Source organism: Onishia niordana, assembly GCF_004798965.1.
Classification (GTDB): Bacteria; Pseudomonadota; Gammaproteobacteria; order Pseudomonadales; family Halomonadaceae; genus Onishia; species Onishia niordana.
Genome location: NZ_SDSD01000006.1, coordinates 54,576 through 112,246 on the forward strand (window position 1 = coordinate 54,576; position 57,671 = coordinate 112,246).

52 protein-coding genes and 1 tRNA gene (2 of these 53 cut by a window edge) are annotated in these 57,671 nt (G+C 58.4%); 32 read left to right on the top strand and 21 right to left on the bottom strand.

The window, feature by feature from the left end; genetic code table 11:
* Both flgK and flgL read left to right on the top strand, forming a co-directional pair.
* Positions 1 to 326, top strand: the 3' portion of a protein-coding gene (flgK, locus tag ETC27_RS12080; RefSeq protein WP_136255260.1) for a flagellar hook-associated protein FlgK. 1,570 nt of this gene lie to the left of the window's left edge; the window shows 326 of its 1,896 coding nt (coding positions 1,571–1,896); the start codon falls outside the window, past its left edge; its stop codon occupies positions 324 to 326.
* Between the two features lie 18 nt (positions 327 to 344).
* Positions 345 to 1,589 carry a flagellar hook-associated protein FlgL gene (gene flgL, locus ETC27_RS12085; RefSeq protein WP_136255261.1) on the top strand — a complete coding sequence of 415 codons (1,245 nt, stop codon included), beginning with the start codon at positions 345 to 347 and terminating at the stop codon, positions 1,587 to 1,589.
* A gap of 215 nt (positions 1,590 to 1,804) precedes the next feature.
* On the opposite strand, the gene fliR is transcribed toward flgL, so the two are convergent.
* The 13 genes from fliR to fliF all read right to left on the bottom strand — a co-directional run bounded on the left by fliR (position 1,805) and on the right by fliF (position 13,318).
* Positions 1,805 to 2,596, bottom strand: a complete 792-nt coding sequence (gene fliR / locus ETC27_RS12090; protein ID WP_136255262.1) for a flagellar biosynthetic protein FliR — start codon at positions 2,594 to 2,596, stop codon at positions 1,805 to 1,807.
* Positions 2,597 to 2,598: 2 nt separating this feature from the next.
* The gene (gene fliQ, locus ETC27_RS12095; RefSeq protein WP_136255263.1) at positions 2,599 to 2,868 is read right to left on the bottom strand and encodes a flagellar biosynthesis protein FliQ; all 270 of its coding nucleotides are present in this window, start codon (positions 2,866 to 2,868) and stop codon (positions 2,599 to 2,601) included.
* A gap of 64 nt (positions 2,869 to 2,932) precedes the next feature.
* Positions 2,933 to 3,643, bottom strand: a complete 711-nt coding sequence (gene fliP, locus ETC27_RS12100) for a flagellar type III secretion system pore protein FliP (protein ID WP_136255448.1) — start codon at positions 3,641 to 3,643, stop codon at positions 2,933 to 2,935.
* A gap of 89 nt (positions 3,644 to 3,732) precedes the next feature.
* Positions 3,733 to 4,245: a flagellar biosynthetic protein FliO gene (fliO, locus tag ETC27_RS12105; protein ID WP_240724901.1), complete on the bottom strand. Its 513-nt coding sequence runs from the start codon at positions 4,243 to 4,245 to the stop codon at positions 3,733 to 3,735.
* Positions 4,242 to 4,742 carry a flagellar motor switch protein FliN gene (fliN, locus tag ETC27_RS12110; RefSeq protein ID WP_136255264.1) on the bottom strand — a complete coding sequence of 167 codons (501 nt, stop codon included), beginning with the start codon at positions 4,740 to 4,742 and terminating at the stop codon, positions 4,242 to 4,244. Before fliN ends, fliO begins: the two co-directional genes overlap by 4 nt.
* Complete coding sequence (gene fliM / locus ETC27_RS12115; RefSeq protein WP_136255265.1) at positions 4,735 to 5,781, bottom strand: flagellar motor switch protein FliM; 1,047 nt, start codon at positions 5,779 to 5,781, stop codon at positions 4,735 to 4,737. The genes fliN and fliM overlap by 8 nt, the downstream gene beginning before the upstream one ends.
* Positions 5,782 to 5,800: 19 nt before the next feature.
* The gene (gene fliL, locus ETC27_RS12120; protein WP_136255266.1) at positions 5,801 to 6,280 is read right to left on the bottom strand and encodes a flagellar basal body-associated protein FliL; all 480 of its coding nucleotides are present in this window, start codon (positions 6,278 to 6,280) and stop codon (positions 5,801 to 5,803) included.
* Positions 6,281 to 6,587: 307 nt separating this feature from the next.
* The gene (locus ETC27_RS12125) at positions 6,588 to 7,949 is read right to left on the bottom strand and encodes a flagellar hook-length control protein FliK (RefSeq protein WP_136255267.1); all 1,362 of its coding nucleotides are present in this window, start codon (positions 7,947 to 7,949) and stop codon (positions 6,588 to 6,590) included.
* An 8-nt stretch (positions 7,950 to 7,957) separates the two neighbouring features.
* Positions 7,958 to 8,416 (bottom strand): flagellar export protein FliJ, encoded by a 459-nt coding sequence (fliJ, locus tag ETC27_RS12130; protein WP_136255268.1) that lies wholly within the window; start codon positions 8,414 to 8,416, stop codon positions 7,958 to 7,960.
* On the bottom strand, positions 8,413 to 9,807 hold the full coding sequence (gene fliI / locus ETC27_RS12135) for a flagellar protein export ATPase FliI (protein WP_136255269.1): 1,395 nt from the start codon (positions 9,805 to 9,807) through the stop codon (positions 8,413 to 8,415). Before fliI ends, fliJ begins: the two co-directional genes overlap by 4 nt.
* Positions 9,804 to 10,565, bottom strand: coding sequence for a flagellar assembly protein FliH (gene fliH, locus ETC27_RS12140; protein WP_136255270.1), 762 nt, complete (start codon positions 10,563 to 10,565; stop codon positions 9,804 to 9,806). The genes fliI and fliH overlap by 4 nt, the downstream gene beginning before the upstream one ends.
* Positions 10,558 to 11,568, bottom strand: coding sequence for a flagellar motor switch protein FliG (fliG, locus tag ETC27_RS12145; protein WP_136255271.1), 1,011 nt, complete (start codon positions 11,566 to 11,568; stop codon positions 10,558 to 10,560). Before fliG ends, fliH begins: the two co-directional genes overlap by 8 nt.
* Positions 11,561 to 13,318 (bottom strand): flagellar basal-body MS-ring/collar protein FliF, encoded by a 1,758-nt coding sequence (gene fliF / locus ETC27_RS12150; RefSeq protein ID WP_136255272.1) that lies wholly within the window; start codon positions 13,316 to 13,318, stop codon positions 11,561 to 11,563. Before fliF ends, fliG begins: the two co-directional genes overlap by 8 nt.
* A gap of 322 nt (positions 13,319 to 13,640) precedes the next feature.
* Here fliF and fliE point away from each other — a divergent pair, with 322 nt between their 5' ends.
* Complete coding sequence (gene fliE, locus ETC27_RS12155) at positions 13,641 to 13,970, top strand: flagellar hook-basal body complex protein FliE (protein WP_136255273.1); 330 nt, start codon at positions 13,641 to 13,643, stop codon at positions 13,968 to 13,970.
* Positions 13,971 to 14,088: 118 nt separating this feature from the next.
* Here the strand turns inward: fliE and ETC27_RS12160 are convergent, their stop codons facing one another.
* Positions 14,089 to 14,490 carry a flagellar protein FlaG gene (locus ETC27_RS12160; protein ID WP_136255274.1) on the bottom strand — a complete coding sequence of 134 codons (402 nt, stop codon included), beginning with the start codon at positions 14,488 to 14,490 and terminating at the stop codon, positions 14,089 to 14,091.
* A 239-nt stretch (positions 14,491 to 14,729) separates the two neighbouring features.
* Between ETC27_RS12160 and ETC27_RS12165 the strand changes: the two genes are divergently transcribed.
* Both ETC27_RS12165 and ETC27_RS12170 read left to right on the top strand, forming a co-directional pair.
* A complete protein-coding gene (locus tag ETC27_RS12165) occupies positions 14,730 to 15,602 on the top strand; it encodes a motility protein A (RefSeq protein ID WP_136255275.1) in 873 nt (290 codons plus the stop codon).
* Positions 15,595 to 16,644 (top strand): OmpA/MotB family protein, encoded by a 1,050-nt coding sequence (locus ETC27_RS12170; RefSeq protein WP_136255276.1) that lies wholly within the window; start codon positions 15,595 to 15,597, stop codon positions 16,642 to 16,644. Before ETC27_RS12165 ends, ETC27_RS12170 begins: the two co-directional genes overlap by 8 nt.
* A 143-nt stretch (positions 16,645 to 16,787) precedes the next feature.
* Here ETC27_RS12170 and cysC read toward each other — a convergent pair whose 3' ends face one another.
* The 3 genes from cysC to ETC27_RS12185 form a co-directional block, all read right to left on the bottom strand.
* Positions 16,788 to 17,411, bottom strand: a complete 624-nt coding sequence (cysC, locus tag ETC27_RS12175) for an adenylyl-sulfate kinase (protein ID WP_136255277.1) — start codon at positions 17,409 to 17,411, stop codon at positions 16,788 to 16,790.
* Between the two features lie 488 nt (positions 17,412 to 17,899).
* On the bottom strand, positions 17,900 to 21,478 hold the full coding sequence (locus ETC27_RS12180; protein ID WP_136255278.1) for an O-linked N-acetylglucosamine transferase family protein: 3,579 nt from the start codon (positions 21,476 to 21,478) through the stop codon (positions 17,900 to 17,902).
* 223 nt (positions 21,479 to 21,701) lie between these two features.
* Positions 21,702 to 22,889 (bottom strand): FliC/FljB family flagellin, encoded by a 1,188-nt coding sequence (locus tag ETC27_RS12185; RefSeq protein WP_136255279.1) that lies wholly within the window; start codon positions 22,887 to 22,889, stop codon positions 21,702 to 21,704.
* Positions 22,890 to 23,306: 417 nt separating this feature from the next.
* On the opposite strand from ETC27_RS12185, the gene ETC27_RS12190 reads away from it, so the two are divergent.
* The 26 genes from ETC27_RS12190 to ETC27_RS12315 all read left to right on the top strand — a co-directional run bounded on the left by ETC27_RS12190 (position 23,307) and on the right by ETC27_RS12315 (position 52,083).
* Positions 23,307 to 23,540, top strand: a complete 234-nt coding sequence (locus ETC27_RS12190) for a DUF2835 family protein (protein ID WP_136255280.1) — start codon at positions 23,307 to 23,309, stop codon at positions 23,538 to 23,540.
* A gap of 102 nt (positions 23,541 to 23,642) precedes the next feature.
* Entirely contained in the window at positions 23,643 to 25,355 is a 1,713-nt protein-coding gene (locus ETC27_RS12195; RefSeq protein ID WP_136255281.1) for an HD domain-containing phosphohydrolase, read from the top strand.
* 157 nt (positions 25,356 to 25,512) lie between these two features.
* Positions 25,513 to 26,892: a flagellar filament capping protein FliD gene (gene fliD, locus ETC27_RS12200; protein WP_136255282.1), complete on the top strand. Its 1,380-nt coding sequence runs from the start codon at positions 25,513 to 25,515 to the stop codon at positions 26,890 to 26,892.
* A gap of 59 nt (positions 26,893 to 26,951) precedes the next feature.
* Entirely contained in the window at positions 26,952 to 27,371 is a 420-nt protein-coding gene (fliS, locus tag ETC27_RS12205) for a flagellar export chaperone FliS (RefSeq protein WP_136255283.1), read from the top strand.
* Between the two features lies 1 nt (position 27,372).
* Complete coding sequence (locus ETC27_RS12210; RefSeq protein ID WP_168709062.1) at positions 27,373 to 27,777, top strand: flagellar protein FliT; 405 nt, start codon at positions 27,373 to 27,375, stop codon at positions 27,775 to 27,777.
* On the top strand, positions 27,774 to 29,087 hold the full coding sequence (gene fliK, locus ETC27_RS12215; protein WP_136255285.1) for a flagellar hook-length control protein FliK: 1,314 nt from the start codon (positions 27,774 to 27,776) through the stop codon (positions 29,085 to 29,087). Before ETC27_RS12210 ends, fliK begins: the two co-directional genes overlap by 4 nt.
* The gene (locus ETC27_RS12220; protein WP_136255286.1) at positions 29,084 to 29,368 is read left to right on the top strand and encodes an EscU/YscU/HrcU family type III secretion system export apparatus switch protein; all 285 of its coding nucleotides are present in this window, start codon (positions 29,084 to 29,086) and stop codon (positions 29,366 to 29,368) included. Before fliK ends, ETC27_RS12220 begins: the two co-directional genes overlap by 4 nt.
* Positions 29,369 to 29,760: 392 nt before the next feature.
* Positions 29,761 to 30,096 carry a flagellar transcriptional regulator FlhD gene (gene flhD, locus ETC27_RS12225; RefSeq protein ID WP_136255287.1) on the top strand — a complete coding sequence of 112 codons (336 nt, stop codon included), beginning with the start codon at positions 29,761 to 29,763 and terminating at the stop codon, positions 30,094 to 30,096.
* Positions 30,093 to 30,653 (top strand): flagellar transcriptional regulator FlhC, encoded by a 561-nt coding sequence (gene flhC / locus ETC27_RS12230; RefSeq protein ID WP_136255288.1) that lies wholly within the window; start codon positions 30,093 to 30,095, stop codon positions 30,651 to 30,653. The genes flhD and flhC overlap by 4 nt, the downstream gene beginning before the upstream one ends.
* Positions 30,654 to 30,871: 218 nt before the next feature.
* Positions 30,872 to 31,747 (top strand): flagellar motor stator protein MotA, encoded by an 876-nt coding sequence (gene motA, locus ETC27_RS12235; protein ID WP_136255289.1) that lies wholly within the window; start codon positions 30,872 to 30,874, stop codon positions 31,745 to 31,747.
* Positions 31,744 to 32,673, top strand: coding sequence for a flagellar motor protein MotB (gene motB / locus ETC27_RS12240; RefSeq protein ID WP_136255290.1), 930 nt, complete (start codon positions 31,744 to 31,746; stop codon positions 32,671 to 32,673). The genes motA and motB overlap by 4 nt, the downstream gene beginning before the upstream one ends.
* A 39-nt stretch (positions 32,674 to 32,712) precedes the next feature.
* Positions 32,713 to 34,851: a chemotaxis protein CheA gene (gene cheA / locus ETC27_RS12245; protein ID WP_136255291.1), complete on the top strand. Its 2,139-nt coding sequence runs from the start codon at positions 32,713 to 32,715 to the stop codon at positions 34,849 to 34,851.
* Positions 34,848 to 35,342 (top strand): chemotaxis protein CheW, encoded by a 495-nt coding sequence (gene cheW, locus ETC27_RS12250; protein WP_136255292.1) that lies wholly within the window; start codon positions 34,848 to 34,850, stop codon positions 35,340 to 35,342. The genes cheA and cheW overlap by 4 nt, the downstream gene beginning before the upstream one ends.
* A 358-nt stretch (positions 35,343 to 35,700) precedes the next feature.
* The gene (locus ETC27_RS12255) at positions 35,701 to 36,990 is read left to right on the top strand and encodes a methyl-accepting chemotaxis protein (protein ID WP_136255450.1); all 1,290 of its coding nucleotides are present in this window, start codon (positions 35,701 to 35,703) and stop codon (positions 36,988 to 36,990) included.
* A 95-nt stretch (positions 36,991 to 37,085) separates the two neighbouring features.
* The gene (locus ETC27_RS12260) at positions 37,086 to 39,272 is read left to right on the top strand and encodes a methyl-accepting chemotaxis protein (protein WP_136255293.1); all 2,187 of its coding nucleotides are present in this window, start codon (positions 37,086 to 37,088) and stop codon (positions 39,270 to 39,272) included.
* A gap of 20 nt (positions 39,273 to 39,292) precedes the next feature.
* Positions 39,293 to 40,144 (top strand): CheR family methyltransferase, encoded by an 852-nt coding sequence (locus ETC27_RS12265; RefSeq protein ID WP_136255451.1) that lies wholly within the window; start codon positions 39,293 to 39,295, stop codon positions 40,142 to 40,144.
* 149 nt (positions 40,145 to 40,293) lie between these two features.
* Positions 40,294 to 41,355: a protein-glutamate methylesterase/protein-glutamine glutaminase gene (locus tag ETC27_RS12270; protein ID WP_136255294.1), complete on the top strand. Its 1,062-nt coding sequence runs from the start codon at positions 40,294 to 40,296 to the stop codon at positions 41,353 to 41,355.
* 65 nt (positions 41,356 to 41,420) lie between these two features.
* Positions 41,421 to 43,124 carry a methyl-accepting chemotaxis protein gene (locus ETC27_RS17700; protein WP_136255295.1) on the top strand — a complete coding sequence of 568 codons (1,704 nt, stop codon included), beginning with the start codon at positions 41,421 to 41,423 and terminating at the stop codon, positions 43,122 to 43,124.
* A 54-nt stretch (positions 43,125 to 43,178) separates the two neighbouring features.
* Positions 43,179 to 43,568: a chemotaxis response regulator CheY gene (gene cheY, locus ETC27_RS12280; RefSeq protein WP_136255296.1), complete on the top strand. Its 390-nt coding sequence runs from the start codon at positions 43,179 to 43,181 to the stop codon at positions 43,566 to 43,568.
* Positions 43,569 to 43,604: 36 nt separating this feature from the next.
* Positions 43,605 to 44,291 (top strand): protein phosphatase CheZ, encoded by a 687-nt coding sequence (gene cheZ / locus ETC27_RS12285; RefSeq protein WP_136255297.1) that lies wholly within the window; start codon positions 43,605 to 43,607, stop codon positions 44,289 to 44,291.
* A gap of 223 nt (positions 44,292 to 44,514) precedes the next feature.
* A complete protein-coding gene (gene flhB / locus ETC27_RS12290) occupies positions 44,515 to 45,693 on the top strand; it encodes a flagellar biosynthesis protein FlhB (protein WP_136255298.1) in 1,179 nt (392 codons plus the stop codon).
* The gene (flhA, locus tag ETC27_RS12295; RefSeq protein ID WP_136255299.1) at positions 45,690 to 47,774 is read left to right on the top strand and encodes a flagellar biosynthesis protein FlhA; all 2,085 of its coding nucleotides are present in this window, start codon (positions 45,690 to 45,692) and stop codon (positions 47,772 to 47,774) included. Before flhB ends, flhA begins: the two co-directional genes overlap by 4 nt.
* A complete protein-coding gene (gene flhF, locus ETC27_RS12300) occupies positions 47,771 to 50,119 on the top strand; it encodes a flagellar biosynthesis GTPase FlhF (RefSeq protein WP_136255300.1) in 2,349 nt (782 codons plus the stop codon). Before flhA ends, flhF begins: the two co-directional genes overlap by 4 nt.
* Positions 50,116 to 50,817 (top strand): hypothetical protein, encoded by a 702-nt coding sequence (locus tag ETC27_RS12305; RefSeq protein WP_136255301.1) that lies wholly within the window; start codon positions 50,116 to 50,118, stop codon positions 50,815 to 50,817. Before flhF ends, ETC27_RS12305 begins: the two co-directional genes overlap by 4 nt.
* Positions 50,818 to 50,831: 14 nt before the next feature.
* Positions 50,832 to 51,242, top strand: coding sequence for a flagellar protein FlhE (locus ETC27_RS12310; protein WP_168709063.1), 411 nt, complete (start codon positions 50,832 to 50,834; stop codon positions 51,240 to 51,242).
* Between the two features lie 136 nt (positions 51,243 to 51,378).
* Complete coding sequence (locus ETC27_RS12315; protein WP_136255303.1) at positions 51,379 to 52,083, top strand: RNA polymerase sigma factor FliA; 705 nt, start codon at positions 51,379 to 51,381, stop codon at positions 52,081 to 52,083.
* Positions 52,084 to 52,624: 541 nt separating this feature from the next.
* On the opposite strand, the gene ETC27_RS12320 is transcribed toward ETC27_RS12315, so the two are convergent.
* Positions 52,625 to 54,721 carry a carboxy terminal-processing peptidase gene (locus ETC27_RS12320; protein WP_136255304.1) on the bottom strand — a complete coding sequence of 699 codons (2,097 nt, stop codon included), beginning with the start codon at positions 54,719 to 54,721 and terminating at the stop codon, positions 52,625 to 52,627.
* A gap of 131 nt (positions 54,722 to 54,852) precedes the next feature.
* Here ETC27_RS12320 and ETC27_RS12325 point away from each other — a divergent pair, with 131 nt between their 5' ends.
* Positions 54,853 to 56,151, top strand: coding sequence for a M18 family aminopeptidase (locus tag ETC27_RS12325; RefSeq protein WP_136255305.1), 1,299 nt, complete (start codon positions 54,853 to 54,855; stop codon positions 56,149 to 56,151).
* Between the two features lie 42 nt (positions 56,152 to 56,193).
* Here the strand turns inward: ETC27_RS12325 and ETC27_RS12330 are convergent, their stop codons facing one another.
* The 3 genes from ETC27_RS12330 to ychF form a co-directional block, all read right to left on the bottom strand.
* Complete coding sequence (locus ETC27_RS12330) at positions 56,194 to 57,090, bottom strand: DMT family transporter (RefSeq protein ID WP_136255306.1); 897 nt, start codon at positions 57,088 to 57,090, stop codon at positions 56,194 to 56,196.
* Between the two features lie 162 nt (positions 57,091 to 57,252).
* Positions 57,253 to 57,329, bottom strand: a tRNA-Met gene (locus ETC27_RS12335).
* Positions 57,330 to 57,430: 101 nt separating this feature from the next.
* A protein-coding gene (gene ychF, locus ETC27_RS12340) for a redox-regulated ATPase YchF (RefSeq protein ID WP_136255307.1) crosses the window boundary here: on the bottom strand, positions 57,431 to 57,671 show its final stretch. Its footprint extends 851 nt past the window's final position; 241 of the gene's 1,092 nt are visible here — the last part of the coding sequence; its start codon lies beyond the right edge, outside the window; its stop codon occupies positions 57,431 to 57,433.

Genomic DNA, 57,671 nt, shown 5'->3' on the forward strand with positions numbered 1-57,671 from the left:
GGGCTGGGTCGGGTGATAACCGCAATGCGCTTGCCCTGCAGGATCTGCAGCGCAGTGAACTGGTCGGGGGCTCAGCAAGCGTGAATGAGGCCTATGCGTCGATGGTCAGTGATGTGGGTAATCGCACCAACATCACACAGGTCAATCTCGAGGCGCAGAACGGCCTGACCGAGCAGTTGCGTGGCGTACAGCAGTCTGAATCCGGGGTGAACCTCGATGAAGAGGCCGCCAACCTGATTCGCTACCAGCAGTTCTATCAGGCTAATACCAAGGTCATTCAAACGGCGTCTACCGTGTTCGACACCATTCTAGGCTTGCGGACCTGATCATAGGAGTCCTGCATCATGCGTATCAGTACCGTGACAATGTTCGAGCAGAGCGTGACCAGCTTGAACCGCCAACAGGGCGACTTCACCAACGTCGGCCAGCAGATTGCCAGCGGTCGTCGGGTGGTCAATCCTTCGGATGACCCCCAGGCGGCCTCCCAGGCGGTAGGTGTCTCTCAGTCGCTTTCTATTACTGAGCAATATACCGATTCCCGCGTCAGCGCTCGTAATTCACTGTCCCAGGAAGAGAGTGTGCTCAACAGCGTCAGCCAGGCGATCAGCAGTGCCAAGACGCTTTTGGTGCAGGCCGCCAACGGCACCCTGAGTGATGCTGACAGACAGTCGGTCGCCAGTGAGCTTGAAGGCATCTATAGCACCATGCTCGGCCAGGCTAATGCCACGGATGGCAATGGGTCCTATCTGTTCGGGGGCTCTCGGGATGACGCGCCGCCCTTCGCGCAGAACGCGAGTGGCGACGTTAACTATATCGGTGACAGCAGTAACCGCGAACAGCGCATCGACTCCTCGCGTCAGATGCCTGTGTCAGATAGCGGTGATGCCATTTTCCAAAGCGTGCCCAGCGGGGCGGGCTATGTGGCCACTGCCGCTCGTGATGTGGCGGGTGATGGAAATGTCACCTTTTCAGGCCCTAGCCGGCTGGATTCTTCGGCCCCGGGCTATGGCGAAAATGCTTATCGCATTGAGTTTGTAAGCGACAGTGAGTATCAGGTCGTGACCACGGCCCCTGATGGAAGCACCAGCACGGGGTCGGTAGAAAGTTACACCAGCGGTGAAAGCATCGAGCTGGGGGGTGGTGCTTTGTCGATCACCCTGGAGGGCACGCCCGACGCGGCGGGGGGAGATAGCATCGAGATCAACCCCGCCGATGGGTCGGCCGGCAATCAGGATGTCTTTGCATCGCTCAAGTCGGCCATTGATGTGCTGAAGGCACCGGTCGATGGCGATCCTGGTCGTCAGGCGGATGTCGAGAACACCATCGCCACATCGATGCGCGAGCTCGATAACAGCCTGGACAACGTGCTTACCGTGCGAGCGTCAGTAGGCGCGCGTCTCAATGAGCTGGATGTGGTCGATCAGGTCAGCAGCAACCGCATGCTCAGCTACGAACAGACGCGCTCGGATCTGGTCGATCTGGATTACGTCGAAGCCATTTCTGAGTACAGCCTGCGTCAGGTCGGCCTGCAGGCGGCCCAGAAGTCCTTTGCCGATATTCAGGGCATGTCGTTGTTCGACCAGATCTAGTCAGGGACTCAGGCGACCCGAGAAAGCCATGGCGCTGTCATCGCTTCAGGTACCGCGACACTGATCAAGCCCTCTCTCGGAAGCGATGCCGGCAGGGGGCTTGATGGTTGATACGATCGTGATGGTGGTATGCCGATCCGCGCACCACCCAAGCGATGAAAGCCGGTGACCTTTCCCCAGTCCTTTCCCCACTATTCCGCGTTTCTTTTTGGTATCTAACTGAGGGGGACCATGGCCGTGACCAGGCTCTCCATGAAACCTAGCCCCATTTCGAACAGATGCTTGAGAAAGCGGCCCAGGTCGGTCATCAGCACCATCAGCAGGAAGACACCTGCCGTGAGTGACATCGGAAAGCCGATATTGAAGACGGTCAGCTGAGGCGCCGAGCGATTGAGGATGCCAAGCGATAGATTGATGATCAAAAGGGCCGCCACCACAGGCAGTGCCAGCAACAGACCGGCCTCGAAAATGGTACTTCCAAAGCGTGCCAGCATGTCGAATGCATCGAGATTGAGTCCCCCCATGCCGATCGGTAGCGTCACGAAACTGTCGGCGAGTATCTCGATGGCAATCAGGTGTCCGTCTACGGCGAGAAACATCAGCAGCGTGATCATGTAGAGAATGCGCGCCAGAATCATGGTGTTGGCCCCGGTGTCCGGGGAGAAGAAGGTCGCGAAACCAAGTCCCATCTGCAGGGCGATAAAGTCACCTGCCGCCTGAACGGTGGCAAGGATGATATGCATGACAACGCCGAGCGCGGCGCCGATCAATAGTTGCTCGATCATGATGCCAAGCCCCGCCCAAGACATGATGGGCACATCGGGCATGGGGGGCAGGGTTGGGGAAATCACCACACAGATGAGAACCACCAGGCCAAGTTTGGCCTGGCGGGGAACACTCGAGTGCCCCCAGAGCGGCGATGCCATGATAAAGGCGGAGAGGCGCATGAAGGGCCATAGAAAGGCGACCAGCCAGCCATGCAGTTGGGCGAAGGTAACCTCGACCATAGCTAGCTCACCATGAGCGGAATATTCTGGATCAGCTCACGGGTGAAATCGGTGATCAGCTTGAGCAGCCAGGGGCCGGCCAGCACCAATACGCTGAACACGCCGAGAATCTTGGGGATGAAGGACAGCGTCATCTCGTTGATCTGGGTAGCGGCCTGGAAGAGGCTGACCAACAGACCGATGAGCAGTGCCGTCAGCAGCAGCGGCGCCGCCATGAACAGTGTCACGCGCATGCCCTGGTAGGCCATGCTCATTACCATTTCGGGACTCATGGACGTTCCTCCTCAAGCTGAGCGGCCTTACCGGCACCGCTGGCCGGCATGGATGATGCCGGTGTCATAGATAAAAGCTTTGCGCCAATGAGCCCATCAGCAATTGCCATCCATCAACCAAAACAAACAGCATCAGCTTGAAGGGCAGTGAAATCGTTGCCGGGGGCACCATCATCATGCCGAGTGCCATCAGGACACTGGCAACCACCAGGTCAATGATCAGGAAAGGAATAAATAGCGTGAAGCCGATCTGAAAAGCGGTCTTCAGCTCGCTGGTGACGAAAGACGGCAGCAGCACCCGCATCGGCACATCTTCAGGGCCTTGCATGGGGCCGACCTCGGCAAGCCTTGCAAATAACGCCAGGTCAGGCTCACGGGTCTGGCCCATCATGAACTCGCGAAGCGGTTGGCTTGCCAGCTCGAAGAAGCGAGGGAAGGCGATGTCATCATTGGCCATCGGTAGCCAGGCGGTCTGGTAGATATCGTTGATCACCGGTGACATCACGAAGAAGGTAAGAAACAGGGCAAGGCCGAGCAGCACCTGGTTAGGGGGAGCTGATTGGGTGCCCATGGCGGTACGTAATAGCCCCAGCACGATGATGATGCGCGTGAAGCAGGTCATCATCAGCAGGGCAGCCGGCAGAAAGGCCATGCTGCTCAACAGCAGCAGCGTCTGCAGCTTGATGGACCACTGCTGGCCGCCATCCTGCGTTGGCCGCGACACGATGCCAGGAATGGATTGTGCCCAGGCTGTATCGGGCACCAGTATTGCCATCAGCGCTAACAGGCCCAAGGCCGCTGCGATGAGTGGGCGACTGCGTTGCGCTGATCTGCTCAATGGCGATCCATCGTGAAGAAGCGGTTTCATGAGTCGCCTCGCCCGCCACGGCCTTTCAGCATGGTGCCGGTATTGTGACGCAAGGCACTGGCAAAGCGCTCGGCAAATCCTTGATCGCCATCGCGTGATGACGCCACGTCTGACGAATCAGGTGTATCAGCGCTGGAAGAGGCCTTGTCCGCAGAGGAGGATGCCGCAGTAGACGGCGCCTTGAGGTCATGCAGCTTATTGACCTGGCCACCGCCGACCCCGAGCACGAGCCAGGTATCCTCGACCTCGACGATAACCACCCGCTCACGCTGCCCAACCGCTGCAGAGCTGATCACTTTAACTGCCCGCCCCGCACGGGTTCCGTTGGGTCCCAGGCGGCGTATCAGCCAGCTACCCAGCACGATGACCCCGAGGATCAGCGCAAGCGCCAGACCGACCTTGCCGACAGCAGCGAGACCGATGAGGCTATCGCTGCTGGTGGCCATCGTATCGAAGCCGGTCGTCGCCACATCGGCCGCCGAATTGCTGGTAGGGGCTTGTTGGCTCATCGGTTGAGTTTCTGCACCCGCTCCGACGGCGTGATGATCTCGGTGATACGGATACCATACTTGTCATCGACGACCACGACTTCGCCCTGAGCGATGAGATAGCCGTTGATCAAGATATCCATGGGTTCACCCGCCAACCCATCCAGCTCGATGACCGAACCCTGTGCGAGTTCCAGCAGCTGCTTGATAGTGATCTTGGTGCGGCCAAGCTCTACGCTCAGCTTGACCGGGATATCCATGATCATTTCGAGATCACGAGCTGCACCACTGTCTCCGCCGCCATCAAGCGGACGGAAGACTTTCTCGCTTGCCGATGGCGATTGCTTGGCTTCTGTTTCTACTTCCTCGCTATCCGCCTGCTCGGCGAGTGCAGCCGCCCACGGATCGTCATCGGCCGCGTTATCGCTACCCGAAGCGTCGGCATCGTCCTGCTCGGCCATGGCATCGGCCCAATCATCGGGAAGCGAGTTCTGATCGGGATTCTTCGGGTCACTCATCGTTACTTTCCTTGGATGTCTTGGATCCCTTGACGAAGGCACCCGTAGTGTTGCTGGACATTGAGGTGTGGTCGATCAGGCGCAGAATGCGTAGTGCTCGTTGTTCATGCTGGCTACCGTAATCGCACTCCATGACGGGAACGCCATCCACACTGGCGGTTACGGTTTGCGGCAGTTCCATGGGAAGCACATCGCCCACCTGGAGGCTCATGACGCGCGCAATGCGCGAAGGAATATCCACAAACTGGGCGACAAGCTCGACTTCAGACTGGCGTATCTCACCCGCCATGCGTTTGGTCCAGGTCTTGTCAGCGCTATCAAAGCTATCGTTGTGGGGGTTGGTGAGCGTATCCCGCAGCGGCTCGATCATCGAGTAGGGCATGCAGATCTGGAAATCGCTCGCCAGATTACCCACTTCCAGGTGGAAGGTGGTATTCACCACGATCTCGTTTGGCGAGTTGGTGATGTTGGCGAACTTTGCTTGCAGCTCGGAACGCAAGTAGCTGATTTCAAGAGGGTAGACCGATTTCCACGACTCCTGATAGGCCTCGAGTGCCAGATCGAGGACGCGCTGGATGATGCGCTGTTCTGTATTGGTGAATTCGCGCCCCTCGGACTTGGTCACGAAGCGTCCGTCACCGCCAAATAGGTTATCGACGACCATGAACACCAGGCTCGGTGGGAATACCACGAGCGCGGAGCCGCGTAGCGGCTTCATGGTGATCATGTTGATGTTGGTGGGTACCGGCACATTGCGAATGAAGTCGCTATAGCTTTGATAGCGAACAGAATCGACGGTGATATCGGCGCTGCGCCTGATCAGGTTGAAGAGGCTCATGCGGAATTGCCGCGCGAAGCGTTCATTGATGAGGTCCAGGGCGTGCAGGCGTTCACGAATGACCCTGTGCTGGGTAGCCGGATCGTAGGGCTTTATCCGTGGTTCGTTGCTCGCGGCGTCGGGGGTACTTTCTTCCTCGCCGCTGACACCCTTCAGGAGGGCATCGATTTCATCCTGCGATAGCAGATCATCTTGAGACATGGCGATTGGGCGCTATGAGTTATTGCACAATGAAATCGGTGAACAGCACATCACTGATCGCCAGCTCGGGTTGTGGGTCGGCCAGAGGGGCATCAAACAGCCCCATGACCTGCGCTGCTAGACGGGACTTGCCGTCGGGAGATGTCAGCTCTTGGGCGCTCTGGTCAGCAAACAGCATCAGCATGCGGCTGCGTACTTGAGGCATGTGGCTGGTCAGCAGCTCGCGTGTCTCTTCGTTGCCAACGCGCAGGGTAAGGCCGACGTAAAGCAGACGGCTACCATACTCATCGCCACTGATGTTCACCGTGAACGGGTCTATCTTGATGAAAATAGGATCGGGGGCGACGACGGGCTCTGTTTCAGCGGTCTCTGAAGCCTCAGCCTGGCTGCCGCGGTCCAGCAAAAGATATACGCCGGCCGCTGTTGCGGATGCCACAAAAACCATCAGCAACACGATCAGCAGCCATTTTTTTCCTGAAGAGGTCGAAGAGTTCGCCATTTAGTCCGCCGTTTTCGAAATGAGGCCTGATGGGCAAGAAGTATGAAGGCTAAAGAAACAAAACAGTGGCCTGAATAGGCCACTGTAACGTGCGTATCTCACTAGTTTGTCGCCCGGCAGGAGCCAGCGGAGGCGCCCGATACGTGTCGCATGTTGGAAGGGGGCGGCACTATCGGTTTATCGCTACCGATTAATAGTTACCGGTTCATCGTGACTGACTCATGTCAGCGGTTTACGTATGACATTGATGCGTTGTCGTTCACGCAGCTCAATAGTGTTGATCGCCGCATGTGCTTTCAGGGCTTTATCACGCGTAAAGATCCACTCGCCCATCCAATAGCGAGGCATCCAGTGAGCCTTGCGTGCTCAGCATTGCCGAGGCATCCAGACCGCTGTCATCGATCTCGCCGAGACCATTGGCCGAGGGTTGGCGCCCGGCGAAGCCCTGCTCCTGAGACTGTCCAGAGGCTTGATGCCCGACTGAGGTATCACCAAGCGTGATGCCCTGATGCGCCAGCGCTTCGCGAAGCTGAGGGATAGCTTGCTCAAGCGCGCTGCGAACCTGTGAATGAGCCGACAGGAACTGCGCCTGGGCACCATTCTCAGCGACCTTGAGGGTCACCGACAGCGGGCCGAGATCGGTCGGGTGCAGTTTCAATTCCATCTGCTGGTCACCGCGCTGCGCCATGCCGATGAGCTGCTGGCCAAGTTGCTGCTGCCACTGCTGGGTAGCAACCGGAGCCGTTAGTGCGCCACCGCCAGCCTGGGATTGGGCAGCGCCGGCGAGGGCTGATGAGCCCGGTTGCGCGGTCGAGAGTGCCAGCGTATCCGTGCCCGTTGAGGGCGATGTCAATGCCACCCCGCGCGTCTCGCTTGCATCTGTCAACAGTGCCGCTGCTGCATTATCCGCCATCACAGGGGCAGGCTGACCTTGCCTGCTAGCAGTCATCGACTCATTGACGGCTTGTGCCACGGCGCTGCGATTCAGCCAGTCTGCATTCATTGTTGCTTGATTAAGTGCGGTCTGTTCGCGTCGTGCATCGCCAGTCGTCACGCCATTGCCGGCCATCGACATGCTGTCACCAGGACTCGCGGTGCCTGCCGAGTGGCCGGCCTGATCGATGAGATTCATCCGCTCAGCAATCATCGACAACGCGAGCGGGGCATCGCCGCCTTCGGGCGCCGGTGTAGCATCGCCGGCGGTGATAGCGCCGGTCGCATTGAACCAATCTTTCGGCCCTTCAGAGGTGTTGTTCAGGCTGTCATTCGCCTCAAAAGGTACTAGGCCGAGAGCCGAGAGCGCTGCGTTCAGGTCCTGCGCGGCCTCACCACCCAGTGATTCACCTTCGAGCAGAGAGGCCAGCGCCTCCTGCTGGGATGAGGTCAGGCGTTCAAGTGCAGCCGGATCCTGCCCGAGCTGATCGCTCAGGGCCTCTCGCTGCTTTGGGCTCAATGTCGATAGGGCTTCTTTCAAGCCTGCCGGAGATGACTGTTGCGAGGCCTTGGTGTCTGGACTCGCGCTACTAGAGGCGACATTGCCCTGGTTTTGGCGCTTGGCGAGCAGCGTGCCGAAGTCCTGCGATCCGCCTTGCTTAGCGTCGTTGGCCTGCCGTCCTACGAGCTTGCCCGAGCTGGGCGCAGATGTGGGGATAAAGTCGATGATACCCATATGATCTCCTATGAGCGCTCGTCGTCGGATGCGCGGCGCAGCAGGCTATTGTTGCTCATTTCATCGTTGTGACGTTGTTCTTGGCGCTGCTCGTTTCGCCGAGCCGTTTCCTGTCGACGGCTCGCCAGGGTGTCGTAGGACGACAAGCGTTGCTGTTCCTTTCGCCAATGTTGCTGGCAGCCTTCGACACGCTGAGAGTGATTATCCACAGCGGAGCGGGCGCGCTCGATGGCATCATCGAGTGAAAGGAGGAAGCGCTGATAGTTATGCAGCGTGGCGGGGTCGATCCCCTTGCGCATCGCATCCTGCAAGCGTGTCGCGTACTCCAGGCGATAGTGGCGGAGTGTATCCAGCTGAGTCGCGGCCTGTTGCTGGGAGCGACGCTCGTTGGCAAGCGTCTGGCCGGCGGCATCACGGGCCTCCTTGGCCAGTTCGGTCAGCGTATCTAGCGGTAAGGATGCGCTCATTGTCCACCTCCCACGATGGCCGACAGTGACTGTCTGGCCTGTGTCACGTCAGCACGTTCTTCGACTTGTTGCTGCAGGAACTGCTCCAGGTGCGGGAACAGCTGAACAGAGTGATCCAGTTGAGGATCATGCCCTGGACTGTAGGCCCCGACGCTGATCAGGTCACGATTGCGCTGGTAGCGCGAAAAGTGTTGCTTGAAGTGTCGTGCCTGCTGCTGTTGCGCCGTATCGGTGATAGCGCTCATGGCGCGACTGATAGAGGCCTCGATATCGATGGCGGGGTAATGGCCCGCTTCGGCCAGGGCCCGGGACAACACGATGTGGCCATCCAGAATCGCCCGGGCCGAATCCGCAATGGGGTCCTGTTGATCGTCGCCCTCGGTCAATACTGTATAGAACGCGGTGATAGAGCCGCCGCCACGTTTGCCATTGCCCGCCCGTTCGACGAGCCCGGGGAGCTTGGCAAAGACCGAAGCGGGATAGCCCTTGGTCGCCGGTGGCTCACCGATCGCCAGGGCGATTTCGCGTTGTGCCATGGCATAGCGAGTGAGGGAGTCCATGATCAGCAGTACATCCTTGCCTTCGTCACGATAGCCTTCTGCCAGGCGCGTGGCGTAGGAGGCCCCTTGCAAACGTTGCAGAGGCGAGGTGTCGGCGGGTGCGGCCACCACGACGGATCGTTTACGTCCTTCCTCACCGAGAATGTTATCGATGAAATCCTGCACCTCGCGACCACGCTCGCCAATCAACCCAACGACGATCACGTCAGCCTTGGTATAACGCGCCATCATGCCCAATAGAACCGACTTGCCGACGCCTGAGCCGGCAAAAAGGCCCATGCGTTGTCCGCGACCGACACTGAGCAGGGCATTGATGGCACGGATGCCGACATCGATCTGGGTGTCGATGGGGGCGCGAGACAGCGGGTTTAACGGTGGCGTGGCAAGCGGCGCATGCGGCACATCTTGAAGTTGTCTGGCGCCATCGAGTGGCTTGCCGTTGCCATCGACCACGCGTCCCAGCAAGGACTCGCCCAGCGGGAAGCGCCTGGCACTTTGTGCCCCACCATCGCCAAGGGGTAGCACACGGGCGCCCGGTGTCAGGCCGCTGATTTCTGCCAAGGGCATCAGGAAGAGTTTTTCTCCAGAAAACCCGACGACTTCGGCCTCGGCGTAGCGGGACTTGGTCTGCGGGTTTTCCGCACCCAGCTCAATGCGACAGGCGCTGCCTAGGGGGACACGAAGCCCCACGGCCTCAAGGACCAGGCCTGTGGCGCGAATGATGCGACCGCTGGCACGATAGTTGGGCAATGCCTCGACGCGCGCCACCACCCGGTCGAGGGTCCCTCGCCAACGGGCTTGGTGCGTGGTCACGCGCGAAGCGGTATTCATGCGTCGGACTCCTGTGCCTTGTCTGGCTCCTGCTGGGAAGCCGAATGACCTGGCAGCCGATGGCGAATCTGCTCGGCGATGGCCTCGAAGCGGGTCTCCCAGCTGGCATCCAGTTCGCCACTTTGGCTAGTCACACGGCAGCCACCGCGGCTGAGCTGGTCGTCAGGCTGTAGCTTCCAGCCAGCGCTCTCCAGCTCATTGCCAAGCTGCTCTTCCACCAGCGGAAGATCATCCGGGTGCAGCCACAGTCGCGGCTTGCCGGAAAGCGCCGGTTCAACGTGGATCAACTCACGCACGATCTCGAGAATCTGTTCAGGCGAGGCCTTCAAGGCATCGCCCGCCAGCTGACGGCCGGTCGCGAGTGCCAGGTTGACCAGTGCATCGGCGATCTCTTCATCCAGTTGCGCGATTGCCTCGCCGAATCGAGATGCCAGAGGGGCCAGCGGCGCAATGACCTCTCGGGTCTGCTTGCGCAGCTCTTCTTCGCCCTGTGCACGACCTTCCTTCAGCCCTTGGGCATTGCCTTCCTTGCGGCCGGCTTCGAAACCCTCGCGGTAGCCCTCTTCCTGGGCTTGTTGGCGAACGCGCTGATGCTCGGCTTCGAGGGCCGCCTGATGTTCCTGGGCGCGCTGGCGAATTCTTGCCTGGCGTTCAAGCTCAGCCGACGAGACGCCTGAGCTTGAGCGAGCCTGCTCCCGGAGCTCATCCATCTGCCAGGTTCGCCATTGATTGTCCTGACGGCTATCAGGATCAGACATAGCTGTCGTCTCCTCCGCTTAGGACCAGCTCGCCATTGTCCGCCAGGCGCCTGACGATCTGCAGGATGGCTTTCTGCTCGGTTTCGACCTGAGAAAGCCGGATCGGGCCACGGGCTTCCATATCCTCGCGCATCAACTGGGCCGCACGTTGGGACATATTGCGCATGAACTTTTCCATGAGTGTGTCTGGCGCACCCTTGAGTGCCACCACCAACGAATTGGTCTCGACTTCTTTGAGTAGCAACTGAATGCCACGGTCGTCGAGGTCTTCCAGGTTCTCGAACAGGAACATTTCGTCGATGATGCGCTGAGCAAGATCTTCGCTGTGCGCGCGCACCGTCTCGATGACGGTCTCTTCCTGGCTGGAATTCATCAGGTTGAGAATCTCGGCAGCCGTTCTCACGCCGCCCATCTTGCTGCGCTTGAGGTTCTGGCCATCCAGCATATTGCCGAGCACTTCCGTCAACTCCTGCAGCGCCGCCGGTTGAACGCCACTGAAGGTGGCGATACGCAGCACTACGTCGTTGCGCAGCTTGTCATCGAGCAGTTCGAGGATGTCGGCTGCCTGGGGGCGCTCGAGGTGCACGAGGATGGTGGCAATGATCTGCGGATGTTCGTCACGGATCATTTCGCATACCACCGAGGCCTCCATCAGGTTCAGGGCATCGATGCCGGAGGTAGTGCCTTTGGTTTCCAGCACATCCTCGATCAGGCTGGTCGCCCGCTCGCTACCCAGCGCCTTGGTGAGCACCGAGCGGATATGATCACTGGAATTCATGTTGACGGAGGCGAACTCATCGATTTCTTTCTGGAAATCGTTGAGCACCCGACGCATATCCTCGTGCGAGATCTGGCCCAGGTTGGCCATCTCCTGGCTGATGTCCTGGATCTCACGGGCCGAATAGTACTTGAAGACCTCAGCGGCGCTATCTTCATCCAGTGACAGCATCAGGATGGCGCCACGACGGGCGCCGCTCATTGTGCTCGCGGTGCTGTTACTCATCGTTTTTCATCCAGCTGCGTACGATCATCGCGACCAGGCGGGGGTCTTCCTGTGCCAACTCACGAAGCTCCTGAAGGTTGTTTTCATAGCTCGAAGACTTGCGCGGACGTCTGGGAGCCGAGTAGGTCTCAGCTGGGCTCTCTTCAACGTCTGCGACTGCACCGGCCTCGCCATCATCACCATCCTGGCCCACCGCAGTACTGATAGTGGAACCCGGGCCTTGCAGCATCGGCTGAGCTGTCTGGCGCTTGATCAGCGGGCGCAGAATCAGCAGGTACAGCAACAAGATGGCGAGGCCAACCAGCAAGTAGCGTCCCAGGGTGAACGCCAGCTGCTGAAGATCCGGCTGCTGCCACCAAGCAAGCTCAACGCTGTCATTCTTCTGCTGGGTGAAGGGGCTATTGACCACTTCGATAGCATCGCCACGGGCCTGCGAGAAGCCCATGGACTGGCGGACCAGGCGCTCGATCTGGGCAATTTCGTCGTCGCTTAGCGCCACCATCTCCATATTGCCTTCGTCATTCATTTCCTGGCGATAGTTGACCACCACCGCCACATTCAGACGTTCGATCTGGCCGCGCTGATGCTGGATATGGGCAACGTTACGATCGACTTCGTAGTTGATGACGTTGTCCTGACTCAAGCGGCTGGGTGGTTCGCCTTCTTCGGTATCGGCACCGGCTTCACCGTCGGCCTGATCGATCGGTGATGCTTCGGCGCCCGGTGGGGTGTTGGTGAGCGCCCCCGGCACGCCCTGAGCGAGTTGGTTGCCACCGGTATAGGTGCCGCTGGTTTGCGCACTGCGAATAGCGGCTTCATTGGGCGCCTGGTTAGGCCCGTAGCGCTCGGCAGTTTCTTCGCGACGCGAGAAGTCGATCTGTGCGGCTACCTGCGCGTGAATATTCTGGCTTCCAAGAATCGGGTTGAGGATGCTCTCTATGCGACGCTGATAGGAGTTTTCCACCTCGGCGATATAGTCAAGTTGCGTGCCGTTAAGGTCACTGCTGGAACCACCGGGTTGTGACAGCAAACGACCATCCTGGTCGACGACAGTGACATTCTCCGTGGCAAGATCCGGCACGCTGCTGGACACCATGTGCATGATCGCCGTGATCTGACCTTCACCGAGTACCCGGCCGGGTTGCAGCGTCAGCACCACCGAGGCCTTGGCCGGCTGCTCCTCGCGGACGAACACCGAAGGTTTGGCCATCGCCAAGTGGATGCGGGCCTTGGACACGGGGCCCAGCGCTTCCATGGAACTTGCCAGCTCGCCTTCCAGGCCGCGCTGAAAGTTGACCTGTTCGGCGAACTGGCTGATACCAAAAGCCTGGTTGTCCATGATCTCGAAGCCGACATTGCCGCCCTGGGGAAGCCCCTGTTCGGCCAGTTGAAGGCGCAACATATGGACTTTGTCGCTGGGCACTAGCAGGGCGCTACCGCCTGCACCAAATTCGTAGGGCACCTGGCGGCTGTCGAGCTCGCTGATGATGCGACCACCATCGGCTTCGCTCAGGTTGCTATAAAGCACCCGATAGTTGGGGGACTGGGCCCACATCAGCAAGGCGATAACGATGGCGATCACCGCTGCAAGGGCGATCAACAGCGGTATCATGGGATTGCTTTTCAGCTGATCCTTGATTCGATCAACCGCAGGTTGAGCCGCACTGCCTGAGGTCTTGGAGCCTGAGGCCTTGGAAGAGGGCGTGTTGCCCTGGCGTGCGGAATCGGTGGCCGTGGCCCCGTTGCTCATGAAGGCCTCCGGCAGCGATCGGCAGTGCTTGTCGTGATGTGCTCAATGATGTGGGCAGAAGGCATGTCAAGATCCGTTCATCGCGGGTGTCCGTCCCGAATCGGGCGGTGCTATTTCGAGCAGCGCTATCTCGTTAAGACTGTTTCGTCGGTACTGTTCTCGCCAACAGCTTTTTGGTTGGTACTTTGATGAACGCCATTATCCGCGGCTCTGGCCACTACAAAGGTCAGAAAAGCCCGTGCTTTTATCGCCAATTGCCCGCATGGACCCTCAAGGTGGGCTGATAGAGTAGCGGCACCACTACCTAGGCGAGGCGATGTCCATGAGTTCCCCCTCGATTCAGTCGATGCTGCAACAGATGCACAGCCTGTCCGCTGAGGCCAGCGGTCAACAGCTTAAAGGGCAGTCCGTGTCCACGTCCGTTGGCCAGGGCGGTTTTGCCGACGAGCTGAACTCATCTCTTCAGCGCATCAACGAGATGCAGCAGGCGGCTGCCAGCAAACGCACCGATTTTCTCTCCGGCAACAGCAACGTTGCGCTGAATGACGTGATGGTCGATATGCAGAAGGCAAGCGTCGCCTTTGATATGGGCGTGCAGGTGCGAAACCGCCTCGTGACGGCCTACAAGGATGTGATGAATATGCAGGTCTAATAGGCAAATCTATTAGGCCGCTCTCATCAGGTCAGGCGCTGATTGAGTAGGTTGGAAGGGAGCGCTCGAACTGATTGTTGACGACGTATAGCCGAGCGCAGGTGCTTTTCGGATCCGGCTAGGCTTCCAGGTTGATAAGCCGCCCCTGCAGTTCATCCAGGCGCTTGGCTATCTGTAGAACCTCTTCAGAGGGAATCTGGCGGATCACATCGCCACTGGCACGATCGACGATACGGGTCACCACGCGAGACGGATGCTCGTTCAGGGTGAATTCGAGCCCGTAGCTGCGCATGACCTCATTGATGCGCCGAAGCGGTGCGATGAGCTCGCCGGCACCGGGAGGCATTAGTGCTCCCGTGATAGATGTGCCGCTGTCACTGTCTTTGCCAAGCAGTGAGAGGTGAGCAAGGGCACCGTCTATGCGCTGCCCGGGCGTGAGTTCATCAAGCGCCGATGAGGGGGTGAGGGCCGATGAAGAAGTGGCCGATAGTGAACCTGATTCATGGATCGGTGACGTCATGGCGAAGCGTCCTTCATGTGCTGTGGTTATTCTTGTACTCAACGACGTTTATCGGCGTGACAGGCGAAACCTTTAGCGAGAGCCTTTTAATAAGAGCTTCTTAATAAGAGCCCTTTAGCAAGAGCCCTTTAGTAAGAGACGGAAGCGGGCAAGCCAAGCCCGAAGGTATATGGCCTATCCGACGCGTTGTATTCAAGCGTCTCATTTCCTTATTAGCGACCCAGGCGGATACACAGACCATGAATCCCTCCACCCTGATTGGTATTGCGGCCAGCCTGATGATGCTGGCAAGTGTGCTGCTGCTGAGTGCCGAGGCACCGTCGAGCTTCATCAACCTGCCTGGGCTCGCCATCGTGCTGACGGGCACGCTGGCCGCCACCTTTATCAGCTATCCGCTGCGGGAAGTCGTCAGGGTCGTGCGCTTGGTCGGCCTGGTATTTCGCCGTGAGAACAGCCGAGTTGAAGCGGATCTTCAGGAGCTGGTTAGCCTGGCTAAGCTCTGGTTCTCGGGTAACGTGCGCGGGGTCGAGAAGCGTTTGGATACCCTGCGCAACCCCTTCATGCGCACCGGTATTCAGCTTGTCATCGACAATACCCGTGAAGAAGAGATCATCGATCTGTTGAGTTGGCGAATCGCCCGGCTCAAGGCCCGCGAGCGGGCCGAGGCGCAAATTTTTCGCACCATGGCGCTCTACGCCCCGGCCTTTGGGATGATCGGTACCCTGGTCGGACTGGTGAATATGCTGGAAGGCATGGACGCCGCTCAGATCGGTGTGATTGGTGAGCGCATGGCCGTGGCCCTGCTGACGACTTTCTACGGCATCGTATTGGCCAACCTGATCTTCAAGCCCATCGCCGTTAAGCTCGAGCGTCGTACCGAAGAGCGCTTGGTCGCGATGAACATGATTCTCGAAGGTGTCTCCCTGATGTCGCGTCGCCGCTTGCCCTCATTCATTGAAGAAACGCTGAAGTCATTGATGGCTACCCACCGTGACGAACTCCGCGACGGCCTGGATGATGGCCTTGGTGATGAGCTCGAGGCCGGCGTTACAGCGGGCAAGCCTCGCCGACGCATGCCGAAGATACTAAGGAAGGCGCAAAAGCATGCGTGAAGCAAAGCGCAGTAGGGTCAACAAGCACGAGATTCTTGAGGATGGCGTAACTGAGGATGCCAGCGGAGTCTGGATGCTTAGCTATATCGATGTCATGACCCTGCTGGTCGCACTATTTGCGCTGCTGCTGGCGGTCGCCGCTGCCAACAGCGCAGACAGCAAGCCGGAGCCGGCAATTACCGAGCGAGTGGCGCCCGAAGCAATTGTGGTCGCCCTGGGCATTAACAGCCAACGAGCCGGAGCGACGGATGCACCGCGAGTGCGCACCGAGGGCGCACTGATGCTTGCTGGCGCCATCCAGGCCTCGCGTCATCAGGAAGCAGAGAGCGAGGCGGGCGTCGCTGGCGAAGCACCGGGCAGTGTCTATGAGCCTCTGGCGCTGCTTGACCATCTGCCGGCCCCGCTCAAGCGGGTCGATCACAGCGGAGCCCTGGCGCTGCGCCCGCTTCCTGCGAGTAATACCCTACGTGCTTCATTGCCTGCCGTGATGCTCGATCAGCGGCTGGACCTGGCAGCACTGGGCGACATGGAACTGGTCGTTACCCCCGCTGCACCGGCTAATACCGTGCGACTGTCGTCGGTGGCGGTGGCGGCCGCCACTGACCTGAGTGAGGCCATTGAATCGCAGCTCGCTGACGCCAAAGTACTACCAAGCCTTGAGGGCGTTGAGGTCTCCAACGTCTCCGAGGGCATCAATCTACGCATACAGGACCGCTTGGTGTTTGAGTCCGCCGCGGCTGATCTAACGGAAATCGGCGAAGATGTTGTCAACCGGCTGGTGAGCATCATCCAGCGCTACGATGGCACCGTCTCGGTGGAGGGTCATACCGATAGCCGTGACATCAATACCGAGCGTTATCCATCCAACTGGGAGCTGTCCGCCGCCCGTGCTACCGCCATTCTTCGCCAGCTACAGGCAGCCGGTGTCGACGGTTCGCGGCTAAGAGCGATCGGCTATGGTGATACCCAGCCCTTGGCAAGTAACGAGTCGCAAGAAGGGCGTTCGGCAAATCGGCGGGTCGAGGTGATCGTGCATTTGTGAGAAAGCACAGGGCGTGCCCTGGAAGCAGCGATGATACGTTTTGAGGAGTGATCCGTTCCTGAGATAACAGGCAGACCCAAGTCTCCGAGAATCAACTTCTTCGCTTTCGTAAAGGGTAAGTCCTACCTTTTCGCGATACGAAACTAAGGCTCGCTGACGAGCGAGCGCTCGGTAAGATACCGGATGATGGCATCGGCCGCCTCTTCAATGCTCATGACACTCGTCATCAGGTGTATGTCGGGATTCTCTGGTGGTTCATAAGCGGAATCGATGCCGGTGAAGTTTTTGATTTCACCTTGGCGCGCTTTCTTGTAAAGGCCCTTGGGATCATGCTCTTCAGCAAAATCCAATGATGTGTCGACGAAAATCTCGATGAATTCACCGTCTTCCATGAGCTCCCGAGCCATCTGGCGCTCACTGCGAAACGGCGAAATGAGGGCTGTTAGTACTATCAAGCCAGCATCAACCATCAGCTTGGCGACTTCGCTTACACGTCGAATATTCTCCACGCGACCAGCATCGGTGAAGCCCAGGTCTCGGTTCAATCCATGGCGCACATTGTCGCCGTCGAGCAGGTAGGTGTGCTGGCCAGCGGCGTGTAGTTTCATTTCCACCAGACTGGCGATGGTGGATTTTCCTGCGCCCGAGAGTCCGGTAAACCAAAGAATTATCGGTCGCTGGCTTTTCGCCAAAGATCGCGATTTCTTGTCAACAGCTAGATGCTGCTTATGGATATGTTGGCTGTTGTGTAGCGTCAAGTGCTGCATACCGACTCCTGCAATGCCATGGATTTCGTGTTAGGAGCTATCAGATCCTAGGTGGTAGAGGTTTAACTGGCTAAGTGCAATACGTAACTCATCAAGTTTCGTGATGAGATGTACAGTCGTTTCTGCCGCTCACTGGTGAAGCTGGGGTGCCGGCTGGTCCAGGGGGATGGCATCGCCCGCCCGGTGCCGGTCAGTCGCCTGGGCAGCTGACTGTTCGAGTGGCCGACCCGTCGCGACTGTGGGGCCTGGGAAGCGTTTGAATCGCCTCGGCTTGGTAGGCATATCCAGGCGTTGTACTTAGAGTCCAAATATTAAGCGCAGCACCCGCGGTTTTCAGTGCGCCTGAGCATTCGAAAAGGAATACCTATGCCGATGTTCAATACTCCAGAACCCTGCGCATCTTCTCCACCGAGCAAATCACTTGAAGGCCCCTTGCTGCCAGCAGAGGCCACCTTCCATTACACATCTGATTATCAGGGACCTGTCAGTTAGTAGTTTTCCTGTGAATACCCCAGACGCCGCATCATGTCGGAGCAGCGGCTGATCACCTGGACGACTTCGTTGTCGTCCAAGTGGTCTTTCCATACGCCGCGGCGATCGTGTATTGGCTGGGTCATTTGCCAGGAACGGCGCTGCAGGTGGTTCTTTTCTCCTTTTCCATCGGTTTCCTGTGCGTCTTGAACGCCAAACCAGTTGTAATCCTTCTTGTGGAAGTCGAAGACCTTGTCGGTGTAATCAAGCGTCAGGAAGTCGAAGACCTTCTGCATGGTGCCAACTTGGTCCGTCACGAGGTCCTCGTACTTGACCCAGTGCACCCGAGGATTGTCCTCGTGTTGGAGCAGCGCCCGATTGTCGGCGATCCAGCGCTTGATGCCGCCCTCAAGTGAGCCCGAGCGATTCTTCAGCGAGCCGACCACGTCGCGACCATCTCTAAGCATTGCCACGAATTTCGCATTGGGAAACTTCTCTTGAATTTCACTGATGCGGTAGATATGCCGAGGTGTCTTTTCGCACACGAGGCGTTTGCCCTCCTGGAGGCAAAGACGCTTCTCCTTAGGATATTCGCGGTCCACATTCGGATTGTTAAGGAACCAGTAGGTCTCCCGGGGGATGCTGTGGATTTCCGGGTGGGCGCCGAGGATGGAGGCCATCAGCGTCGTGCCACTGTGGCCGCAGCCGATCACGAAGATGCTCTCATCCTCGATCTTGTCGTCCGCCGATCCGTGGTCGTTCCCGGCGGATGCCGTTGGAGTGGGAGACGGTGCCGCGGCGACTTCTCGACGGGCTGGGGGCTCGGTGATGCCGGCCTGCTGAAGATAGGCTTCGGCAAGCTCGGGGTTCACCATGGCGACCAGCTCGTGGCTGAGATCCTTGATGTCGAAGCAGGAGTGCAGAATGAAGGCGAGCTTCATCCGCTGATTGTCGTCCAGAGTCGCCATCCTGGGAGCATTGGGGATGAACAGCGCGTCGGCATTGTTAAGCTCTGTAGCTTGCCGCTTCTCCAAGGGAACGCTTTCGGAGAGGTGGCTACGGTGTTGCGGTTCGTGTAGCCGATAGAACCGGAACCCATGACGGCTGGCCCAGTGTTGAACTTCTGCCAAGTTAGGTTGGCGCTCGTGGGTGGGCTGAAATGCAATCTTCACCTGGAGTAGCAGGGTGTCTTTCAGCGCCTGAGTGCCGTTGTCGAGAATTGCGTTGGCATCATTCAGATCGTCCAATACCAGCCAGTCGATGGCAGGGATTCCTTGGATACTGTCCAGTGCGATGCTGCTGAGCGGAAGTCGGGTGAGTACCTGGCTGCCCTTGCGGATAGCCTCCGGTTGATGTTCATCACCGAGTGGCGTCAGGGTAGCGCTGAACTTGGAATCCAGGCAGGCATGAAGCTGACTCGATTGACCGTCACCCAGTGTGGCGTTGGGGTAGTAGTGCACGCCTTTATGCTGCTTGAGCGAGGTTTCCGGCGCCTGGCTGCTGGGGTCGAAGGCGATGAGCTCTAGAGCGTTGCGCTGCAGCAGTTGACGAACGACATCGTTGTGAAGGAGTTGCCCACCGTTATCCACAGCAATGAGCTTGCCCTCGAGTTGCCAACGAAACTCGGCAGTACTTTCCTGTGCTTCGGCTTTTTTTATTTCAACCGGGGCGTCGTCACCTTCAAACTGGGCTTCGCCCTCTCTGTCGAGGGTTAGAGCCGCGGGAGCCTTGTTATCACAGTAACGTTGCCAAATGGCGCGCATAGCATTTGTAAAGTGCCTGGCGAAGCGAGGGCCGTCGCAAACCGGTGATTGCAGCAGTACATCGCGCAGGTGCTGGCGTATGGTTGCCAAGCTTTCAAGATCGCTGGCGAGCTCGATCACGCGGGCGCGGTATTCATCCCAGCTTTGCGTGACCAGCTCCGGCATGCCGGCATTAACTAGGTGCGTTGCGCTGTGTCGTCCGGCAAAGGTTGGGCCTGGCAGGGTCACCACCGGCACTCCCATCAATAAGGCTTCGCAGGTGGTCAGTCCGCCGGAGTAGGGCCAGGGATCAAGGGCGATGTCTACTCGGTTATAGGCTTCCAGCAACTCGGCGTGAGGTGAGGGGCCTTCAATTATCAACCGCTTACTCTCGATGCCATGGTAGGACATTGAGTCTAAAACACGTTGGGTTAGCTCTTCGCTGCTGTATTGAAAGCCCTTTAGAAATAGCCGCGAGTTGGGCAGCTGGTGCATGAGTGTGGCCCACTCGGCAAGTGTTTCCGTGTTGACCTTGGAAGGGTTATTGAAACATCCCAACGTCACATAGCCATTATGAAGTGCCGGCAGCGGCTGAACTTCGCCTTGATCGCTGCCGGGGTCGTAGCAGATATAGTCATCCGGCATTCGAATCAGTTTTTCAGTGTAGTAAGCATCTTCGCCACCTGGTGACTCAATCTTATCTGTCAACAGGTAGTCCATAGCACTGAGCCCGGTGGTATTGATCAGCCCTCCCACCCACTTGACAAGAAGTGGCGCTGGCTGCATGGCCATCACGCGCATGCGGCTTCCGGTGTTATGGCCTGCCAGGTCGATCAGGATATCGATTTTGTCATCACGGACCTGTTGAGCCAGCGCCTCATCGGATAAGTGTGCTACCGGCATCCATTGGGTTGTCACCTTACGAATACGTATCGTCAAGGGGTCGACGGCATTATTAGTGCTGTAAGCATATAGCGCCAATTCATGTGGGGCTATTTCCTCCAGTACCGTTGTGATCATTCGGCCTACCGGATGCTGACGAAATCCATCTGATATCATGCCGATACTCAGACGTTTGTTGTGAGCAATATTGCTAGGCCGAGGGCGGTTTTTTCCCTGTGTAGGTCCATAGCGCTTCTCCCACTCCCGACATACCTCGAACATAGCGGCACGCGTAGCATTGGGGTTGTAGTGCAGTGCAGTCAGCCGGTTGGAATAAGGCTTTGCGTCATCATTGGTAAGTTCGATGGACTGACGATAGAAACTGTCTGCTTCATCCAGCAAGCCAAGATCACGGCGCAGATTGGCGGCGTTATTCCAATGGCTATAGTTCGTAGGCTGCTTTTTTAGGAGGTTATCGAATAAATCGATGGCATCCTGGTACCGATGCAATCGATAGAGGATATTGCCCCTGAGAGACAGCATTCCCAAATGCTTGGGCTGTATTGTCAGAGCTTGATCAATATGTACAAGGGCTTGCTCATTCTGTGTACGGTTGAACAGTATCTTGGATAGTTGGAAGTGTGCTTGAGTCAAGCCCGGGTCAAGGTCGAGTGCCTGCTTGATCAGGGCAATGGCTTTATTGTCATCACCTTGGTTGTGCGCTACTCGAGCCAGCATTTCCAGTACTTCAGGATCTCGCGGCGCCAATTCCAGGGCGCGCTCGATTGGCTCAAGGGCTTCATCCCAGTGTTTCTGGTTTAGCCAATGCTCGCCCAGCGCTTTCCAGCCGTCAGGATTTTGGGGTGCATTTTCAACAAGCCTTCTGGCTTTCTTGAAGCTTGGAGTACCACGGTCACTAGAAGAAGCTGCATGATCTACCTGGTGGGCATGACTGCGGCGTTTTTTGTTCATGGCGTGTCGCTCTAAACTGGATAATACCCACAGACTAACCGATTGCTGGCCGGGTAAAGCATGCAAAAGCTGGCGGTTATAGTGTTTTTTGATGGGTTAGGTTCGGTGGGCTCTGTAAGCCCTGTCAAGGGGTTAACAATTATTGACTGGTAATGAATGACTTTCAGGCATAAAAAAAGCAGGGCTTTCGCCCTGCTTATGATCTGTCTTACCGCCGAGGGATTTAGCCCAGCAGAGACAGGACTGACTGCGGCAGCTGGTTAGCCTGGGCCAGCACGGATGTACCGGCCTGCTGCAGGATCTGGTTCTTGGTCATGTCGGCCACTTCGGTCGCATAGTCGGCATCTTCGATGCGTGAACGAGCAGCAGACAGGTTTGTCTCATTTGTCGACAAGTTGGTGATGGCAGAGTCGAAGCGATTCTGAACAGCACCAAGGTCGGAGCGGAGGCTATCAACTTGACTCAGTGCGCTATCCAAGGCTGCGAGCGGTTCGTCAGTAGCTACCTCTGTAGCAACATCCGTTAAATGGGTTGCTTCTTTGCCAGCTGTATAGCTGAGCACAGGTGTTGTACCTGCTGCAGCACCAGAGGTTTCAACTTTGAGCTCTGCTTCATAGAAGCTTGTATTACCTTCTGTATCTGTACCTTTGATAAATACGTTGCCATCGCTATCAGTGAAAAGGCCGCCAGTGGTGCCGCCTTCTAGAGTCGACCCTGTAAGATCGCCGGTGATAGCAATAGCACCAGTTGCGATTTCTGTACTATTGGCGGCTGTGCTGCCGGCAGCAGAAACGGTATAGGTTGTACCGTCAACTTCAAAAGTTTCGCCTGCAGCAGCAGTTACTTCCGGGCCAGTTCCCGCTGCGGTGGCGAGTTTTTGGTTGACATTAAAACCAGTGAGATCGAGAGATTCGGAGTTGGTGGTTGAGAAATTGATATCAATAGTCTGGCCATCTTTCGCACCGACCTGAATCGTCATGGATTCGGCGCCATCAGCTAATACTGCGGTACCGTTAAAGTCTGTTTCGCGAGAAATGCGATCGATTTCTTCTAAACGCTGACCGATTTCATCCTGAATAGAATTGAGGTCATCTTGAGAGTTTGTGCCGTTCTGGGCTTGAACGGTCAGTTCACGAACACGTTGCAGGTTATCGTTGATCTGGTTCAGACCACCTTCGGCAGTCTGCGCAGCGGAGATGCCGTCGTTGGCGTTACGCTGTGCCTGGCCGAGACCAGTGATCTGAGAAGTCATGCGGTTGGCGATGGCCTGGCCGGCGGCATCGTCCTTGGCGCTGTTGATACGCAGGCCGGAGGACAGGCGCTCCATGGAGGTGGTCAGAGCGCTCTTGGATTCGCTGAGGTTCTGCTGACCGATCATCGCGGTGATGTTGGTGTTGATTCCCATTGACATAATGATGTCCTTCCTATTTTTGAGGGCTCCATTGGCTGGCCGCGGTGTCGGCTGATTGAGTCATGCCGGGCCTGCCACAACGGCGCCGTTGGCCGTTACTCCAGTTATCGGAAGGTGTCGAGAAAGCTTTAGGGCTGAATACAGATTTTTTGATTAAGGCTCAAGCCGATGCTGTGGAATGGGTTGCAGCGGCTGATGCATAAGCCAACTGTGGCTCGTTTGGTTGATTGCTTGGCTGTTCGCTAGGGATCTCTCGGGCTTGGTGAATTTCGCGTTGCTTCATGGCGAGCTCAAGGCGCGCGGCCATCAGAATCAGATGGTGCTACGCTAGTGCGCTATTTCAGGCGTGCCTGCCAGGTGGAGCGATGCTTGAAGAGCGGAATATCCAACCTGAAGCCAGGTGATTAAGGAGAGATGGTGCCGAGTGTTGATATCTGGCTGAGCCTTAGCCGTAAGCAATGCCTGGATTACTACCAGGGGCAGGTGCAGCAGGTATATGCCCAGGCGCTGGATGGGCGCCGCGTGGCATTTCCCGCCAGTGCCTTGAGCAGGGTGGTGGGCAAGGATGGCGTGGAAGGCTATTACCGGCTGAGCTTTTCCAGTGCGGGGCGATTCGAATCGCTTATGAAAATCGCAGCCCCGCAGCGCTAGGCGATAAAGATTTGTGACATCAAGCCGATACGATAAACAGGGACGTTTCTGTACGTGCCTTTATCTAGGTGCGGGCAGTGCAATCGAAAGGATGAGGATGGGATGGCAGAAGCAAGTGGCGATTACAAGCCGGTAAGCAATGCACGCGAGATGCAGGAGCTTCTGGAGGTGTTAAGCGAGCCGGGAGGCGCTTCGCTGATGCTGGATAAACCCGGGAGCCAGCCGCTGCCGGTGTTATTGATGGATGTTCGCGCCGACGAATCGCTGGTGCTTGATATCAGTGCGATTCGCGAAGTGGCGGGCGAGCTCAAGCGAGGGCTGGGTTTTCGGTTGCTGGGGCAAGCAAGAGCGAAGCTCGTGCGTACGCCGGTATTGACGGTTACCCAGGCCTATGAAGTCGAAGGGCGGCTTTTATGTGAAATGCCGTACCCTGAGCAGCTGGAGGTGTTGCAGCGTCGGGATAATTTTCGTGCCGAGCTGAGTGCCAGCATGGACGCGAAGGTGTTGCTTCACCATGAGAAAGCCCCGACGCCTTTGCAGGGCGCTCTCAAGAACCTGTCGCTTGAGGGGGCGTTGGTAGTTCTGCCGCTGGGTAAGGGCTCGCTGCTGGCATCGGCGCCGTCGACCATCGAGCTGAAACTGGTTTTCCCCAATCACAGCCAGTTGGTGCTTAGTGGCGCACTTCGCCATGACGCTTCGGATCTGGAGCGGCAAATGTTTTTTGCAGGCTTCGAGTTCGTGGCGCGCAATGCCGAGCAAGAGCGGCAGCTATGGTTCTTCGTGCGCGAGATCGAGCGTGAAACGGCCCGGCGCGCAAGAGCGGTTCAAGACGGAAGGCATCCCGAGAAAGAGCCTTCTCCGTTGTTCCAGGCAGTTGAACGTCGCCAAGCGCCCACCGCGACGAGCCAGGATGTGGAATATGCCACGCCCATGACACAGCGGCTGGCACGCCTTGCTGCCTATCTTGATAACCAGCTCTTTGCGATAAAGCAGGGGCGTCGCATCGATTCCGTGCAGCTGTCACGCCATGCTGATCGCTTATTGGCGCTGCTGGATGAAGATCGCGAGGCCATGTTGTTTGCGCTGGTATGCCTGCAGCGTGATTCAGTGCTGGTTCAGCATGGGCTGGCCGTTGCGGTGCGCCTGGCCGATATTGCCGGGCAACAGGCGATGCCACATGAAATACGCAAGGCGCTGCTGGCGAGCGCCATGGTGCATGATCTTGGCAAGTCGCTGCTGCCTGATGCCTTGCGCGAAGCGACGTCGCTTGATGCTGACCAGTACCGTGAATTGCACGCCCACGTGGGGCGCGTGATGGAGGCCCTTGCGGGTTGTACCTGGCTTTCTCGGGCGGTCATGCAGGCGGTTGTCACCGGCGCTAATGAGCGCCTGGACGGCAGCGGTTACCCAAGGGGCTTGCAGGGCGACAAGCTGCATGAGCTGTCTCGACTGATGGCGGTCGTTGATGTTATCGATGCGATGGGTCGCGACCGCCCTGACCGTGAGGCCTGGTCGATAGATGGCATCTACAAGTACTTGCTTCGTCATCCGCATCAGTTCGATCAGCGTTGGGTGAAGCGCTATATCCGCCACTTCGGCATTGCGCCGATCGGCTCGCTGGTGCGCTATGCCGGAGGAGAGCTTGCCTGGGTGTTGAACATCGATGAGCAAGGTCAGCCTGCCCGTGTACAGTTAACCGATAGCCCTGTTGCCGCCACGAGATACATGGGCGCCGTGATTGAAAAGCGGGAGCTTACGTTGCTAGGCAAACCAGTCGAGACGCTCGCCGTGCCTTCCGCCAGTACTCCCTCATAGATCAAGCTCTTTTAAATAACCATGACGATAGTCAGCCACGTTCCTAAAGTTCCTGGGCTGGGTGTCGATATTCGAATTAACGGGAATTAGACAGGCTATTCGCCCCCTTGCGGTGACGCTGTAGTTGGCAGAATGGCTCGTAACAGGAGGCACCGGCATGGCGTCAATTTCATCACTGGGTATTGGCTCGGGGCTCGATCTTAACGGGCTCTTGGACCAGCTCAAGAGTGCCGAGCGAGAAAAGCTCGCGCCCATCACACAGCAGCAGCGTAGCTATCAGTCGCAGATATCGGCCTATGGTCAGTTGGAAAGCTCGCTGTCGCAGTTTCAGGATGCCGCCGCCAAGCTGAATAACGCCGAGTTCTTTCAGGGCGTGACCAGCGAGGTGACGGGCAGCGCCGTGACGGCAGCGGGTGGCAGCGACGCGGCCCCTGGTCGCTATGATATCGAAGTGACTCAACTCGCCAGGGCTCAAAGTCTTGCGGCTGCAGGTGTAACCAGCAGTTCCGATAGCTTGGCGTCCGCGGGAACACTGACGCTCAGCGTAGGAGGCGGCGACGATACGAATATCGAGATCGCTGCCGATAGCTCACTCGAAGATGTGCGAGACAGCATCAATGCGTCGGGTGCCGGTATCCGGGCATCGATCGTTAATGATGGTGGTGGCTTCGATGGTAGTGGCACCGCTGGCCAGCCTTATCGGCTGGTACTGACATCCGAGGAGACCGGCACCGAGTCACAGATGAGCGTGACATTTAGCGATACTGGCAGTGATCTGGGAGTGGCGTTGTCAGCCATGACCGAGTCGGTCACCGCTGCCAATGCGGAGCTGAGCGTCAATGGTATTGATATTTCTAGCCAGTCCAACACCGTTGAAGGCGCGGTCCAGGGTGTGACGTTGTCGCTTGCCGAAACCGGTACCGCGACCCTCGCGGTCGAGCGTGACAACGGTGCCGTGGAATCCGCAGTGAAGGGCTTTGTCGATAGCTACAACAAGCTTCAGACAAAGATGGCGGATCTGACCAGCTTCAATGCAGAAACCGGTGCCGCGGGTGAGCTGCTGGGTGATAGCACCCTTCGTAGTGTTGAATCTCAGCTTCGCAATGTCCTGGGCGGCGATGCCGGGGATGGCACCTTCCAGATGCTCTCGGATGTTGGCATCAGTCTCAAGGTCGATGGCTCGCTTGAACTCGACGAAGAAGCGCTTGGCGAGGCGGTCAGCAATGATTTGTCGGCCCTCAGTGCGTTTTTTACCGGTGCCGATGAGGCAGGCGGCTTGGCCGGGAAGGTCGATGGTGTGCTGGGGCGCATGTTGGAAGATGGTGGCTTGGTAGCCAATTCGACGCAGGGGCTCGAAGACACCATCGAGCGTTTGGGTGAGCGCTACACTCGCACCGAGGAGAGCATCAACGACACGATTGCTCGCTATCGTACTCAGTTTGCACAGCTGGATAGCATGATTGCCAACATGAATTCGACAAGCAGTTACCTGACCCAGCAGTTCGACAACATGAATGCTCAGCTGGGTCGGAGCTAGCCGGCTGAGCACCACTGTAAACATCAGCAACTACTTCTGCTGAACACGAGGAACTACCTATGAGTGCCATGAGAGGAGCCGCTGCCTACGGTAAAGGTGCCAAGGCCTACGCTCGGGTTGGCGTGGAAAGTGGGGTGATGTCGGCGTCGCCGCATCAGCTCATCAGCATGCTCTTTGACGGTGCTCAGGCATCGATCCGCAAGGCGCGCATCCATATGCAGGACGGTAATGTGGCGGAGAAGGGCCTCGCCATTTCCAAGGCATTGGACATCGTCAACAACGGCTTACAGGCCGCGCTTGATGCTGAAAAGGGCGGCGAGATTGCCGAGCGACTGTGGTCACTCTATGACTATGTTGCCCGGCTGCTGATGGAAGCCAACCTGCGCAATGATCAAGAGCGCCTGGATGAGGCTTCGGTGTTGCTTGAGAGTATCGGTTCCGCCTGGCGTGATATTGGTGCCCGGTCTAGCGAGGTATGACATGAAAGAGCAGCGGTTCATGGAAGACAGCAGCGCTCACGCCACTATTGCCAGTTATGAGGCGTTATGGGAGCGTTCAAGCCGGATGCTGGCCTTCGCCTGCGAAGAAGACTGGAGCCGCCTGCTCGAGGAGGAGGCAGACTACGTCGTCGACGTCGAGCGATTGTCGAAACTAGAGGCCGGTCAGGTACTGGATGCGAACCAAAGCGAGCGCAAGGCGCTGCTGCTCGAAGGCATTCTGGAGAACGACCTGGACATTCGCCGCCGTCTGGAAAAACGACGCGAAGAGCTTGCTAGCTTGCTGAACGCCAGTCAGCGCAAGCGCTCGGTTGATACCGCGTATCGCGCTACCTCGGGGTTTCAGGTTCTTGGTGGTCCGGCGCGCTTCCAGAAGGGTGATGCTTGAGCGGCATCACGCCTTTGATCGACACACTTCTCCATCAAGTGCTGGGGAAGCGGGTCGATATTCAGGTACCGAAAGACCTCAATGCCCCGGTGCAGCCCACAAGCCCGGGGGAGTCCGTCCAGGCATTGCGCAGCGATTCTCGGCTTGATCCTCGCCAATTAACGGCCCAGGCCCCATTAGTTGGGCGTTCGCTAGATCAGTCGTTGCCTGGCACAGCGGAACCGCGCTCGACGGGCCAATTCCCGGCATCGACGCAAACGCATTTCAGTGCATCGGCGCAAACGATCGCCAATGTTCTTGACCGCTTCCCCGCTCCGCTATCGACTCTTCGCGCTCAAGCGCCGCTGATGGTGGCGTCGACCAACATGGGTGATTCATCTCAGTTGGCTTCGCGTCTTCAGCAAAGCATCGAGACTAGCGGGCTCTTCTACGAATCGCATGTGTCGAAATGGTATCGCGGCGAAATGCCCCGCCAGCAGCTGATGCTGGAACCACAGATGCAGCGCTTCAATACCGGTAGCGCTTTCCAGCCGCTGACGCCTATCACCACAACGCCCATGCTGTTGACCTTCCCGCCGCCCCAGGCGAATAGCAGTTTGCTGAATATCCTCTTTGGGTCCGCATCGTTCGCCACCTCAGGTGCAGGTGCTGGCGCCCCCTTGGCAGGAGGTATGCCAACCCCAGGGGCCCCACCGGCTAGCCAAGGCGCCCATATGTCGCCGCTTATGCAGCCGGTAGCCGGGCAATCTGCGGTAACTGGGGCAGGGCAGCTACCATTGGCGGTGCAGGGCGATGGGGCAGAGAGAGTCGATACTCATCAGCCCCTTGGTGCGGCGGAGCGTGCGATTCAGGCATCTGGGCAAGCCCCGGGCAATGCCGATGGTCTGGATGAGGCGCAGCAGAGTGTGGTTCGTCATCAGCTGGAAATGTTGGCCGCGCCGTCGCCAGTATTGCGCTGGGAAGGTGATGTCTGGTCTGGCGTGTTCATGGCGCTTATCGTGCAGATGCCTGCTGGCAAGCAGGGCGACAGTGATCAGCCGGCCTCCGATGAGTCTGAAGAAGATTCAGGCCAAGGCGCTTGGCGAACCCAGATGTCGTTGCAGGTGGCGGGGCTTGGCAAGTTGGATGTGGAGTTGAGTATCGTGCCAAGGCAACTCGATATCACGTTAAGCGCCGAGAACGAGGCTGTATTAACAAGGCTCAAGGAAGGAGGTGCCTCCTTGCGTTCGCGCTTGCAGGCCTGCGGTTTCGATACCATTCATCTCAATATGGTACAGCGGCCCCAACAGCATGAAGGAGCTCTGGCGTGAGCGAGACATTTCCTGGCGGGCGACGCCAAGCCGTGGCGTTGGCGTACCGTCAAGGTGAAAAGGCGCCCCAGCTCGTCGCCAAGGGGTATGGCGACATGGCAGAGCGCATCATCGAGGCGGCTCGAGAGCATGATATTTTCATCCATGATGCGCCGGCCTTGGTAGGCATGCTCATGCAGCTGGACCTCGACGAAAAAATCCCCCCTGAACTCTATCAGGTGATCGCTGAGCTACTGATCTGGGTTCGTGATCTTGTGCCAGCCTCAGATGAGTCGCGTTAGCGTTACTTTCGTCACTCTTTGGCGTCCCTTCTACTGTTTTCTGCACCCTCCTGCGCAACGTACACCATGTCCTTTGGTTAACAAATGGTCAGGTTTTTGTGTAATTTTATGAAAACTTTTGTGTTTTTTAGAAATTATACAGGTTCCCTGGCGTCGCCTTTCAGCGACTGATGATGGCTGAATGCTTAATTTACGGCCTCTTCCTTCCGTATTTCCTTCGTATCACCATTTGTAACGCTTTCTGTGAAAGCATTAGAGGCTGGTTGAAAAAGCAGGGCTAAAGAACTAAAAATGACTTACATAAGAACCAGACGTCTAATTATAAAAGCCGACAGATGATGTCAGGTATTGTCATGGTTTATTAACAATTCCAAATAATTGCAGGGGCCAACATGATCAATCAGCAGTTACTGGATGAAATTCAGGACTTGAACCTTTCGTATTTGCTGCTGGCGCAGCGCATGCTAGCTGATGACCGTTCGATGGCGATGTTTCGGCTCAAGGTCGATGAGGAGATGGCCGATCTACTCGTCTCGCTATCGGCGCGCCAGCTTGGCCAGCTATCTCGCACCAATCAGCTGCTTTGTCAGCTAAGCCTCAATGATGCTGATCAATTGCAGACATTGGTGCAGCAGCGACGAGAGCATGGACTCGCGCAGACCCATACGTCGATGTTGCTGTCGCAGGCTGAGATAACATCAGCCGGGCAAGCTGGAGGCATGGCATGAGCGAAAAAAGCCTAGTGATGGAGATGCAGCAAGTCCAGATGGCAGTTGAGCTTATAGAGCTGGGCGCTCGCCTCCAGGTGCTTGAAACCGAGACCAACCTTAGTCGTGGACGCTTGATCAGGCTTTACAAGGAAGTGCGGGGCATGTCTCCCCCTAAAGGCATGTTACCGTTCTCAGCGGACTGGTTTATTACTTGGCTACCTAATATTCATTCATCACTCTTCTATAATTACTATCAGCGCCTACGCGTAGATTATAACTGTGATCGTATGGAGGCGTTCGTCAAGGCGTACCGGCTGTACCTGGAGCAGGTCAGTATTGATGGAGCCGAGCCCGTTCTGGGGTTGACTAGGGCCTGGACGCTAGTGCGTTTCTTTGAGAGCGAGTTGCTCGAGCTTGCTTCGTGCACGGCTTGCAAAGGGCATTTTGTGGCTCATGCCCATACCCCGGCCCAGGAGTTCGTGTGCGGTATCTGCCAGCCACCCTCGCGCGCAGGTAAGACACGCAAGCGTACCGCCCAAGCCAGCGCTGAGTCTTTTGTATCTGCCTCTAACTAGCGCGATACGGCACGAAACGATGTAGCGCAGCGCCCCTGTATGTTCTTAATGCTGTCATAGCTAGCCTTCCTTACTGATGCCCCGGCCCATTGGCCGGGGCATTTCGTTGCGCCCTTGAGGCGCGACCCGCTGGTTTTTGCTCCCTTGACCCTCAAGGCTTGGCGAATATTGCCGATAGTGGTTTTAGACGCCATTCGCCGAAGTGAAGGACACAGCCAGTGTTTATACCCCTCGGATTCATCATCGTGACGCTGTCGGTTTTCGGCGGTTTTGCCCTGGCCGGCGGTAAGCTGGGCCCTCTCTATCAGCCGACCGAGATCTTGATGATCTGCGGCGGCGCCTTCGGTGCTTTCGTCGCTGCCAATAACGGCAAGGCGATGAAGGCCACCATCAAGAGCTTCTCCAAGCTCAAACGCACCGCCAAGTACGATAAGCAGACCTACATGGAAGTCATGGCGGTGATGTACAAGCTGCTCACCAAGGTGCGCCGCGAAGGCATGCTGGGCATCGAACGTGACATAGACACGCCCGAAGACAGCCCGATTTTTTCTGACCACCCCAAGGTCATCAATGACCCCATGATCATAGGTTTCATCACGGACTACTTGCGTCTGATGGTCAGTGGGGGCATGGATCCTCATCAGCTGGATGAGCTGATGCTTCATGAGATCGAAGCCTTCGAGCACGAAGCTCACATTCCTGCCGACGCCCTGGGAAAAGTCGGTGATGGTCTGCCGGCATTTGGCATCGTGGCGGCGGTAATGGGGGTCGTGAAGGCCTTGAGCTCTGCCGATGCTGGCCCGGAGCAAATGGGGGTGATGATCGCCCATGCCTTGGTCGGCACCTTTCTTGGCATTCTGCTCGGCTATGGGTTTTTCAACCCTATAGCGAGCCGCATTGATCGTCAGGTTCAGGAAGGCGTCAAGATGCTGCAGTGCATACGCGTGACGTTGCTTGCCAGCCTCAATGGCTATGCCCCGCAGCTGGCGGTGGAGTTTGGTCGCAAGGCGCTGCATAGCGATGAGCGACCGGGGTTCGCTGAGCTCGAAGAACATGTGCGCTCGGCCAAGGCTACTGGTACGGGAGGCGCATGAGTACGCAGGGCCCCCCTATCATCATCCGGCGCAAGAAGGTGGTTCACGGGCATCATGGCGGCAGCTGGAAAATTGCCCTCGCTGACTTCATGACCGCCTTGATGGCACTTTTTCTGGTGCTGTGGATTCTCTCCTCCGCGACGCCTCAGCAGCGTCAAGGCGTCGCTGAGTACTTCAGTACACCGCTGTTGACGGCTATTGCCGGCGGTGAGAAGCAGGCCAGCAGCCCCAATGTCATACCTGGGGGAGGGCCAGACCCTACCTCTATGGAAGGTGAGCGAGAGCGAATTGATCGGCGTGTCGATTCACGGCCAAGCAACGTGCCGCAGCGTCTCAGAGAGCTGCGTCGCCGGATTGAGAATGCCGTCCAGGCCGACCCCATGTTACGTGAATTGCGCAACCAGCTTCGCTTCGACATGACGCGCGAAGGCTTGCGTATCCAGCTTGTCGATACCGACAAGCGCCCCATGTTCGAGTTGGGCAGCGATCAAGTGGCGCCCTACATGCGACGTTTGCTGCGCACGATGGCGCCGCTTCTCAATGAGGTGTCAAACCCCATCAGCATCAGTGGCCACACCGATAATCTGCGCTATGTGGGCGGGCTGCAGGGTTATAGCAATTGGGAGTTGTCGTCGGATCGCGCCAATGCCTCTCGGCGGGAACTCATCGCTGGAGGGCTTGAGCCTGATCATCTGCTAAGGGTGGCGGGGATGGGGGATCAAGTGCCGATTCCGAATAGTGAGCCTGGCGATGCGATAAATCGGCGTATTGCCCTGGTGGTGTTGTATCAAGAGATTGCCAATCACATTCGTACGCAAGGGTCGCGTGGAGAGATGTTCGGGGTGCCATCGGCGATGCCGCCGAGTGACGATTTGCCTACTGATGAATTCGTAGAGGGCATTCGCGAGACGCTGGGCGGGCAATGATCCCGGTCGGCTCGTTAGATGATCAGTTCGGGGACGAGCATGGATATCAGTGAATTTTATGAAACATTCTTCGAGGAAGCCGAAGAGCTGCTAGGCGACATGGAAAGGCATCTGCTTGAGCTTGATGTCGATGCGCCTGACTCGGAGCAGCTGAATGCGATTTTTCGTGCGGCTCATTCCATAAAAGGGGGGGCGGGTACCTTCGGATTTGACGTTCTCCAGCACACGACGCACTTGCTCGAGAACCTGCTCGACTACACGCGCCACGGTGAGCTGGCGTTACGCAGAGATATCGTCAACACCTTTCTGGAAACCAAGGATATGCTGCACGATCAACTTGACGCCTATCGGCAGGGTACTGAACCCGATCCGGCTGCCTTTGAGCGGATCTGCCAGACCCTGAAGCAGCTCGCACTCGATGAGATTGGCAAGAAGGTCGATGATGATGCGCCTGGCGCAAGTCCGTCATCGACGGCTGCTCCTGCCGCCGCATCGCCAGCGCCCGCGGAGAATGCATCGGCGGGAGATGATAAAAGCGGCGCAGAAAGCCGTTTGAGCATCGCCTTGCTGGGTATCGCCGAGAAAGACAGAGAGTTACTGGTTGAGGAGCTTGCCAACTTCGGTGAGGTCATCGAGCGTCGCGGCGATGTTACCCGGTATGAGGTGCTGCTGGAGACATCGACCAGTAGTGACGATATCGAGATGGTGATGTGCTTCATTATCGAACCCGACCAACTCGAGATACGTGCGGCAGGCGGCCCTGCGGCAGGCGGCCCTGCGGCGGGCGAATCGGCAGTCAGTGGCGATGCTCAGCAGCAAGCCTCGGCACCTGCTTCGGCGCCAGATGCATCCGCTCAATCTGCGGATAAGCCTGCCAAGGCCGAGTCGACTACTGCTGCGAGCCAACCTGAAGCCAAGGCGCCTGCTAAGCCGAAACCCAAGGCTGGCGCTAGCGGTGAGTCCTCGATTCGCGTACCGGTCAATAAGGTCGACCAGATCATCAATCTGGTGGGTGAACTGATTATTACGCAATCAATGCTGGACCAGACGGTCAGTGAAATGGAAACCACCCAGGGCGGTGCTCTGGTGACCGGCATGAGCCTTTTGCAACGCAATGCCCGCGATCTGCAAGAAGCGGTGATGTCGATTCGCATGGTGCCAATGGATTACGTGTTCAGCCGCTTCCCGCGGTTGGTGCGTGATCTTGCTGCCAAACTCGATAAAGATGTCGAGCTGGTCACCGAGGGTGAGTCCACTGAGCTCGACAAGAGCCTCACTGAGCGCATCATCGACCCGCTGACCCATCTGGTTCGTAACAGCCTGGACCACGGTATCGAGTCCCCGGATAAGCGCGAAGCGGCGGGCAAGTCACGTACCGGTCGCTTGACGCTTTCTGCGCAACACCAGGGCGGTAATATCCTGATTGAAGTAATTGACGATGGCGCCGGTCTGAATCGCGAAAAACTGTTGGCCAAGGCGCAGTCCAGCGGGATTCAAACGTCCGACAGCATGAGCGATGACGAGGTGTGGCAGCTGATCTTTGCTCCCGGATTCTCGACAGCGGATGAGGTCAGTGATGTGTCCGGGCGGGGCGTCGGCATGGACGTGGTCAAGCGCAATATCCAGGCCATGGGAGGGCATGTCGAAATCAAGTCAAAAATGGGGCAGGGGACGACCACACGCATCGTGCTACCGCTGACACTCGCGATCCTTGATGGCATGTCGATCAGGGTCGGTGAGGAAATGTTCATATTGCCTCTCGGCACCGTGCTGGAATCGCTACAGCCGCGTAAGGAGGATCTCTTTGCCATGGCCGGCGATGACGTGGTCATGAAGGTGCGGGACGAGTACCTGCCCGTTGTTGCCGTGCATCAGGCGCTGGACGTTGCCGGTGCCAATACCGAGATGACCCAGTGCATTGCCGTGATTGTTCAAAGCGAAGGTCGTCGCTATGCCCTGCTGGTCGATGATCTGATCGGTCAGCAGCAGGTAGTAGTCAAGAACCTGGAAACCAACTATCGCAAGGTGCCCGGTGTATCGGCGGCCACTATTCTGGGCGATGGTAGCGTGGCCTTGATCCTTGATGTCACCGATTTGCATCGCCTGAGTCGTACCAAGAGAGAGGCGCAGAGCGCCCGTCGTCAGAACACGCCTGCCAAGGAGGTAGAAGCATCATGACCGACCTGAATGCCGCCAGTGCGGCTGCCGTAGAAGCGCATAGCCGCGAATTCCTAGTGTTCTCGCTGGGTGATGAAGAATATGCCATCGATATCCTCAAGGTGCAGGAAATTCGTGGCTACGAGAACGTCACGCGCATCGCCAATGCGCCGGACTTCATCAAGGGAGTCACAAACCTTCGCGGTGTGATCGTGCCGATCGTTGATCTGCGCATCAAGTTCCATCTGGATAACGTCGAGTATGGCGGTCAAACAGTGGTTATTGTCGTCAATGTCGGTGATCGGGTCGTTGGCATTGTCGTGGATGGCGTATCGGATGTCATGACACTCACGCCTGAGCAGATCAAGCCGGCGCCCGAGTTTGGCGTCACGCTCTCTTCTGATTATTTGAGCGGTCTGGGTAGCCTTGAAGATCGCATGCTGGTGCTGGTTGATATCGACAAGCTGTTGACCAGTGATGAAATGGCGTTGGTCGATACCGTCGGCGCCTGATACAGCCTAGCAAGGCCTCTAGTAACGCCCCTTGAATCGCCTGGCTTCTGTCGGGCGATTTTTTTGATGCAGGTCATATCTTAAAGCTTTCGATTAAAGCTCCATCTCTGACGGCCGATAAGCTTTTATGTGCCGCAATAGGTTTTAAAGGCCAGTTGTCTACTGAGAACAGGCTATTCAAGGCAGCACAAGAAGTACGGCCAACACCAACATTATTAGACGTCACATCATCTCGCCCTGACAAACGCGAGTGGGACATCGGTTGCTGCTGTCGGTAACGGTGCCCGGTCAAGGACGGCGATAGTGGATCGGCTTCGCCAACAATAGGAAAGGGGTTCCAGTGAAGTTTATCGACAATATGACGGTACGAGTGAGCTGGGGACTGGTGCTGGGAATGTTTTCCGGCTTGATCTTGCTGCTCAGTGCCCTCGGACTCTATGCCGTTAGTGATCCGGCTTCGGTTGCCGAAAAAGTGGCGTTGGTGAAGCTCGGTATTCTGATGGTGCTAGTCGTCACGCTGATTAGCGTACTGCTGGTGGTATGGGGGGTGACGGTGAATGTCATTCGCCCCCTGGAGCGCGCCGTCGGGCATTTTGAGCGCATGGCAAAGGGGGACTTGTCGGGAGACGTCGAGCAGCGGGGCAATAACGAGATTGGACGCCTTTTTTCTGCGATGACGCATATGCAGCAGAGTCTCGGCAGTACCGTGGGCTCCGTTCGCCAGGGCGGCCAGACGATCTATCAGCATGCTCAGGAAATCTCTCGGGGTAATACCGATCTATCCTCCCGCACTGAACAACAGGCCGCCTCACTGCAAGAAACCGCCTCCAGTATGGAAGAGCTGACCTCTACGGTCAGCCAGAATGCCGATAACGCTCGTCAGGCCAGTCAGTTGGCCGGAGAAGCGTCTCAGACGGCGCGTCGCGGTGGTGAGGTGGTGAGTGACGTGGTCGGCACCATGCGCGAAATCAACGACAGTTCCCACCGCGTCAGCGAGATCATCAAGGTGATCGATTCGATCGCCTTTCAGACCAATATTCTGGCCCTCAATGCGTCTGTCGAGGCCGCACGTGCCGGTGAACACGGGCGCGGATTTGCCGTTGTGGCGGAAGAAGTCCGGAATCTCGCCGGTCGCAGCGGTGCCGCTTCCAAGGAGATTCGCGGCCTGATAGAGGCATCGGTCGAGCGTGTCGAAAACGGCACGGTGCTGGTGGATCGCGCCGGCCAAACCATGGAGGCAATCGTCGCAGCGGTACAGCGTGTAAGCGACATCATGGACGAAATAGCCTCCGCCTCGGTAGAGCAAAGTAATGGCATCAGCCAGGTCAACCAGGCGGTTGCTCAGATGGATCAGGTGACACAGCAAAACGCCGCCCTGGTCGAGCAGGCCGCTAACGCGACAGTCGAGCTGGAACGAGAAGCGGAAGAGCTACGGTCTGCCGTTGCCATTTTCCGCTTGGCGCAGCAGTCAAGCGAAGCCTCGACGCCTCCCTCGCCGAGGCAAAGATCATCGTCTCATCAGCATAGCGATGAGGATGCCCAGCTTGCCCGCTGGATGCCTCAACTCATGGGCAAACAGGCTGGAACGTCACAGAAGGCTGGTCGCACATCGTCATCTCATGACGAAAACGACTGGTCGTCCTTCTAAATGAATTATCGCGCCTCGCGTTGCGCTTGCGAGGTTGGTGTAAAAAAACAATCAAGTCTGCCGGGGCTCGTTAGGGGCCTACGTAAGGGGGAAGAATGCGCAACAATCAACCTGTCACGCAGCGGGAAGTAGAGCTCAAGGATGATGACTTCCTGATTTCGAGAACGGATACCAAGGGCCGTATTACCTACGCCAATCCGGCTTTCATCGAAATTAGTGGTTTTTCTAAAGAAGAGTTGATTGGGGCGCCGCACAATCTTGTTCGCCATCCCGATATGCCGACGGCAGCCTTTGCCAATATGTGGGAGACCCTCAAGGCTGGCGAGGGCTGGTCAGGGTTTGTCAAGAATCGGCGCAAGGATGGAGATCATTATTGGGTCCACGCCAGCGTCACACCGATTATCGAAGACGGCAACGTGGTGGGCTATGCGTCCCTGCGGGTCAAGGCCGACCGCGAAGCCATCGAAAAGGCCGATCAAAGCTATGCGCTGATCCGTGAAGGTCGTGGCAAGCACCTGATGCTTGAACGGGGAAACTTGCGCAGACGGGGCCTTTGGGGACGACTATGCCGCATTAACCCGACAAGCATGCGCTCTCGCCTTACCACCATGATCGGTGTTGCCATGGTATTGCTGGTTGTCAGTGGTGGCCTGGGGCTTTTTGGTCTCAACGTTGCCGGTGAGCGCATTCTTGAGATCAAGCAGGATGGCCTTGAGGACGTGGCGCGCCTGCAGCGGATTGAACAGTTGATGACGCAAGGGCGGGATAGACTCGATGGGCCTATCAGTAACCCCATGTCTGCTGATGTCGAGAGTCTTACGGCAGATACCGGTGCGCTGGTGACCAATCTTGAAACGGCATGGGCGGGCTACATCGGTGATGGCGTCAACATTACCAGCGCTGAACAGACGTTCGCCGATGGTCTCGATGCCTATATCGACGAAGGCATGAATGCCGCGGTGAGTGCCCTCGACTCGGGTGATTTCTATCAGGCGTATGTCGCCTTCAATGAGGTGCTGAAGCCCAAGGGTGCCGAACTGTCGGCCACGATCAATGAGTTGGTCGAACAGAAGCAGGATGCAGCCACGGACCTGGCTGAGCAAGCGAGCGCGGATCAGCAAAGGATGCTCATTCTCCAGGGGATCTTGCTCAGTGTCGGATTACTGCTGCTCCTTCTGCTCGGGACCTTAACGGTGCGTTCATTGACCAAGCCGCTGCGTGAGTCGATGCAGTTCACCCTGCAGATCGCTGCGGGCAACCTTGCCGCCAGCATCCCCGCACATCGTAACGATGAGGCAGGTCGTTTGATGGCGGCGCTTGATGTCATGCGCAAGAGCCTCGGCAGTATTGTTAGCGACGTCAACGGCAGTGTGAAGGTGGTCGAGCCGGCGGCACGTGATATCGCCCAGGGTAATGAAGATTTGTCGTCACGCACCGAACAGCAGGCGGCCTCACTCCAAGAAACGGCCTCCAGCATGGAAGAGATGACCACTACGGTGCAGCAGAACGCCGATAACGCCCGCCAGGCCAGCAGTCTGGCCGTCGACAATGCTACCCAGGTGGGAAATGCCGGTGAACTGATGAATCAGGTTGTCACCACCATGGAAAGTATCACCGCGAGTTCGCGCAAGATGACCGAGATCATCGATGTCATCGACTCCATCGCCTTCCAGACCAATATCCTGGCACTCAATGCGTCTGTTGAGGCTGCCCGCGCCGGTGAGCATGGGCGAGGCTTCGCGGTGGTTGCCGAGGAAGTGCGAAGCCTGGCGGGACGCAGCAGCTCTGCCTCCAAGGAAATTCGCGATCTGATTTCCGGTTCAGCCAAGGAGATCGACACCGGTGCCGGTCTGGTCAAGTCGGCAGAAACTGCCATCGGGGAGGTGGTGTCGGCGGCCACCCGTGTCAACGACATCATGAGCGAGATTACGGCTGCCTCCGAGGAGCAGAGCAGCGGTATCACGCAGATCAATCAGGCCATTGCACAAATGGATGAGGTGACGCAGCAAAACGCTACACGGGTGCAGTCCTCGGCACATGCGGCCTACCAGCTTGAACAGCAGACCCGCCACTTGAGCACGGCAATTGCCGCCTTCCGCCTGCGCGGCGAAGGTGTCGAGACGGTCAATAGCCGCCCTCAAAAGGAAGGCAGCAGTCCGGCGCTCAAGCAGCCTGCAGGGCGTGGTGAGCGGTCAGCATCGCAGCCGAGTCAGCAAGGACAGCGTGCGCTACATCAAGACCGGCAGTTGGCCAGTGTCAATGACGAGTGGGAGGAATTTTGAACAGTCATGTTCCCCAAGAGATGAGCGGTCCGGGAGGTTGGTCGACCTCCCAGGCCGACCGGGACCTTGTCCTCACCGCACAGGATTTCTCCCGTATCCGTGAGCTGATCTACCAGCGTGCCGGCATTGTGCTCGCCGAGCACAAGCGCGAGATGGTCTACAGCCGGCTGGCAAAGCGGTTGCGTCATCATGGCCTTACCCATTTCGGTGATTATCTGGCGCGCCTCGAGCGCCAGCCCGAGGCCAAAGAGTGGGAGGCATTCACGAATGCACTGACCACCAACCTCACGGCCTTCTTCAGGGAAGCTCACCACTTCCCGCTGCTATCCAAACACGTTGCTGATCGGAAGGATCGCGTACGGGTCTGGAGTGCAGCAGCCTCTACCGGCGAGGAGCCCTATTCGATTGCCATGACGCTGCGTGAGGCGTTGGGGACCCGCGCCGATCAGGCGCAGGTAGTGGCGACCGACATCGATACCGATGCCTTGGCGCGTGCTCGCGAAGGCATTTATGCCATGGAGCAGGTCACCAAGCTGGATGAGGCGCGAATCAAGCGTTTCTTCCAGAAGGGGAGTGGTCGGCGTGCGGGCTTCGCTCGAGTGCGCCCCGAGGTGGCCTCCATGGTCGAATACAAGTCACTTAACCTGCTGGCGCCGGGGTGGCCTATTGAAGGGCCCTTCGATGCGATTTTCTGTCGCAACGTGATGATTTATTTCGATAAATCGACTCAGGCGAAAATTCTGCAGCGGTTTGCGCCGCTCTTGAAGCCAGATGGGCTGCTGTTTGCCGGGCATTCGGAGAATTTTTCCTACATCAGCGAGGCGTTTCGCCTGCGTGGACAAACGGTTTACACCCTGGCGGCCCGACCCTGATGCGCCCTCACGCGTCAGGCTCTTTCCTCTTTCCGGAACGCTAAATATCAGGCCCTGGGGTAAAGCTCGCCCAGTGGCGGCCGATAAAGCTATTGATGCCCTGCTGCGAGTATCTCTCCGCGGTTGGCCCCTCACATAGGAGATTTGCCTTGACTTCAGCAAGGATCAAGGTGCTTTGCGTCGATGATTCGGCGCTGATACGCGACCTGCTCAGCGAAATCATCAACGCCCAGCCGGACATGGAAGTAGTGGCGGTAGCGCCGGATCCTATCGTGGCACGCGATCTGATCAAGCAGCATAACCCTGATGTGTTGACCCTGGACGTGGAAATGCCGCGCATGGATGGCCTCGATTTTCTCGAGCGTCTGATGCGTCTGCGCCCCATGCCGGTGTTGATGGTCTCCTCGCTTACGCAGTCCGGTTCAGAAGTGACATTGCGGGCCCTGGAGCTTGGCGCCCTGGACTTTCTGGCCAAGCCTTCGATGGGCATCCGCAATGGGATGATGGAATACGGTGACCTGATCGCCGAGAAACTGCGCGCCGCTGCCCGCTCCCGTCCTCGCCAGGCGCGCGCCAAGGATCGCCCGGCTCCCCAGACACTCCAGGCGCCATTGGTGTCCAGCGAAAAGCTCTTGATCATCGGTGCCTCGACCGGTGGCACCGAGGCGATTCGCAATGTCCTGGAGCCTCTGCCATCCAATGCCCCGGCCATTCTGATTACTCAGCACATGCCGGGTGGCTTCACGCGCTCCTTTGCCGAGCGTCTCGACAAGCTGTGTCGGATTCGCGTCAAGGAGGCCAGTGACGGTGAGCGTGTGCTGCCGGGACACGCCTATATTGCGCCCGGCGACCAGCACCTGAAGCTGGCCCGCAGCGGTGCCAACTATGTGGTGCGCCTCGACGATGGCCCGCCGGTCAACCGTCATCGTCCGTCGGTGGACGTACTTTTTGATTCTGCTGCCCAGCAGGCCGGTCGCAACGCCATCGGCGTACTGCTGACCGGCATGGGCAAGGATGGTGCCGCTGGCCTTTTGGCCATGCGCAAGGCTGGTGCCGCGACAGTGGCTCAGGATGAAGCCAGTTGCGTCGTCTTTGGCATGCCGCGTGAGGCTATTGCTCTGGGGGCCGCCGATGAGGTGCTGCCGCTTGAGGATATTGCCCCCCGATTGATGAAACTGGTAGCAGCCTCAGGCCGCGCGCAACGCGTCTAGTAACGGACACGCGGTTAGGAAACAGCAATAACACAACGTCATTGCACGACAGGGAGTCCACGACCATGCATCTGTTTCGCAACCTGAGCATCCATGCCGCCATCACCACGGTATTAGGTGTCTTTGCCGTGTTGATTGGCTTGATCGCTTTCCTGGGAGAGCTCGCCAACTATAAGGCGGGGGATACGTTCTCGACAGTCGATCAGATTAATGTTCAGCAGCTCAATGAGATCAATCGGGCCGATGCGCTGCTGACCGGCGCACGATTGGAGTTGATGGCAGCTTCCAAGGAGTTGCTGGTCGGACGTACCGATGAGGCGTCGACGTTGGTTGCCAGTGGTCTGAACCAGATCGATCGCGCCGAGGAGCGTTACCAGAGCTTCGAGTCGGTCCCGGTGAGTGAGCAGGGGCGTGAAGCCGTGGGCAAGGTCAAGGCACAGTTCCCTCAAGTACTTGAGTTGGCCCGCGCCCAGCACGAGGCGTTAAGCAACCGCAATGTCACGACCTTCGATCGCCTGGAAGAGGAGATGGTCGCGTCGAGTGATGCCCTGGATATGGCGCTTACCGACTTCGTGCATTACGCAGAGGAGCGCGGCGCTACGCTGATCAATGAGTACGAGGGCAGTGCTGAAACGTTCGAGCTTATCGGTCTGGCGGCGTTAATCGTCACGGCGATTATTCTGTTGCTGATCTATGTGGCCTTGCGTCGTGTCCTGTTTCAACCGCTTAACGAGGCCGTGGCAACCCTTGAGCGTATCGCCAAGGCGGATCTTTCTGAAGATATCCGGGCCACGACGCATAACGAGATCGGTAAGCTGTTTGCCGCCATGCGCGATATGCAGCAGGGGCTTTCTAAGACCGTGGGAACCGTGCGTGAGAGCAGTAGCTCGATTCATGTCGGCACGCGCGAGATCGCCAGCGGCAACGCCGATTTGTCCTCGCGCACCGAGGAGCAGGCGGCGTCTCTGCAGCAGACGGCCTCGAGCATGGAGGAGTTGACCACCACCGTGAAGCAGAACGCCGACAACGCACGTCAGGCCAGTGGTCTGGCCTTCGAGGCGTCTAGCACGGCAGGCCGAGGCGGTGAGGTGGTCGATCGCGTCATCACGACCATGCACGGTATTTCACAAAGCTCGCAGGAGATCGCCGATATCACGGGGGTGATCGACTCCATCGCCTTCCAGACCAATATCTTGGCACTCAACGCATCCGTTGAGGCGGCAAGGGCGGGAGAGCAGGGGCGAGGCTTTGCTGTGGTGGCGGGTGAGGTGCGTAACCTGGCCGGACGTAGTGCTTCGGCCGCCAAGGAAATCAAGACGCTGATCGATGCCTCCGTCGTTCAGGTCAAGCAGGGCTCCACTCTGGTCGAACAGGCCGGTCAGACCATGCAGGAAGTCGTGGATTCCGTTAAGCGGGTGACCGATATCATGGATGAGATCTCGGCTGCCTCTCAGGAGCAGAGCGATGGGATCGAGCAGGTGACGCAGGCGGTTGGTCAAATGGATCAAGTGACGCAACAGAATGCTTCCCTGGTGCAGCAGGCCTCGGCGGCGGCGGCCTCTCTTGAAGAACAGGCGAGCCGTCTTGAACAGGCGGTAGCGGTCTTCCGCTTGGCGGACGGCGCCACTCAGGCACAGCCCGCTGAGAGCGCCTCCATACCATCTAATCGTAAGGAAGAGCGTCGCTCTGGGCTGACTCGCTCGGCGACCTCCCAGGTGCCGGCAACCCGTAAGTCGGTAACGGCCGAGGACGATTGGGAAGAATTCTAACCACGGGTCGGCATTTGCCGGCCTTGATATCGACGACACAAGCAAGAGGTTGAAATGGCCAACAAGGACATGAGAATTCTGGTAGTAGACGATTTTCCTACCATGCGTCGTATCGTACGCAGTCTGCTCAAGGAGCTGGGCTTTACCAATGTGGAAGAGGCGGAAGACGGTCAGGATGGTCTTAACAAGCTCAAGCAAGGCGGCTTCGAGTTTGTAGTGTCAGACTGGAACATGCCCAACCTCGATGGCCTTGAGATGCTCAAGCAGATTCGTGCCGACGATAACCTTAAAGCACTGCCGGTGCTGATGGTGACGGCCGAAGCCAAGAAGGAAAATATCATCGCCGCCGCTCAGGCTGGCGCCAATGGCTATGTGGTCAAGCCGTTCACCGCCGCGACGCTCGATGAGAAGCTGAACAAGATCTTCGAAAAGCTCGGCATGTAATCAGGACGAGGGCCTACCTCGGCAGGAGAAGCGATCATGAGTGAACAGGCTCAACAGGCGTCTACCGAGGTTGGTGGCGGCGAAGACCTGGTGAAGCGGATCGGGCAGTTGACGCGCATGTTGCGTGAAAACATGCGCGAGCTCGGACTTGACCAGGAAATCGAGAAAGCCGCGGAGGCGATTCCCGATGCCCGCGACCGCCTCAACTATGTAGCGTCGATGACTGAACAGGCAGCGGATCGAGCGCTTAACGCCATCGACCGAGCCCAGCCGCTGCAAGACGATCTCGAGTCTCGCGCGGCGTCGCTCGACAAGCGGTGGTCGGAGTGGTTCGAAGCGCCGAAGGAGTTGGATGAGGCCCGCGAATTGGTCATCGACACGCGCAGCTACTTGGGTGAGGTGCCGGAAAAGACGCAAGGGACTCAGAAAGAGTTGATGGAAATCATGATGGCCCAGGACTTTCAGGATCTGACGGGCCAGGTGATCAAGAAGATGATGGATGTCATCCGTGAAATAGAGCATCAACTGGTTCAAGTGTTGCTCGACAGCGTGCCGGCTGAGCAGGGCCGCGACGAGATGAAGCGACGTGCCGAAGGTCAGTGGGAGGCCGATGCCAAGCGGGAAGCCTCGCTGCTCAATGGCCCCCAGGTGAAAACGGATGCCCATGATGTAGTCAGTAGTCAGGATCAGGTCGACGACTTGCTCGACGAGCTGGGTTTCTAGCGCTTGACCCCCACCGAGCTTTTGATGCTTGGTGGGGGCAATTCCTTGTGCAACGCATTATTCGTCCCCATCCTTCCGCACCCTCATTCGACAGGGTGCCAGCGCGCGTGTCCTGAATAAGGCCTAATACCTCTCGCTATTTAACGCATCGGCTCTTCCCCGCTTTATCGACAATGACCAGCATCCAATTGCCCTCTCCGTAAAGGCCCGCTGGTTATCGCTTATGGCCGATGAAAGCAGTGACGACGAAAAGACAGAAGAGGCCACACCACGACGAGAACAGAAAGCGCGTGACGATGGTCAGGTAGCGCGCTCTCGGGAACTGGCGACCTTCATGCTCCTGCTGGCCGGCGTTATCGGCTTGTGGTCGATGGGCAATACCCTGTATGGCCAGCTCGGCACGATGATGGAGCAGTCGTTTCTGTTCGAGCGTCGCCAGGCGTTCGAGGTCATGCCCATGCTGACGCATGCCTGGACCCTGGGAGAAAGCGCCTTTTATGCCTTGTTACCGCTGTTTTTGATGCTGGTCGTGGTGGCGCTGGTTTCGCCGGCGCTGCTGGGTGGCTGGATGATCTCGGCCAAATCACTACAACCCCAGCTTTCCAAGATGAACCCTGTCAAGGGGCTGAAGCGGCTCTTCTCGACTCAGGCCTTGGCGGAGCTCGCCAAGGCGATCGCCAAGTCGGTGCTGGTGGGGGGCGTCGGTGCTTGGTTCCTGGTGACCCATGTCGGTGAATTCATGGCGCTGATGGACCAACCCATCAAGCAGGCCCTGGCCAAGGCCATGAATCTGGCGGCGACCGCCAGTGGTCTTATGGTGCTGACCCTGATCGTCGCGGTGCTGATCGATGTGCCCTTCCAGCTATGGAGCCATGCCAAGAAGCTGCGCATGAGCAAGGACGAGGTCAAGCGCGAGCACAAGGAGTCCGAGGGTGACCCGCAGGTAAAAGGGCGTATTCGTCAGCAGCAGCAGGCCATGGCCCGCAATCGCATGATGAGCAAGGTGCCTGAAGCCGATGTGATCGTGACCAACCCGACCCATTATGCGGTAGCGCTACGCTACGACCAGAGCAAGATGGCCGCACCGCGAGTGGTGGCCAAGGGCGCGGACGAAGTGGCCAAGCGGATCAGGGAAGTGGCGGAGGAGCACAAGATTCCGTTGCTTGAGGCGCCTCCGCTGGCTCGCGCACTACATGGCCATGTCGATCTCGACGCTGAGGTTCCCATGGCGCTCTATACCGCTGTCGCTGAGGTGTTGGCCTGGGCGATGCGCCTTAAGAGCGTTCGCGAGGCGGGTGGCGAGATGCCCGATACGCCACGTGATCTGCCGGTTCCCAGCGAGCTGGATGATAAGTCTGCGCCGGCTACCCCGCGCGATGACACCACCGAGGAGCCTCGATGAGAGCGCTGACGAATTATCTGAACCGCATGGATATGCTGGGCGACATGCGGATGAAGCTCCTGGCGGGGCCGCTGCTGATCATCATGATCTTGTCGATGATGATCCTGCCGTTGCCGCCCTTTGCGCTGGACTTGTTCTTCACCTTCAATATCGCCTTGGCCGTGATGGTGCTGCTGGTCAGCATGTTCACCCAGAAGCCACTCGATTTCGCAGCGTTCCCCGCGGTGCTGCTATTTACGACCCTGCTACGCCTATCGCTGAACGTTGCCTCGACTCGCGTTGTGTTGATGGAGGGGCATAATGGCGGCGACTCAGCGGGCAAGGTGATCGAGGCCTTTGGCCAGTTCCTGGTAGGGGGGAACTTCGCCGTCGGCCTGGTGGTGTTCCTGATCCTGGTCATTATCAACTTCATGGTCATTACCAAGGGTGCCGGGCGTATCGCCGAAGTGGGGGCTCGCTTCATGCTCGATGCCATGCCCGGCAAGCAGATGGCCATCGACGCCGATCTAAATGCCGGCCTGATCGGTGAAGACGAGGCACGTCAGCGACGCTCCGATGTGTCTCAGGAAGCCGATTTTTACGGCTCCATGGACGGTGCCAGCAAGTTCGTGCGTGGCGACGCCATGGCGGGGCTTGTCATCATGGTGGTCAATATCATTGGTGGGCTCTTGATCGGCATGATGCAGCACGATCTCGATTTCGGCACGGCGGCCAAGACCTACACATTGCTGACCATCGGTGATGGTCTGGTCGCACAGATTCCGGCGCTGGTGATCTCGACCGCTGCCGGTGTGACCGTATCTCGCGTCACCACCGATCAGGACGTCGGTCAGCAGATGATCAGCCAGCTGTTCATCAACCCTCAAGTGTTGTGGTTGTCAGCCGGCGTCATGGGGCTTCTGGGGCTGGTGCCGGGCATGCCTAACCTGGTGTTCATTATTTTCACTGTCTTGCTGGGTGGCTTGGCATGGTGGCTCCAGCGTAGCGAACAGAATCGCGTGGCCGAGGACACAATCAGTGCGGCACCGCCTCCCACACAGGAGGCACCCGAAGCGAGCTGGGATGATGTCCAGTTGGTCGACACACTGGGCCTGGAAGTGGGGCACCGGCTCATTCCGCTGGTCGATCATCGCCAGCAGGGAGAGCTTCTGGGGCGCATCAAGAGCGTGCGCAAGAAGTATGCTCAGGATGTGGGGTTCCTGCCGCCTGTCGTGCATATCCGCGATAATCTCGAACTGGGTGCCAACAGCTATGTGATTACCCTCAAGGGAGTGGAAGTCGGTCATGCCGAGGCGTATCCCGGTAAATGGCTTGCTATCGACCCCGGTCAGGTGTCGGGTCAGCTCGAGGGAACGCGCACCGAGGACCCCGCATTTGGACTACCGGCGGTCTGGATCGAATCCTCCCAGCGCGAGCATGCCCAGGTATACGGTTACACCGTGGTCGATGCCGGCACCGTGGTCGCCACCCACCTCAACCATCTCCTGCATCAGCATGCCGGTGAGATGCTGGGCCGTCAGGAAGTGCAGCGGTTGCTGGACAAGCTGGGCGAGGAAGACAAGCCCCTGGTCGACGACGTGGTGCCGAAGGTCGTCAACCTGACGCAACTTCAACGGCTCTTGCAGCAGTTGCTGGAAGAAGACGTCTCGATTCGGGACATGCGTACTATCCTCGATACCCTGGCCGAGCATGGTGGAGGTCAGGCGGATGTCGCTGACCTGGTCGCCATGGTGCGTGTGGCCCTGGGGCGGGCGATTACCCAGCAATGGTTCCCGGCCCAGGGGGATCTGCACGTGATCGGTCTGGATGCCAAGCTCGAGCAGGTGTTGATGCAGGCCATGAACAGCGGTGGAGCACTGGAGCCAGGGCTTGCTGAAACACTGATGGATCAAGCCGCCAAGGCGCTAGAGCGTCAGGAACAAAGCGGGGAGCCGCCGGTGCTGGTGGTCCAGCACAGCCTGCGGCCTCAGCTGGCACGTTTCCTGCGTCGTCGTCTGCGTCAGTTGGTGGTGATGTCCCAGGCCGAGATTCCGGATGACCGTACTCTCAGGATTACCAGCATGGTAGGAGGTGACCGGTGAGCGTGAAGCGCTTTTTAGGCGCCAACAGTCGTGAGGCCATGCGTCAGGTGCGGGCCGTGTTCGGCGATGATGCCCTGATTCTTGCCAATCGTCCCGTCGAGGACGGCGTCGAAATTCTGGCCATGGCCGACGATGCCGCTGACCCGGTCGTCGGGGAATCAGGCAGTGCCAATGAGGCAGTGTCGATCGCTGACGAGACGTCACCTGTGGCCAGGCCTGCCGGCCAGACGGCCACGCGGCCTTCGAGCTCTTCCGGTAGTGAAGCCGATCAGGCATGGCGAGTCGCTCACCGCGCGTCGAGTGGGCGTGCTCAGTCCACAGCACAGCCAACTGTTACGCGCCCTCCAGCGCCTGCTGAAAGCCAGGCCCCGGCGACGCCATCCGCCGCCCAGGACTTCGCTGCGCTAAGCCAACAGCTGCTCGGAGAGATGCAGGAAATGCGTGAGCTGCTGGGTAAGCAAGATCGCCCAAAGCCGAGTTCATCATCGGATATGCGCCGTCGCTTGCTGGCATCAGGCTTTGGCCATGAACTGGTCGGTGATCTGCTGGCGTCATTGCCTACGGATCTTGCGGGGGCCTCATCCGAGGATGAGCAAGCCTGGCTTGAGCGTCAGCTGGTGGCCAGGCTAAAGGTCGCGCCGGAAGCTGAGGCGATGCTTGATGAGGGCGGCGTCATTGCGCTCGTTGGTCCTACTGGTGTTGGCAAGACGACCACGACTGCCAAGCTTGCCGCGCGCTATGTGATGCGTCACGGTCCTGAACGGGCAGTACTGGTCACGACAGATGCCTATCGCATTGGCGCCCAGGACCAGCTGCGCATCTACGCCGACTTGATGGGCATCGAAATGCACGCCCTTGAAGCAGACCGCCCACTGGAGAGCCTGTTGCCGCGGCTGGTCGACAAGCACCTGGTGATTGTCGATACCGTAGGCATGAGTCAACGTGATCGTCGCTTGCTTGAGCAGATCGCCCACCTTCGAGGCGACAGTCGCGCTGTGCGTTTGGTGTTGCTGCTCAACGCGGCAAGCCAGGGCGAAACCATCGATGAGGTGGTGACTACTTACTTACAGGCCGCGCGTGCTGTCGACGGTCGCCTCGAAGATGCCATTCTCACCAAGCACGATGAGGCTGCCAGGCTAGGTGGCGCTCTGGATACGCTGATCCGCCATGGGCTGACGCTACATTTCGTGTCTCACGGTCAGCAGGTACCCGAGGATTTGGGGTTGGCCGATTCAGTAGCCCTGATCCGGGAAGCTCTGGAGGCCGGAGTGCCATCACCCTTTGCCGCGACGCAGGTCGATGAGCCTCAGGCCGGTGCCAGTCGTGGTGCCCCGGCGCTGCTTGGTCAGGGCAGGGCGCTGGGCAGCATCTGGGAGATGTTGCGTGCTCACGTTCCCGGCTTCGGGATGCTGTCTGATGCCTGGGCCATCAGTTCATTACCGCCGAGTCTGCATCCTGTGCGCCTTACGTCGCTCCATGAGCGGATGCCGGCACAGGGGACCACGCTCCTGTGGGCACGGTCATCGACGCTGCCGGGTGAGGATTGGATGCTGCCTCATCTGGCACTCGATAGTGATGGGCGCCCGGTCGTGCAGCCTTTTCCCGAACATCGACTGGTGGCGGGCCATCGCGAGCGCATTGATTGGGCCGAGTCGGCAATCGGTGTAAGTGCTCATTTACTGCCCAGGGTGCCGGATGCCGCAACCAGAGATTGGCTTCGGGAGCGCGGTAGCGGCTGGCTGAGCCAGGCGCAGGGCAATAGCCGAGTGCTGTATCGCGGTGAGCGATCGTCGCTTTCTAGCCTGGTGGATGAGGCACGGGCAATTGAGCCAGCGCTGATTCGCTATCGTGGTCAGGCAGCCAAGGTCATGCTTGGCAGGCTTGAGGCCTTGAGTTGTGGTGCCGGTGATGCCCATAGCGATGCGCTGTGGGTCTGGTTCGCTGACGTCCGTGATCGTGACAGTGGCGCACTGCTATCACGTCGCTATGCCCTGTCGCCTGAGTGGTGGCCAACGGAATGTGGACGAGCGGCACTGCTCGAACAGCTTTGCAATGATGAGTTGCCCACACTTGCTCGACAAGCCTCGCGTCAGCTCTGTGGCCAAGGTCCCCTCGCTCTCGATAGCGAACTCCGAGTGTTCATGGCAACCGGCATTGCCGCCTTGGCTTTGCATCTTGAACATGCGGAAGAGGATTGGGCCATGGATGCAAGAGCGAACCTGATGAGGCTGCAGTCGGGTCGTCGTCCGCGCCGCGCCAAGAATCTGCTGGAGGGCTTGATCCAAGTCCTGGATGCTCGCGAAGCGATTCGCCACTTCAGTGAACAGGCCGGAAGGTCACAATGAGCGATCAGGCTGCTGGTCTGCGTCGCTGGGCTCAGTCGCGTCAGGTCTCGGAAGAGGCCGCCTCCGGTGAGGCGGCGCTAGCAACGGACGCAGCGGATATCGATGCAGCGACTGTCGATAACGCCTATCGCGAAGGCCACCAGCAAGCGCAGGAGCAGGAGAGAGCCTTGGGTTCTGCGTCATTTGCCGATCGCGTCGACTCCGCAGAAGCTACTGATCCACAAGCCTCCGAGCCAGCGGTCCCTGAGCGGGCGGGTTCTGAAGGGAAGAGTGCCGAGATCACGGGCGCAGGCGATGAACCGGTGCCCGAGCCGGCCCCCACTATTCCGCTTATGGTGCTGGGGCTTCCCAGGAAAGGTGGCGTTGAACGTGCCCAGGCGGCGTTGGTTAGCTGGTCACGCCAGGGGAAGCGCTGGGTGGGGGATCCGGCGGCCTGGAAGATCGTTGCCTGCGATGCGGATAGTCCTCACTTGGCTCAGTTGGCTAGCCAGGAAAAACGTTGGGCGCTATGGGTTGATACCGATGGGGATGGCTTCCGCCAAGCCTTCAAGGTCATGCAGGCGATCCGTCGTGGCGGTGGCCCTCGGCGGCTGTTGGCGTTGCATCCGCCGGTAGCTTCACGGCGAGGGTTACTCAACAACCTGCAACAGATGGCCCGCGAGGCCTTCGAGATCGACTTGCTGGTATTGGCCCCATGAGGCGGCAGTGGGGGATGAGTCTTTTCGCCGCGATACTGCTGGGCATAGCGCCAGTATGTCTGTCGGCGGGTAGTTGGGTGGCCAATGCGCCTGCGGTGAACGTGGCGGTGCCGGGGCGTGTAACAAACTCCGAGGCACTTAAGGCCATCCAGTCCGCTCGCTTGGCAGGACGTCAGGTCAGGGACGTCAGCTGGCAGTTTCGTTTACCTCCCGGAAAGGCAGTACGAGCCTGGTTATGCCAGGGGAGCGTGTGCATGCAGTTGACCACGCAAAACGGCAGGCGTAATGCGCCTGCCTCATGGCAGGCCGGCGGCGCGATCCATTTTCGCTTCCTGTTACCGAATGGAAAGCGTCGAGCCGTCAGGGTCGATAACCTGCAGATCATCGTCAACTATAGAAGCCAAACCGCGTTACCAGAGAAATAACCGCCATGATTAGGGGTTATTTCACCCTTCTGCGAAGAGTGACAGGCTGAATAATAGAGTACACCGACCTCCGGTTCTCTCGGAGTCTCGTCCGAATCACGCTTTCCGGCTCCATGTCGGTTCTAGAGGCAACTGGATGTACACGGCACAGGGCAAGATCGACCAAAATGCGCTTCTTGAACAATACCTGCCTGTCGTCCGGCGACAGGCACTGTCGCTGCAGGTCAAACTACCGGCGGCGGTAGAGCTGGATGATCTTATCCAGGCCGGCATGGTGGGGTTGCTGGACGCATTGGGGCGCTTCGATTCGAAAGCGGGCGCTACCTTTACCACGTTCGCGAGTCAGCGTATTCGCGGTGCCATGATCGATGAGCTGCGAACCCGCGACTGGATGCCGCGCAGCGTGCGTCGTAATGCCCGCAGCGTGGATGCCAGTGTTCGCCGCCTGGAGCAGCAGCTGGGTCGGCCGCCAGAAGAGCGGGAGATTGCCGCCGATCTGGATATGCCGATGGATGTCTATCGTCAGCTGTTGAGCGATACCAACAACGGCCATCTGCTGCCGTTCGAGGAATTGATGGCAGAAGGTGGCGAACCCCAGGCAGGAGCGGGGGGCCCTCAGTCGCCTTTTGCGGCCTTGGCTGACGGCCAGCAACGCGAACAATTGGTCGCAGCCATCGCTGACTTGCCGGAGCGCGAAAAGATGCTGATGGCCCTCTATTATCAGGAAGAGCTGAATCTCAAGGAAATCGGGGCTGTGCTTGGGGTAACCGAGTCTCGCGTCTGTCAGCTGCATAGCCAGGCGGTAAGCCGGCTTCGGGCGCGTATGGTATCTGAAGACTGAAGGTGAGTGCTGTGGCTCCGGCTTCGTGAGCTTTCAGCGCTCTGTCAGCGGACACCTTTCGGCCGCCCCCTCCTTCGGCCAAGCACCTCTTCACCGATAGCTCTCATGCTCCTGCCATGCATTACGGTAAGTGAGCCCCTTTTCTTCAACGTTTAATATGAAATAGTACTGTTACGTGTCGCGGTGACTGCGTCAGTTATTATCAGCACCGCCGTCATCGCAGTACTCGCCATCGCAATACTCGCCATCACGTTTTAAGCATCATAATGACGAGCCTGCCTGCCGTCCCTTGTCGCATGCCACTGCACTTTTTTCCATTGCTTGGCTTCTGTTGTTCTTAACCTCACCGCCGAACGGGCCATGGTCGTACCGTGACCATTGGATGGTCATAGGCGATGCGCACAACGCGAAACGGTAGCAAGGCGTGTCTCGGCGTAAGCGGCTTATAGGAACAAGATGCAGGAGAGGTGAGGAGCGAATGAGGTTGGTAGGGGAGTGGGCGCGCCCCGCGAGAGGCGCGCCCGTTACGGTAATGTCTGCGTCAATCCGTGCTGGTGATCTGGCGGCCATCAGCACTGAATTGCGCGTAGTCGAGCAGGATTTCGGCGCTTTCGATCACCTGAGCGCGATCGATAGGAGCGGGAGACTCGTCTTCCTGTTGCGCCGAGGGAACGGCGTCTTCGGCAGCACCGCGTGCCTGACTCCAGTCTTCCAGTTCTTCGAGGCCCAGCGCGCGACGGCGCTGGTTTTCGAGCGATAGCTGCTCGGCTTCCTGGGCCTGCATTTCCCGCTTCCGTTGCTCCCGGTTCAGGCTGACGCTGGTCTGCTGATCGCGCAGCTTGCGCGAGAGGTCGGCCTGTTTTTCCAGATAGACAAAATTGGGGTGCGACGCGATGCGGTCGCGGTGCGCCGCTGACAGGGCTTCCAGGTGCCGCCAGGGCGTGCCGTAAAGGCGATACTGCACGGCGCGTACGGTGTCCCAGGGCAATGCGTTGTCGAGGCTGCTCTCCCCGATCACGTCCGGATCAATCAGGCTTGGAAAGGCAATGTCGGGTTCAACGCCGCGGTGCTGGGTGCTTTCACCGGAGATGCGATAGAACTTCGCCCGGGTAAGTTTGACCTCGCCATGGCTAAGTTCGTTGAGGGTCTGCACGGTGCCCTTGCCAAAGGTGCGACTGCCAACGACCAAGCCACGGCCATAGTCCTGAATGGCGCCCGCCAGGATTTCGGATGCAGAGGCTGAGAGGCGATTGACCAGCACCGTCAGCGGACCGTCATAGAGGGTGCCGCTGTCGGTATCGCCATAGAGGCTGATGCGTCCGCGGGCGTCTTGTACCTGAACGGTGGGGCCCCGGTCGATGAACAGGCCGATCAGTGAGTTGGCCTCCTGGAGAGCGCCGCCGCCGTTATTACGCAGGTCGAGGACAATGCCTTCGACATCCTGCGCCTTCAGAGAACGGATCTCCTTGGCCACATCGCGGGTCGTGCTGCGATAATCTTCTTCGCCAGCCTGCCAGGCATCAAAATCGACATAGAAGGTAGGAATGTCGATGACCCCGATGCGGTGGGTACCGTCCTCGCGTTCGATCTCAATGACCTCGCTGCTGGCTGCCTGATCCTCGAGATTGACGGTATCGCGAACAATCTCGACGACATGCGAGCGGGTCATGTCCACCGATTGTGCCGGCACGACCTCAAGCAGCACCGTCGACCCTTTCGGGCCCCGGATCAGGTCGACCACATCATCAAGACGCATGCCGACCACGTTGGTTATCTCGCCGTCATCGCCTTGGCCGACCCCGACAATGCGATCGGCGGGCTCAAGCACCCCGGCCTTCTCGGCAGGGCCGCCCGCGACCAGGCTTGAGACCTTGACGTATTCGCCGTCGGCTTGCAGAAGCGCACCGATGCCCTCGAGCGATAAGCGCATCTGAATGTCGAAGGACTCGCCCTGGCGGGGCGACAGATATTCGGTGTGAGGGTCGATAGTGCCGGTAATGGCGGCCATGAACAGGCCGAAAATATCTTCGGCGTTGGTCTGGCGGATGCGGTTCAATTGACCTTCGTAACGCTTACGCAGGGTCTCGGTGACCTCGGCCTCGTCCTGATCGCTTAGCTGCATGGTCAGGGCAGAATTCTTGAGACGCTTTTCCCACAAGCGATCAAGGGCCGCCTGGCTTTCGGCCCAAGGAGCATCCTCGCGTTCCAGTGCCAGCCGCTCATTGGTATCGTAGCGGTAGTCGAGACCGTCATCGAGCTTGGCAATGATCCACTCCAGCCGCGCCTCGAGGCGTTGCTGGTAGCGCTCGTAGAGGGCGAAGGCGGGGTCAAGGTCTCCGTCGTAGAGTACGTCGACGATTTGCCCACCTAATGTATTGCGAAACTCGCTGACGTCTCGTTTGGTCAGGTAGGCACGCTGCGGATCGAGGATGTCGAGGTAGCGCTGAAAGGCGCGCTGCGACCAGTTGTCCGTCAGGCTGATATCCGCGTAGTGACCGTAGCGAAGGGAGTCGGCGATTTCTGGCGCGACCTGTCGCTGAGCCTCGCTGGGATGTGGCTGGGCCGTCGCCATGGCGCTCAGCGTCATCAGCATCAGGGTGATGGCGCCTAACCGCCCAATGGCTGCAATCCGTCTCATCAATGAAGCACTCCCGGTTTCATGTACACTTCTGTCCCTAGCTGAGCCTGGCTTGTCACGCGCCTCTCGACAGCCGAGAGGCCATTGTAGCAGCCTGTGTCGCCAGACACAGACCCTCCATGAGGATGAAAATGCATCACGCTCCCCCCCTGGATCGCCTACTCGATTTTCTTGAGCATTCGCCAACGCCGTGGCATGCCGTAAGCAACATGGCTTCTCGCCTTGAAGCGGCAGGGTATCGGCGCCTGGACGAGTCGCAACCCTGGACGCTGACCCCCGGTGAACGGGTCTACGTGACCCGCAACGACTCTTCGATCATCGCCCTGCAGCTGCCCAAGAGGCGCCTCGATGCGCTGCGCATGATCGGTGCGCATACCGATAGTCCCGGCCTTCACTTGAAGCCCCACGCCGCCCAGCGCAGTGCTGGCTGGCTGCAGCTGGGAGTCCAGGTCTATGGGGGGGCGCTGCTGGCGCCATGGTTTGACCGCGATCTGGGGCTTGCCGGCCGTGTTCATCTGCGCCACCCGGATGGTCGCATCGAAGGCGTGTTGCTTGACGTTGACTGGCCGGTAGCCACGGTACCCAGCCTTGCCATTCATCTTGATCGTGACGCCAACTCCAACCGCTCCATCAATCCTCAGACCGAGATGGCGGCAGTTTTGTTGCAGGGTGGCGACAGCGAGGATTTCAATGACCTGTTGCGGGAATGGCTCAAGGCGCAGCACGGCATTCAAGACGCCGAGCCGCTGGACTTCGAATTGGCGCTTTACGACACTCAGCCACCGGCGCGTGTAGGCGCTCGCGGTGAGCTTATTGCCAGTGCGAGGCTCGATAACCTCTTGTCGTGCTTTATCGGCATGGAGGCGTTGCTTGATTGCGACGGCGAGCAGGGCGCGGTGCTGGTCGCTAATGACCACGAAGAAGTCGGTAGTGCGAGTGCCTGCGGTGCCCAGGGGCCTTTCCTGGGTGATGTTCTGCGTCGCGTCAATGCCCAGCTTGGTGAAGCCGGCGACGAAGGGTTTATCCGCCTCGTCCAGGCATCGAGAATGATCTCCTGCGACAATGCCCATGCGATTCACCCCAACTTCAAGGACAAGCACGATGCCGGTCACGGGCCGACCATTAACGGTGGCCCGGTGATCAAGGTCAATGCCAGCCAGCGCTATGCGACCAACAGTGCGACCTCGGCGCTGTTTCGTGACATCTGCCAGGAGGTTGACGTGCCGGTGCAGACCTTCGTGACGCGTTCCGACATGGGCTGCGGAAGCACCATCGGGCCGATCACCGCTACCGAGCTTGGCGTGCCGACCCTCGATGTGGGCGTGGCACAGTGGGCCATGCACTCGATCCGTGAAACCGCCGGCAGTCAGGATGCCGAACGGTTGATCAGGGTGCTGACCGCTTATCTGAATCGTGCCGAACTCGTTTGACCCTGCTGGCGCCCGGACTGAGCCGGGCGCTGCCATATAGCGTCAGGCCTGCTCAGGGTCCGATGGCTCGACTGTCGGCTGGCGAGCAGGGCTGGGTCGATCGAGAGCGAGACCCGCCACCACCAGAACGGCGCCCAGGATCATGGGTGCCGTCCACTGCTCGTCGAACAGCAGCCAGGCCATCACGGCGGCACAGGGCGGCACCAGGAAGAAGGTGCGCGCCACTTGATGGGCTTCGCCGCGCTCGATCATCACCATCAGCAACCAGATGGCCCCTACTGAAATTGCGCCGACCAGCCAGGCCAGGGTCAATAGCAGTCGCGGGGTGGGGGCAAAGGTAAAGCTGCCGACCCAGCTGGCGGCGATACTGAACACCACTGCCGCCCCCAGATACTGAAAGATGAGTCCTTCGACCATTCCCATGTCCCCGCTCAGCCGCTTCTGCCACAGGGTGGCGCTTGAAATCCCCGCAAGCGCGACCAGACACCAGACCAGACCTACCACTGGCCATCCATGAGAGAGCTCAAGGCCACTTCCCAGGACGAGGCTTGCGCCCATGGCGCCTAATGCCAACCCGCCCCATTGCCTTGGGCCCAGTCTCACCCCGAGCAATGGCAAGGAAAGCGCTGCGGTCGCCAGGGGGTGAAGGCTGACCAGCAGGGCGGTCAGGCCTGCCGGCAAGCCTGCCTTGACGGCGGCGAACACCCCGCCTAGATAGGCGCCATGCAGTAGCATGCCAACGCCCATTTGGCAGCCTCGCTGGGCGCGGTTTCCCCATTGGTTTGGCGCTTTGCGTAGCCACAGGATTACCGCCAGCACCGGCAGCACCAGCAGGCTGCGTACGAGTAGAAGCGTAAAGGGTTCGGCGTCCATCGTGCCCAGGCGGGCACAGATGAAGCCAGTCGAGAACAGCAGCACAAAGACCAGCGAAATCCACATCGTCACAATCCTTTGAATCGGCTCGCGTGCCAGCCATGGCCCGCATGGGGAAGAGAGCCGTGTCAGGCGGGGCTATATTGATGTCACGTATTTCGGATGGGGTCAAAAACGAGGAGCAAAAAAACGCCCGAACGGAAGGCCGTTCGGGCGTTTTATCTGTTTTGGTGGCTACACCCTGATTTGAACAGGGGACCCCATCATTATGAGTGATGTGCTCTAACCAGCTGAGCTATGTAGCCAACGGCGATAGATACTACTCAAGGCGATGTGATCAGTCAACCATAAGAGCATGATACATCGGCTTTTTTCCATCGCTTGGTGCTGCGGTTCTGATGAAGCGCTAGACGTTGAAGCGGTAGTGCACCACGTCACCATCCTTGAGGATGTAATCCTTGCCTTCCAGACGCCACTTGCCGGCATCCTTGGCGCCTTGCTCACCGCCAAGGGTGACGAAGTCATCATAAGCGACGACTTCTGCGCGGATGAAGCCTTTCTGGAAGTCGGTGTGGATCACGCCGGCGCCTTCCGGGGCGGTGGCACCGACCTTGACGGTCCAGGCGCGGACTTCCTTCACGCCAGCA

Coding starts and splice junctions, on each gene's coding strand:
- flgL (WP_136255261.1), top strand. CDS start 345: ATGCGTATCAGTACCGTGACAATGTTCGAGCAGAGCGTGACCAGCTTG.
- fliR (WP_136255262.1), bottom strand. CDS start 2,596: ATGGTCGAGGTTACCTTCGCCCAACTGCATGGCTGGCTGGTCGCCTTT.
- fliQ (WP_136255263.1), bottom strand. CDS start 2,868: ATGAGTCCCGAAATGGTAATGAGCATGGCCTACCAGGGCATGCGCGTG.
- fliP (WP_136255448.1), bottom strand. CDS start 3,643: ATGGCAATACTGGTGCCCGATACAGCCTGGGCACAATCCATTCCTGGC.
- fliO (WP_240724901.1), bottom strand. CDS start 4,245: ATGAGCCAACAAGCCCCTACCAGCAATTCGGCGGCCGATGTGGCGACG.
- fliN (WP_136255264.1), bottom strand. CDS start 4,742: ATGAGTGACCCGAAGAATCCCGATCAGAACTCGCTTCCCGATGATTGG.
- fliM (WP_136255265.1), bottom strand. CDS start 5,781: ATGTCTCAAGATGATCTGCTATCGCAGGATGAAATCGATGCCCTCCTG.
- fliL (WP_136255266.1), bottom strand. CDS start 6,280: ATGGCGAACTCTTCGACCTCTTCAGGAAAAAAATGGCTGCTGATCGTG.
- ETC27_RS12125 (WP_136255267.1), bottom strand. CDS start 7,949: ATGGGTATCATCGACTTTATCCCCACATCTGCGCCCAGCTCGGGCAAG.
- fliJ (WP_136255268.1), bottom strand. CDS start 8,416: ATGAGCGCATCCTTACCGCTAGATACGCTGACCGAACTGGCCAAGGAG.
- fliI (WP_136255269.1), bottom strand. CDS start 9,807: ATGAATACCGCTTCGCGCGTGACCACGCACCAAGCCCGTTGGCGAGGG.
- fliH (WP_136255270.1), bottom strand. CDS start 10,565: ATGTCTGATCCTGATAGCCGTCAGGACAATCAATGGCGAACCTGGCAG.
- fliG (WP_136255271.1), bottom strand. CDS start 11,568: ATGAGTAACAGCACCGCGAGCACAATGAGCGGCGCCCGTCGTGGCGCC.
- fliF (WP_136255272.1), bottom strand. CDS start 13,318: ATGAGCAACGGGGCCACGGCCACCGATTCCGCACGCCAGGGCAACACG.
- fliE (WP_136255273.1), top strand. CDS start 13,641: ATGAGTTCCCCCTCGATTCAGTCGATGCTGCAACAGATGCACAGCCTG.
- ETC27_RS12160 (WP_136255274.1), bottom strand. CDS start 14,490: ATGACGTCACCGATCCATGAATCAGGTTCACTATCGGCCACTTCTTCA.
- ETC27_RS12165 (WP_136255275.1), top strand. CDS start 14,730: ATGAATCCCTCCACCCTGATTGGTATTGCGGCCAGCCTGATGATGCTG.
- ETC27_RS12170 (WP_136255276.1), top strand. CDS start 15,595: ATGCGTGAAGCAAAGCGCAGTAGGGTCAACAAGCACGAGATTCTTGAG.
- cysC (WP_136255277.1), bottom strand. CDS start 17,411: ATGCAGCACTTGACGCTACACAACAGCCAACATATCCATAAGCAGCAT.
- ETC27_RS12180 (WP_136255278.1), bottom strand. CDS start 21,478: ATGAACAAAAAACGCCGCAGTCATGCCCACCAGGTAGATCATGCAGCT.
- ETC27_RS12185 (WP_136255279.1), bottom strand. CDS start 22,889: ATGTCAATGGGAATCAACACCAACATCACCGCGATGATCGGTCAGCAG.
- ETC27_RS12195 (WP_136255281.1), top strand. CDS start 23,643: ATGGCAGAAGCAAGTGGCGATTACAAGCCGGTAAGCAATGCACGCGAG.
- fliD (WP_136255282.1), top strand. CDS start 25,513: ATGGCGTCAATTTCATCACTGGGTATTGGCTCGGGGCTCGATCTTAAC.
- fliS (WP_136255283.1), top strand. CDS start 26,952: ATGAGTGCCATGAGAGGAGCCGCTGCCTACGGTAAAGGTGCCAAGGCC.
- ETC27_RS12210 (WP_168709062.1), top strand. CDS start 27,373: ATGAAAGAGCAGCGGTTCATGGAAGACAGCAGCGCTCACGCCACTATT.
- flhD (WP_136255287.1), top strand. CDS start 29,761: ATGATCAATCAGCAGTTACTGGATGAAATTCAGGACTTGAACCTTTCG.
- flhC (WP_136255288.1), top strand. CDS start 30,093: ATGAGCGAAAAAAGCCTAGTGATGGAGATGCAGCAAGTCCAGATGGCA.
- motB (WP_136255290.1), top strand. CDS start 31,744: ATGAGTACGCAGGGCCCCCCTATCATCATCCGGCGCAAGAAGGTGGTT.
- cheA (WP_136255291.1), top strand. CDS start 32,713: ATGGATATCAGTGAATTTTATGAAACATTCTTCGAGGAAGCCGAAGAG.
- cheW (WP_136255292.1), top strand. CDS start 34,848: ATGACCGACCTGAATGCCGCCAGTGCGGCTGCCGTAGAAGCGCATAGC.
- ETC27_RS12255 (WP_136255450.1), top strand. CDS start 35,701: ATGACGGTACGAGTGAGCTGGGGACTGGTGCTGGGAATGTTTTCCGGC.
- ETC27_RS12260 (WP_136255293.1), top strand. CDS start 37,086: ATGCGCAACAATCAACCTGTCACGCAGCGGGAAGTAGAGCTCAAGGAT.
- ETC27_RS12265 (WP_136255451.1), top strand. CDS start 39,293: ATGAGCGGTCCGGGAGGTTGGTCGACCTCCCAGGCCGACCGGGACCTT.
- ETC27_RS17700 (WP_136255295.1), top strand. CDS start 41,421: ATGCATCTGTTTCGCAACCTGAGCATCCATGCCGCCATCACCACGGTA.
- cheY (WP_136255296.1), top strand. CDS start 43,179: ATGGCCAACAAGGACATGAGAATTCTGGTAGTAGACGATTTTCCTACC.
- cheZ (WP_136255297.1), top strand. CDS start 43,605: ATGAGTGAACAGGCTCAACAGGCGTCTACCGAGGTTGGTGGCGGCGAA.
- flhB (WP_136255298.1), top strand. CDS start 44,515: ATGGCCGATGAAAGCAGTGACGACGAAAAGACAGAAGAGGCCACACCA.
- flhA (WP_136255299.1), top strand. CDS start 45,690: ATGAGAGCGCTGACGAATTATCTGAACCGCATGGATATGCTGGGCGAC.
- ETC27_RS12305 (WP_136255301.1), top strand. CDS start 50,116: ATGAGCGATCAGGCTGCTGGTCTGCGTCGCTGGGCTCAGTCGCGTCAG.
- ETC27_RS12310 (WP_168709063.1), top strand. CDS start 50,832: ATGAGTCTTTTCGCCGCGATACTGCTGGGCATAGCGCCAGTATGTCTG.
- ETC27_RS12315 (WP_136255303.1), top strand. CDS start 51,379: ATGTACACGGCACAGGGCAAGATCGACCAAAATGCGCTTCTTGAACAA.
- ETC27_RS12320 (WP_136255304.1), bottom strand. CDS start 54,721: ATGAGACGGATTGCAGCCATTGGGCGGTTAGGCGCCATCACCCTGATG.
- ETC27_RS12325 (WP_136255305.1), top strand. CDS start 54,853: ATGCATCACGCTCCCCCCCTGGATCGCCTACTCGATTTTCTTGAGCAT.
- ETC27_RS12330 (WP_136255306.1), bottom strand. CDS start 57,090: ATGTGGATTTCGCTGGTCTTTGTGCTGCTGTTCTCGACTGGCTTCATC.